We start from the raw sequence: 57,671 nt of genomic DNA on the forward strand, positions 1-57,671 counted from the left end.
GGTGGCACCGCTGCCCGTCGAGGGCGAGGCCTGGCCGCTGACAGTCGACCCGGCCACCGGCGTCAGCAGATTCGCGCTGCGCCCGGTCACCGGGATCGATCAGCATGCGCGGTCGCCCTGGTGGCTGCGTCGGCGCCTGATGCTGTCCGGGATCCGGCCCATCTCGCCAGCGGTGGATGTCACCAATTACGTGATGCTCGAACTCGGCCACCCCATGCACGCCCATGACCGGACCCGCATCCACGGCGGCTTCGCGGTGCGCTTCGCGCGGCCGGGCGAGACCGTCACCACCCTCGACGACATCGAACGCAAGCTGGATCCGGGCGACGTGCTGATCGTCGACGACGTCGCCACCGCCGCCATCGGTGGCGTGATGGGCGCGGGCAGCACCGAAATCAACGACGGCTCAACGGATGTGCTTCTCGAGGCCGCGATCTGGGATCCGGCCGCCGTCTCGCGGACCCAGCGTCGACTGCACCTGGTCAGCGAGGCCGGCCGGCGCTATGAGCGCGCGGTGGATCCGGCCATCTCGGTGGCCGCGCTGGACCGCTGCGCCACGCTGCTGGCCGAGATCGCCGGCGGCACCGTCGAACCCACGCTCACCGACTGGCGCGGTGATCCGCCCCGGCAGGACTGGTCCGGCGCTCCGGTGCGGATGCCCGTCGACCTGCCCGACCGGATCGCCGGCGTGCGCTACGACGACGGCGTCGTCGCGGCGCGGCTGACCCAGATCGGCGCTCGGGTCGCCGTCGATGAGACCGACCCCGCGGTGCTGGTGGTGACGCCGCCGAGCTGGCGTCCTGACCTGGTGCAACCGGCTGACCTCGTCGAGGAGGTGCTGCGCCTCGAGGGCCTCGACACCATCCCGGCGGTGCTGCCGGCGGCGCCGGCCGGACGTGGTTTGACCGCGACCCAGCAGCGCCACCGCGCCATCGGAAAGTCGTTGGCGCTGTCCGGGTTCGTCGAGATCCTGCCGACGCCGTTCCTGCCGGCCGGGGTCTTCGACACCTGGGGTCTGGCCGACGACGATCCGTGGCGGAACACGGCCACCGTGCTCAACCCGCTGGAGGCCGACCGCCCGCACCTGGCCACCACCTTGCTGCCGGGGCTGCTGGAGGCGTTGGGGCGCAATGTCGCCCGCGGCACCGCCGACGTCGCGTTGTTCGGGATCGCGCAGGTCGTCGAGCCCACCGAGCAGACCCGCGCCGTCGAGCTGATCCCCACCGACCGCCGCCCCACCGACGCCGAGATCGCGGCGCTGAACGCGTCGCTGCCGCATCAGCCCCAGCACGTCGGCGTGGTGCTGACCGGCCTGCGGGAACCGCGCGGCCCGTGGGGGCCGGGGCGGTCCGTCGAGGCCGCCGACGCGTTCGAGGCGGTCCGCATCGTGGCGCGGGCGTGCGCGGTCGAGGTGTCGCTGCGACCGGCCCAGCGGCTGCCGTGGCACCCGGGCCGGTGCGCCGAGGTGTTCGTGGGCGAGACCAGCGTGGGCTTCGCCGGACAACTGCACCCCGCGGTCGTCGAACGGGCCGGGTTGCCCAAGGGCACCTGCGCGGCCGAACTCGACCTCGAGGCGATCCCGATCACGGTGCCGCTGCCGGCGCCGCGGGTCTCCCCGTTCCCGGCCGTGTTCCAGGACGTCAGCCTGGTGGTCGACGACGACGTCCCCGCGCAGGCCGTCATCGACGCGGTCCGGGCGGGCGCGGGTGACCTGCTCGAGGCGGTCGAGTTGTTCGACGTCTACACCGGCCCGCAGATCGGGGCGGGCCGCAAGTCGCTGACGCTGGCGCTGCGATTCCGCGCCCCCGATCGGACGCTGACCGAGGACGAGGCCAGCGTCGGCCGCGAGGCCGCGGTCCGGCACGCGAACGCCGCCGTCGGGGCCACCGCGCGGACCTGATTTCGGCGCGGTTTCCCGCGGCCAGCGCCGGTTTCCGCGCCCAAATCGCTGCCGCGACGGAATTAGTTTGCATATGACTGCATAATCATGCAAAATCGGTGAATGGTTTCGGTGGCACTGGCAGGTGCAAGTGGATATGCGGGCGGCGAGATCCTGCGGCTGCTCCTCGGGCATCCGCGCTACGGCGACGGCCGACTCGAGATCGGCGCGCTGACCGCCGCCGGCAGTGCGGGCAGCGCCCTCGGTGAGCACCACCCGCACCTGTTGCCGCTGGCCGGTCGGGTGCTGGCGCCCACCGACATCGAGACCCTGCGCGGCCACGACGTGGTGTTCCTGGCGCTGCCGCACGGCCATTCCGCCGCGCTGGCCGAACAGTTGGGACCGGACACCCTGGTCATCGACTGCGGTGCGGACTTCCGGCTCACCGACGCGGACGTCTGGAAGCGCTTCTACGGCTCCGACCACGCCGGCAGCTGGCCCTACGGCATGCCGGAGTTGCCCGGTGCGCGCGAGGCGCTGCGCGATACCAAGCGGGTCGCGGTGCCGGGCTGCTATCCCACCGCGGCGCTGCTGGCGCTGCTGCCCGCCCTGGCCGCCGGCCTGGTGGAGCCCGCGATCAACGTCGTCGCGGTCAGCGGCACCTCGGGTGCGGGCCGCGCCGCCAAGGTCGACCTGCTGGGCTCGGAGGTCATCGGCTCGGCGCGGGCCTACAACATCGGCGGGCTGCACCGGCACACCCCGGAGATCGCGCAGGGCCTGCGCACGGTGACCGACAAGGAGGTCACGGTGTCGTTCACCCCGGTGCTGATCCCCACCTCGCGCGGCATCCTGGCCACCTGCACCGCTCGCACCGAGGCCTCGGTGTCGGAGCTGCGGACCGCCTACGAAAAGGCGTACGCCGAGGAGCCATTCGTGCATCTGCTGCCGGAGGGGCAGTTGCCCCGCACCGGCGCGGTGATCGGCAGCAACGCCGCCCAGATCGCGGTTGCGGTGGATGCGGACGCGTCGACGTTCGTCGCGGTGTGCGCCATCGACAACCTGGTGAAGGGGACCGGCGGGGCCGCGGTGCAGTCGATGAACCTGGCGCTGGGCTGGCCGGAGACCGAGGGGCTTTCGATCGTGGGAGTGGCGCCATGACCCCCCGGTTGCTCCGCACCCAGGGGGTGACCGCGCCGGCGGGCTTCCGGGCGGCCGGCATCGCCGCGGGCATCAAGGCCTCCGGAAACCTGGACTTGGCGTTGGTCTTCAACGAGGGTCCTGATCACGCCGCGGCGGGCGTCTTCACCAGAAATCAGGTCAAGGCGGCGCCGGTGCTATGGAGCCAGCAGGTGCTCGGCACGGGTCGGTTGCGCGCGGTGATCCTCAACTCCGGCGGGGCCAACGCCTGTACCGGCCCCGGGGGATTCCAGGACACCCACGCCACCGCCGAGGCCGTGGCCGCGGCGCTGTCGCAGTGGGGCACCGAGACCGGCGCGATCGAGGTGGCGGTCTGTTCCACCGGGTTGATCGGCGACCGGCTGCCGATGGACAAGCTCAGTGCCGGAGTGACCGAGATCGTGCACGAGATGGCCGGCGGGCTCTCCGGCGGCGAGGAGGCCGCCCGGGCCATCATGACCACCGACACCGTGCCCAAGCAGGTCGCGCTGCACCATCGGGACAACTGGACCGTCGGCGGGATGGCCAAGGGTGCGGGGATGATGGCGCCCTCGTTGGCGACCATGCTGGTGGTACTCACCACCGACGCGGTGGCCACTGCGGAGGCGCTCGAGGCCGCGCTGCGGTCGGCCGCCGCGTGCACCTTCGAACGGCTCGACATCGACGGCAGCAGTTCCACCAACGACACCGTGCTGCTGCTGGCCTCCGGCGCCAGCGAAATCGCGCCCAGCCAAGCCGAACTCGACCACGCGGTGCGTCAGGCGTGCGAGGATCTGTGTGCCCAGCTGCAGGCCGACGCCGAGGGCGTCACCAAACGGATCCAGATCATCGTGACGGGTGCGCTGACCGAGGACGACGCGCTCACCGCCGCTCGCATCGTGGCCCGCGACTCCCTGGTCAAGACCGCGCTGTTCGGCTCGGACCCGAATTGGGGCCGGGTGCTGGCGGCGGTCGGCATGGTGCCCTTCCCGCTGGAACCCGACCGGATTTCGGTGTCGTTCAACGGTTCCCCGGTGTGCGTCAACGGTGCGGGTGCGGTGGGCGCGCGCGAGGTGGACCTGTCCGGCCCCGACATCGAGGTCGTGGTGGACCTGGGTCTGGGTGCGGCCACGGCGTCGATCCGGACCACCGACCTGTCGCACGCCTACGTCGAAGAGAACTCGGCCTACAGCTCATGAGCGTCGCGACCAAAGCGCAGATCCTCGCCGAGGCGTTGCCGTGGCTGACTCAGTTGCACGGCAAGACGGTCGTGGTGAAGTACGGCGGCAACGCCATGACCGACGACGTGCTCAAGGCGGCGTTCGCCGCCGACATGGTGTTTCTGCGCAACTGCGGTATCAAGCCCGTCGTGGTGCACGGCGGCGGCCCGCAGATCAGTGCGATGCTCAAGAAGCTCGGCATTGCCGGTGATTTCAAGGGCGGCTTCCGGGTTACCACACCGGAGGTGCTCGACGTCGTGCGCATGGTGCTGTTCGGTCAGGTCGGCCGCGAACTGGTCAACCTGATCAATGCGCACGGTCCGTACGCGGTGGGCCTCACCGGCGAGGACGCCCGGCTGTTCACCGCGGTACGGCGCAGCGTCCTGGTCGAGGGGATCTCCACCGACATCGGCCTGGTGGGCGACATCGATGAGGTCAACACCGCCGCGGTGGTGGATCTGATTGCGGCCGGGCGCATCCCGGTGGTCTCGACCATTGCCCCCGACGCCGACGGCGTGGTGCACAACATCAACGCCGACACCGCGGCGGCCGCGCTGGCCGAGGCGCTCGGCGCCGAGAAGCTGTTGATGCTCACCGACATCGAGGGCCTCTACACCGACTGGCCCAACCGCGACTCGCTGGTCACCGAGATCGACACCGGCGCGCTGACCCAGCTGCTGCCCAGCCTGGAAGCCGGGATGGTGCCCAAGGTCGAGGCGTGCCTGCGGGCCGTGGCGGGCGGGGTGCCCAGCGCGCACGTCATCGACGGCCGGGTCGAGCACTGCGTCCTGGTCGAGTTGTTGACCGACGAGGGCGCCGGAACGAAAGTGGTGCCGGAAGCATGACGGGAACCGAAGAGCTGCAGCGGCGTTGGTCCGCGGTGATGATGGACAACTACGGCACCCCGCCGTTGGCGTTGGCCAGCGGGGCCGGCGCCGTCGTCACCGACCCGGACGGCAAGTCGTACCTGGACCTGCTCGGCGGCATCGCGGTCAACCTGCTCGGGCACCGTCATCCGGCGGTCATCGAGGCGGTCACCAGCCAGCTGAACACGCTGGGGCACACGTCGAATCTGTACGCGACCGAGCCGGGCATCGCGCTGGCCGAGGCGTTGGTCGATCACCTCGGCGGCGAACACCGCGCCCGGGTCTTCTTCTGCAATTCCGGCACCGAGGCCAACGAGGTCGCCTTCAAGATGACCCGGCTGACCGGCCGCACCAAACTCGTTGCCGCGCAAGGCGCCTTCCACGGCCGGACCATGGGTTCGCTGGCGCTCACCGGGCAGCCCACCAAGCAGGCGCCGTTCGCACCGCTGCCCGGTGACGTCACCCACGTCCCGTACGGCGATGTCGACGCGCTGGCCGCCGCCGTGGACGACGACACCGCCGCGGTCTTCCTGGAGCCGATCATGGGCGAGGGCGGAGTGGTGGTCCCACCGCCCGGTTACCTCACCGCGGCCCGCGACCTCACCGCCGAACACGGTGCGCTGCTGGCCCTCGACGAGGTGCAGACCGGACTCGGACGCACCGGTGCCTTCTTCGCCCACCAGCATGACGGCATCACCCCCGACATCGTCACGCTGGCCAAGGGCCTCGGCGGCGGGCTGCCGATCGGCGCGTGCATCGGCATCGGTGCCGCCGCGGACCTGATGACACCGGGTCTGCACGGCAGCACCTTCGGCGGCAACCCGGTGTGCACGGCGGCCGCACTGGCGGTGTTGCGCACGCTGCGTGCCGATGATCTGATCACCCGCGCCGAGGTACTGGGCAAGACCCTGAGCCACGGCATCGAGGAGATCGGCCATCCCCTGGTGAGTCATGTCCGGGGCCGTGGCCTGCTGCTCGGGGTGGTGTTGCACGAGGCCAAGGCCAAGGCGGTGGAGTCGGCGGCCCGCTCCGCCGGGTTCCTGGTCAACGCCGCCGCGGCCGACGTGGTGCGACTGGCCCCGCCGCTGATCGTCACCGAAGAGCAGCTGGGCGGCTTCCTGGAAGCGTTGCCGGGCGTGCTCGATACCGCACAGGAGACCTCATGACAGCACCAGCACGCAGCGGCATCCGCCACTTCCTGCGCGACGACGACCTGAACCCCGAGGAACAGGCCGAGGTATTGGCCCTGGCCGCCGAACTCAAGCGCAAGCCGCTGAGCCGGCGCCCGCTCGAGGGGCCGCGCGGCGTCGCGGTGATCTTCGAGAAGAACTCCACCCGGACCCGCTTCTCCTTCGAGATGGGCATCGCCCAGTTGGGCGGGCACGCCATCGTCGTCGACGGCCGCAGCACCCAGTTGGGCCGCGAGGAGACCCTGGAAGACACCGGGGCGGTGTTGTCGCGCTACGTCGATGTGATCGTGTGGCGCACCTTCGCCCAGGAGCGGCTCACCGCGATGGCGTCGGGTTCGAGCGTCCCGATCGTCAACGCGTTGTCCGACGAGTTGCATCCCTGTCAGGTCCTGGCCGATCTGCAGACCCTGGCCGAACGCAAGGGCGACCTGGCGGGGCTGCGGCTGACCTACCTCGGCGACGGCGCCAACAACATGGCGCACTCGCTGATGCTGGGCGGGGTGACCGCCGGCATCGATGTCACCGTCGCCTCGCCGGAGGGTTTCGCCCCGAACCCGGAGTTCGTCACCGCGGCGCAACGCCGGGGCGCCGAGACCGGCGCCACGGTGACGCTGACCACCGATGCCCGCGCCGGCGCCGATGGCGCCGACGTGCTGGTCACCGACACCTGGACCTCGATGGGACAGGAGAACGACGGACTCGACCGGGTGCGTCCGTTCCGGCCGTTCCAGCTCAACTCCGAGCTGCTGGCGTTGGCGGACTCCGAAGCCGTTGTGCTGCACTGCCTTCCCGCGCACCGCGGCCACGAGATCACCGACGAGGTCATCGACGGACCGCACAGTGCGGTCTGGGACGAGGCCGAGAACCGGCTACACGCGCAGAAGGCGTTGCTGGTCTGGTTGTTGGAGCGAAGCGGGATGACCCCCGCATGACCGACGTCGCCGGTAAGACCGCCCCGGGCATCGCCTCGACCCGGGCCGGCCGACAGGCCCGGATCGTGGCGCTGCTGTCGGTGCGGTCGGTGCACAGCCAGAGCGAACTGGCCGGCCTGTTGGCCGCCGAGGGCATCGAGGTCACCCAGGCGACCCTCTCGCGGGATCTGGAAGAACTCGGTGCGGTTAAACTTCGCGGCGCCGACGGCGGCGTCGGGGCCTACGTCATCCCGGAGGACGGCAGCCCGGTGCGCGGGGTCACCGGCGGCACCGAGCGGGTCACCCGCCTGCTCGGCGAGCTACTGGTGTCCACCGATGCCAGCGGGAACCTGGCGGTGCTGCGGACCCCGCCCGGTGCGGCGCACTACCTGGCCAGCGCCATCGACCGGGCCGCGTTGCCGCATGTGGTGGGCACCGTCGCCGGCGACGACACCGTGCTGGTCATCGCCCGCGAGCCGATGACCGGCGCGGAGCTTGCCGGCACATTCGAAGAAATGCAATAGAGAGCCAAGAGAAAACGATGATGAAGGAGAACGGTGATGTCTGAGCGCGTCATCCTGGCGTATTCCGGCGGTTTGGACACCTCCGTAGCGATCAGTTGGATTGGCAAGGAGACCGGCCGCGAGGTCGTGGCCGTGGCCATCGACCTCGGCCAGGGCGGTGAGGACATGGAGGTCGTGCGGCAGCGCGCGATCGACTGCGGCGCGGTCGAGGCCGTGGTGGTCGACGCGCGCGACGAGTTCGCCGAGCAGTACTGCCTGCCCACGATCCAGTCGAACGCGCTCTACATGGACCGCTATCCGCTGGTGTCGGCGATCAGCCGGCCGCTGATCGTCAAGCATCTGGTGGCGGCGGCCCGCGAGCACGGTGGCGGCATCGTCGCCCACGGCTGCACCGGCAAGGGCAACGATCAGGTGCGCTTCGAGGTCGGATTCGCCTCGCTGGCACCCGATCTGGAGGTGCTGGCCCCGGTCCGCGACTACGCCTGGACCCGCGAGAAGGCCATCGCGTTCGCCGAGGAGAACGCGATCCCGATCAACGTCAGCAAGCGCTCGCCGTTCTCGATCGACCAGAACGTGTGGGGCCGCGCGGTCGAGACCGGCTTCCTGGAGCACCTGTGGAACGCCCCGACCAAGGACGTCTACGAGTACACCGAGGACCCCACGCTCAACTGGAGCACCCCCGATGAGGTCATCGTGGGCTTCGAAAAGGGTGTCCCGGTCTCGATCGACGGGCGCGGCGTGTCGGTGCTGGAGGCCATCGAGGAGCTCAACCGGCGCGCCGGCGCCCAAGGCGTGGGTCGGCTCGACGTGGTCGAGGACCGCCTGGTCGGCATCAAGAGCCGCGAGATCTACGAGGCGCCCGGGGCCATGGTGCTGATCACCGCGCACACCGAACTCGAGCACGTCACGTTGGAGCGCGAGCTGGGCCGCTACAAGCGCGGCACCGACCGCAAGTGGAGCGAGCTGGTCTACGACGGCCTGTGGTTCTCGCCGCTCAAGCGGGCGTTGGAGACGTTCGTCGCGCACACCCAGGAGCACGTCACCGGTGAGATCCGGTTGGTGTTGCACGGCGGGCACATCGCGGTCAACGGTCGGCGCAGCAGCCAGTCGCTCTACGACTTCAACCTGGCCACCTATGACGAGGGCGACACCTTCGACCAGTCGTCGGCCAAGGGCTTCGTGCACGTGCACGGCCTGTCGTCGAAGATCTCGGCGCAGCGGGACCTCGGCCTGTCGTGAGCACCAACGAGGGTGCGCTGTGGGGCGGCCGGTTCGCCGACGGGCCCTCGGACGCGCTTGCCGCACTGAGCAAATCCACCCATTTCGACTGGGTGCTGGCGCCCTATGACATCACCGCCTCCAAGGCGCACGCCCGGGTGCTGTACGGCGCCGGCCTGCTGACCGAGCAGCAGCGCGACGGGTTGCTGGCCGGGCTGGACGCGCTGGGCTCCGACGTCGACGACGGCAGCTTCGGGCCCACCCCGGCCGACGAGGACGTCCACGGCGCCCTGGAACGGGGCCTGATCGAGCGGGTGGGGCCCGACCTGGGCGGTCGGCTGCGGGCGGGCCGGTCCCGAAACGACCAGGTGGCCACGCTGTTTCGGATGTGGCTGCGCGACGCGGTGCGCCGCGTCGCCGACGGGGCACTGCAGGTGGTGGCGGCGCTGGCCGACCAGGCCGCCGCGCACCCGAGCGCGGTGATGCCCGGCAAGACCCACCTGCAGTCGGCCCAACCGATCCTGCTCGCGCACCATCTGCTGGCCCACGCCCACCCGCTGCTGCGCGACGTCGACCGCATCGTCGACTTCGACCGGCGCACCGCGATCTCGCCGTACGGATCCGGCGCGCTGGCCGGCTCCTCGCTGGGCCTGGACCCCGACGCGATCGCCGCCGACCTCGGCTTCACCGCCGCGGCCGACAACTCGGTGGACGCCACCGCGGCCCGCGACTTCGCCGCCGAGGCCGCGTTCGTGTTCGCCCAGATCGGGGTGGACCTGTCCCGGCTGGCCGAAGACATCATCCTGTGGAGCTCAACGGAATTCGGTTACGTGCAACTGCACGACTCGTGGTCCACCGGCAGCTCGATCATGCCGCAGAAGAAGAATCCCGACATCGCGGAGTTGGCGCGCGGCAAGTCCGGTCGGCTGATCGGCAACCTGACCGGGCTGCTGGCGACCCTCAAGGCGCAGCCGCTGGCCTACAACCGGGATCTGCAGGAGGACAAGGAACCCGTCTTCGACTCGGTGACCCAGCTCGAGCTGCTGCTGCCGGCGATGGCGGGTCTGGTCGGCACCCTGCGCTTCGACGAGGAGCGGATGGCGCAGTTGGCGCCCGCCGGTTACACACTGGCCACCGATATCGCCGAATGGCTGGTCCGCCAAGGGATCCCGTTCCGAGTCGCGCATGAGGCCGCCGGCGCGGCGGTCCGCATCGCGGAGGGCCGCGGCGTGGGCCTCGACGAACTCACCGACGCGGAGTTCGCCTCGATCGATGCGGCCCTGACCCCCGAGGTCCGCGAGGTGTTGACCGTCGAGGGCTCGGTGAAATCGCGCAACGCCCGCGGCGGCACCGCTCCGAGCCAGGTGGCTCGCCAGCTCGAGGTCGTGCGGGACACGGCAACCCGATTGCGCGGCCGACTGTTCGGATAGTCACTACGCTGCAAGCATGGCTGAACGGCTCACGTTCATCTCGGCGGGCACCCGTTGCGTCGCCCAGCTGTATCGCGGCGCCGGGACGGGCGGCGCGTGCGTGGTGCTGTGTACCGGATTCGGCGGCACCCAGGACACGCCCGCACTGGTGGCCACGGCGCGGGATTTCGCCCGCGCCGGCTACCACGCGGTGACGTTCGACTACCGCAGCTTCGGGCTCAGCGACGGACAACCGCGCCAGGTGGTGAGCATCGCGGGACAGCTCGACGACATCGCCGCGGCTCTGGCCTGCGCCCGGGGCCTCGACGGCGTCGACCCGGAGCGGATCGTGCTGTGGGGCACCTCGCTGGGCGGCGGGCACGTCATCGCCGCGGCGTCGCGGGATCCCGGCGTTGCGGCCGTCATCGCTCAGATCCCGTTCAACGGATTTCCCCGCCGGGTCCAGGGGCGATCCCTCGGCGGCACCGTGCGCCTGCTTGCGGCGATGGTCGGCGATTGGCTGCGCGGCAAGCTGCGGCTGCCGCCGTGGTACCTGCCGGCCGTCGGCGGCCCGGGAGAATTCGCGGTGATGGCCAGCGCCGAGGCGCACCGCGTGATCGCCGGGATGGACAGCCCCACCTGGCGCAACGAGGTGGCCCCGCGGGCGCTGCTGGAGATGATGCGTTACCGGCCCGCGCAATTCGCCCCGCGGGTGGCGTGTCCGGTGCTGGTGTGCATCGGAGACCGCGACGCCGAGACCCCGCCGGAGTTGTCGGGCGCGCTGGCCGAGGCGGTGCCCCATGGCGAATTGAAGAGCTATCCGGTACCGCATTTCGAGTTCTACACCGACGCCATCCGCCCGCAGGTGGTAGCCGACCAGATCGCGTTCCTGCGCCGGGTCACGGCGGCCTGAGCTCAGTCGAGTTCCTCGGACAGCTCGAGCCAGCGCGCCTCCAGCTCACCGACCTCGGCCTCGAGCGCGCGCAGCTCATCGGTGAGCCGTGCCAGGCCGACGTGATCGGCCTGGTCGTGGTCGGCGAGTTGCTGGTGTTTGGCCGCGATCCGATCCGACAGCTTGGCCAGCGACCGGTCCAGCGCGGCGATCTCCTTCTCGACCGCACGCTGCTCGGCTCCGGAAAGCCCGGGCGCGGCAGGGGTTTTCGGGGGCTGCGACCCGGGGGCCGGCCGGTCGCGCTGCTGCTCGGCCAACCGCAGATACTCCTCGATGCCGCCGGGCAGGTGCCGCAGCCGGCCGTCCAGCACCGCGTACTGCTGATCGGTGACCCGCTCCAACAGATACCGGTCGTGGGAGACCACGATCAGGGTGCCGGGCCAGGAATCGAGCAGTTCCTCGGTGGCGGTGAGCATGTCGGTGTCGACGTCGTTGGTGGGCTCGTCCAGGATCAGCACGTTCGGCTCGGACAGCAGCGTGAGGATGAGCTGCAGCCGGCGGCGCTGTCCGCCGGACAGGTCGGACACCCGGGTCGAAAGCTGTTCGCGGGCAAAGCCCAACCGCTCCAGCAGCTGTGCCGGGGTCATCTCGCGCCCGTCGACGACGTACCCGGTCTTGAGCCGGCCGAGCACGTCGCGGACCAGGTCCTGTTCGATGTCGGCAAGGATTCCGGCCTGCTGATCGAGCTTGGCCAACCGGACCGTCTTACCGCGTTTGACCCGACCGGAGTCCGGTGCCACGGTGCCGGCGATCAAGCCGAGCAGCGTGGACTTGCCGGCGCCGTTGGCCCCCAAAATTCCGGTGCGCTCGCCGGGACCGATCCGCCACTCGATGTCCCGCAGCACCGGCCGGTCGTCGTAGGACACCGATACGTCCAGTAGGTCGATGACGTCCTTGCCCAGCCGCGCGGTGGCCAGCTTCGCCAACTCCAGCGGGTTGCGCAACGGCGGCACGTCGGCGATCAAGGCATTGGCCGCCTCGATGCGGAACTTGGGCTTCGAGGTCCGCGCCGGGGCCCCGCGGCGCAACCAGGCCAACTCCTTGCGCATCAGGTTCTGGCGCTTGGCCTCGGAGGAGGCGGCCATCCGGTCGCGCTCGACGCGCTGCAGCACGTAGGCGGCGTACCCGCCGTCGAACGGTTCGACGACCCCGTCGTGGACCTCCCAGGTGGAGGTCGCCACCTCGTCGAGGAACCAACGATCGTGGGTGACCAGCAGGAGTCCGCCGGTGTTGCGGGCCCACCGGTTCTTGAGGTGGGCGGCCAGCCAGGTGATGCCCTCGACGTCCAGATGGTTGGTGGGCTCATCGAGCGCGATCACGTCCCAGTCGCCGACCAGCAAGGCGGCCAACTGAACCCGGCGGCGCTGCCCGCCCGAGAGCGTGCCGACCCGGGCGGTCCAGCCGAGGTCGGAGACCAGGCCGCTGACCACGTCGCGGATCCGGGGGTCGCGGGCCCACTCGTGGTCGGCCTGCTCACCCACCAGGACGTGCCCGATGGTGTCGTCGTCGGCGAGCACGTCGGCCTGCGCCAGCGCCCCGACTCGTAGGCCGCTGCGGCGGGTGACGCGGCCCGCGTTCGGACGCACCGAGCCCGTCAGCATGCCCATCAGGCTGGATTTGCCGTCGCCGTTGCGTCCGACGATGCCGATGCGGTCACCGTCGTCGACACCGAGAGACACCGATTCGAAGACGACCTTGGTGGGGTACTGCAGGTGCAGTCCCTCCGCGCCGAGTAGGTGTGCCATTGCTGCCGACCCTATCGCCCGCGGCCGAGCGCGCTCGCCATCGAACGGTATTTCAGCCGTCAGCGGGCGTTAACCCGCAGTTCCGATCACACCTCTAGACATCTATACGGCAGTTGCACCGGACATCGGCGAACGAACGGATGAGGACATGAAGTCTGTACGCGGCAAGATCGTCAGCACGGTGGGAATGCTGACCGTGGCAGCAGTGGCCGCGGGCTGCAGTGGTGCGCCCGCCGACGACCAAGCTCAACCCGCCACCGTCCGGCTGGCGGTCACCGATCTGCAGGGGCTCGAGGAGTTGCAGCGCGAGTTCGGGGCGTTCAAGCAGGAATTCGAGGATCAGTCCGGGCTCGCGGTCGAGTTCTTCGCGGTCAACGACCGCACCGCCGCCGCCGCGGCGCTGGCCGCCGACCGGGTCGACGTGGTCTTCACCGGCCCCGCCGAGTACGTGGTGCTGCACGAGCGCACCGGCGCCGAACCGATCATCGCCATCCAACGCGACGGCTACCGGTCGTGCCTCTACACCACCAGCGACGGGCCCACCGAACTCGACCAGTTGCGCGGCACCAAGATCGCGATGTCCGACGTCGGCTCGACCAGCGGCCACCTCGGACCCTCGCAGATCCTCGTCGACGCCGGCCTGGACCCGATGACCGAGATGGAGGTCCTCACCGTCGGTGACGCCGTGCACCAGGCGCTCAAACGCGGCGATGTCGAGGCCGTCGGGATCGGCTGCCACGACTACGAGGAATTCATGGCCGAGGAGGACGACCCGTCGCAGTTCAGGCTGCTGGCCGAGGGGCCCGTGCTGCCGCCGGATCTGCTGATGGCGCGCCAGGGGGCCGACCCGGCCATGATCGAGACGGTCCGGAGCACCTTCGTCGACCACTTCGACACGCTGCTGCCGGCGATGTTGGAGGGCAAGGACAACGCGAAGTACGACAACGCCGAACTGGTGACCGTCACCGACGCCGACTATGACGTGGTCCGGTCGATGTACCGGGCGATCGGCGCCAACGACTTCTCCGACTTCGTGGGCAACTGAGATGGGTTCGGTTGCCGAAGTCGACGTCGCCGCCCCGGTCGCAGCGCTGCCGGCGCCGCCCGCCGTGGTCGAGGTCTCGGGCCTGCGAGTCGGGTACCGGCGCAACGCGAAGGTCACGCTGTCGGGGATCGACCTGACCGTGGCGGCGGGCGAGACGGTCGCGCTGATCGGCACCAATGGTGCGGGCAAGTCGACGCTGCTGCGTTGTCTGGTTCGGCTCATCGAACCGTCGGCGGGCACGATCCGACTCGGCGACGTCGACGTCACCGCGGCCACCCGGCCGGCGTTGCGGGCCGTGCGCCGCGAGGTCGGATTCGTGTTCCAGCGGTTCCACCTGGTATCGCGGCTGACGGCGTTCGACAACGTGGTGCACGGCGCGATGGGCCGCCGCGGAACGCGGTGCGCGTGGCCGACATTGGCGCCGGTCGAGGTGCGGGACGAGGCCATGCAGGCGCTGCAACGCGTCGGGCTCGACGAGTTCGCCGGGCGTCGCGTCGAATCCCTCTCCGGCGGCCAGCAGCAACGGGTGGCGATCGCCCGCATGCTCATGCAGCGACCCACCCTCATCCTGGCCGACGAGCCGGTGGCCAGCCTGGACCCGGCCTCGGCGGTGGTCGCGATGGACCTGCTGCGGTCCATCGCGGTGGAGAACGGCGTCACGGTGATCATGGCGATGCATCACGTCGACCTGGCCCTGCGCTACTCCGACCGGATCATCGGATTGCGCCACGGGACAATCGAACTGGATCGGCCCAGCCGGCTCTGCGATGCCGACCGACTCAATGGCGTCTACGCCACCGATGCGCGGTGAACCGCACGCTCCACCGCGAGGCGGCCACGGGCGCGCCGGCCCGGGTCCGTCGCCCGAGCCTGCTGAGCCTGGTGATCATCCTCGTCGCGGGCTGCGTGCTGATTCACGGCTGGACGCAGGGGGTGAAGCTGGACCCGGAGTCGCTGGGCACCGGCGCGTTGCGGCTGGGTGACTTCTTGGCCGACGCCGTCCCACCGGACGTGGACCGGCTGGGGCCCATCCTGAAAGCCCTGCTCGTCACCGTCGAGATGGCTTTGTTGGGAACCATTTTCGGGGTGCTTCTGAGCCTGCCGCTGGCCGGCTTGGCCGCGCGCAACATCTCGCCGCACTGGACGTGTTACACCGCCGCGCGGGCCTGGATCACCGTCTGCCGCAGCGTCCCGGACCTGGTGTGGGGGTTGATCTTCGTGGTCGCGGTCGGACTGGGACCGGAGGCCGGCGTGCTGGCCATCACGGTCGACGTGATGGGCTTCTGCGGCCGCTTCTTCGCCGAGAGCATCGAGGACCTGGACCCGGGCCGGCTGGAGGGACTGCGGGCGCTGGGGGCGTCCCGGATCGGGGTGCTGGCCGGCGGCGTGGTGCCGACCTGCCTGCCGTCGTTCGTGACGACGTCGATGTTCGCGCTGGAATCGTCGGCGCGCTCGTCGGTGGTGCTCGGACTGGTCGGGGCCGGCGGGATCGGCATCGAGTTGGCCACCTCGATGACACTGCTGCGCTACGACGAGGCACTCACCATCATTTTGTCCATCCTGATCGTTGTCGTTGTGTTCGAGCGGGTTTCATCCGCCATCCGGCGACGCGTCCTGGGCGAGTAGGGGGAGCGATGACCAATGCAGGAACAGTGATCAACCGGTTCGGGGACCGTCCCGTCTACCGGCAGCTCACCGAATTGATCGAGGCCCGGCTGGCGCAGCACGCGCAACCGGGGGACCGGCTGCCCAGCGAGGCCGATTTGTCCGCGGAGTTCGAGGTGAACCGGCTCACGGTGCGTCGGGCCCTGCACGAGTTGAACCGCCGCGGCGTCATCGACACCCGGCACGGCAAGGGTTCGTTCGTGGCGGCCCCGCTGCTGCGCTATGACGTCTCCGCCGGCCGCCACGCCAGCTTCACCCGGAACATGCGCGAGGCCGGTCTCGGGGTGCGCATCCGGCAACTGTCCCGCACCGTCGTCGCCGACCCCGAAGTGCAGGCCCAACTCCAGACCACCGAACCGGTGTTGGTGTGCCGCACCGTCCGAATCGTCGACGACCAGCCGTGGTCGCTGTCCGAAACCCGCATCGGCACCGGACGATTCCCCGGCCTGACCGAACTGTGGCAGGGCGAGACGTCGCTGTACGACTTCCTGCTCGAGGCGCACGGGGTGCGGATGCAGCGGTCGCAGCGCACTTTCGCCGCGGCGCTGGCCGAGCCCGAGGACGCCGAACGGCTTCTGATCCGGGTCGGCGACGCGATCCTGGAGATGCGCGGCGTCAACGTTGATCAGCACGGGGCGCCGGTGGCCGCCGTACACCATCGGTTTCGCGGCGACCGGGTCCAGTTCACGGTGGACCTGTGGTGACCGCCGAAGCCCGATTCGAGGCCCTGGCCGCCGCCGAGGCCGTCGCGCTCGAAACGCTTGCCGACGACATCCTGGCCGCTGCCGGGCGCATCGAGGTGATCTCCGGTCCCGAGTCGGTGAGCGCCCCGGTCCGGCTCCCGATCCCCGGAACAGAGGCCAGCACAGTGGTTCTGGGCCACGTCGGGTTGAGCCGATGCACCGTGGAGTTGGACGGTGTGCGCGGTGACGGGTACCGGCGCGGCTACGACCCGGTGGGCGCGATAGCCGCCGCGATCTGCGATGCCGCCGCCGAGCACGACGGCCCGCATCGCGAGCGGGTGCACCGGTTGTGCCATGACACGGGGGAGCGGGCCCGCACCGCGGCCACCGACGCCGCCCGTCGGGTGGCCCTGACCCGATTGGCCGAACCATGACCTGGGACCGCGTCCACGACGGCCGCACCGCATTCCTGGCCTGCATGCGGGCGCTGTGCGCACCCGGGGAGCCCATGCCCCTGCCCGCGCTCGCCGCGATGTCCGACGTCGATGAACTCAACGGCGCGGCGGCAGTGTTGTTGGCGCTGCTGGATCCTGGCCTGGTGTTGGGGGTGGCCGGCGGTCCGGCCGCGCAGCGCGTGGCCGCCCGCGTGGCCGCCGAGACCGGCGCCGAACTCGGTGCGATCGGCGTCGCCGACTGGGTGCTGGTGCACGGTCCCGCCGCCGACGCGATCGAACGGGCCCGCCGCGGTGACCGCAGCAACCCGGAGCGGGGCGCCACGGTCGTCATCGCGGCCACCGCGCCCCCGGTAGCGGTGCGTGTCAGCGGACCCGGAGTCGACGGCACCGCGACGGCGGCGGTCCCGCTGGAAGCGGCCGCCCTGCGTGCCTTCGGGACCGCGAATGCCGAATCACCCTGCGGCGTCGACCTTTTCCTGACCGCCGGTGAACAGCTGCTCGGCCTGCCGCGCAGCTTGTCGATGCAACGGGTGGTGCCCTGATGTATGCGAGCATGCAGGAGAACGACGCCCTTGAGGCCGCGCGCGCGTTGGTGGCGCAGCCCGGGCCGCTGGCGGGCGCACAGATCGACACCAGTGTGCTCGAGGAGCAACTGTGCGCCGAGGCGGGTCTGTGGGACACCGTGGCGGCGCGTCGCGCGCTGCACCAGTCCCAGGGTGATCTGGCCGCGGCGGTGTCGATGCTGCGGGTGTGGGCGGCCACCCAACCGCACGTCGCGCCCGCGCCGGTGGCCGCGGCCGATGTGGCCATCGAACGCCGGCTGTCCTCGGCGTACCCGCAGGTTCCGGGCGGCCAATGGCTCGGCGCGGCGCGCGATCTCAAGCCGCGGCAGCTGAGCTGGGGCGACGAGGCGGAACCGGACAGCCCACCGGCGCCCCCGAGCGCTCCCCACGGTGCCGGCGCGGCCCACGACGGCGAGGTCCCCACCCGGGCCACGACCTCGCGGGTCCGCGATCTGCTGGGGGGCGTCCGCATGGTCGCCGAGCGCGAGGACGGGGACGGCGCGGATCCGGCCACCTCGGTGCTGACCCCGCCGCTGTCTCGCGCCAGCCGCCTGTCGGTCCTGGCGCGCAGCGAGACCGGGGCCCTGGTCGCGCTGTCCGCGCTGATCCTCGGTCGCCGACAGGAAGCGATCCTGATGGAGCTTTCGGTGCAGACGGTCACGCTGCGAATCCCGCACCCGCGCAGCGCAATACCGTGCGCGGTCGCCGAGGTGCCGGTGACCGAAGCCGAGGTGGTGCTCGACGCCGACGTGGCCGGTGCCCCCGGCCTTGCCACCGGTTGGGGCGCGACGCTGGGCACCGTGGAGCGGCGCGCGCTCGCCTTGGCGTTGATCGACGCCGCGATGCGCGCCGACGGCGATCTCCAACAACCGTTGGTGCTCGACGAGCAGACCGTCATCGCCGCCGGCGATGGCGCCGCCACGACCGGGTTCGTCGAGCATCTGCGACTGCCGCACTACGCCAGCTTTGCCGCCTATCTCTCGGCGGTGTCAGGAGATCAACCATGACCCCCACCACGGTCGCCGCGCTCGCGGCGGCGCACGGCACCGCGGAGTCCTACGCCTATCTCGACGAGGACACCAAGCGCAACGTCCGACGCGCACTGCTGAAGGCGTTGGCGATCCCGGGGTGGCAGGTGCCGTTCGCGTCCCGGGAGATGCCCGTCGCCCGCGGCTGGGGCAGCGGCGGACTGCAGGTCACGCTGTCGGTGGTGGGCCCCGCCGACGTCGTCAAGGTCATCGACCAGGGCGACGACATGTCGGTCAACGCCGCCGGCATGCGCGCCCTGATCAGCCTGGCGGCGCACTGCGCGGCCACCACCGTGACCACCGAGGCCACCCTCATCCAGAGCCGGCACCGGATCCCGGAGGTGGACCTGCGTGCCGACCAACTCCTGGTGCTGCAGGTGCCGCATCCCGATCCACTGCACCGCGTCGTACCCGACGAGTCGGCCGCGCGGCAACGCCACGCCAGCGGTGACTACACGGCGGCCTGGCTGGACCTCTACGACGCCGAAGCGCGCCTGGGTGGGCCGCGCACCGGCGCCGACCATCCCGTCCTGGTTGCGGGCGAGCGGCTGATGAGTCCCAGCCCGATCCCGCGGTACGACGTGTTGCGGTTGGATCGCCGGCCGCATCCGATCCTGCTGGGCGCGGGCCGGCGGGCGCGACTGACGGCCCTGCCGCCGTTCACGTCCGTGCAACCGTTGGCCTTCGAGGATCGTCCGCTGCAGTCGGAGTACAGCGGTGCGGCGTGCATCCGGTGCGGCAGCACGCGGTCCTACCGGGTGTCGCAGGATTCCGGGGCCGACTGGATGTGTACCGACGCCGACGCCTGCCGGCTGCGCGCAGAGAAGGGAACGCCGTGACGTCCGAGGCCACCATGACGGGTCCCGCTGTGCGGGTGGGTCCGCCGGCTCCCGTGCTGTCGGTGCGGGGGATCTCGCATCGGTTCGGCCCCACGTGTGCCGACTGCTTTGTCCGCACCGGGGAGGAGGCCGGCACCAACCGGTGCGACCGGTGCGGTTCCGTCGTCGCACTGCACGATGTTTCGTTCGATGTCGGGCCCAACGAGGTGCTGGGGATCGTCGGCGAGTCGGGATCGGGAAAGACGACGCTGCTGCGCAGCCTGTACCTGGACCTGAGGCCGGACGAGGGTGTCGTGCTGTGCGGCAGCGCACCGATGCGGCGGTCGGCGGTGGTGATGGTGCACCAGAATGCGCTGGCGGCCGGGCTGTACCCGCGGCTGGCCGCGGAATCCAATGTCGCCCAACGGTTGTTGTCGGCCGGCCAGCGACACTTCGGCCGATTGCAATCCACCTCCGCCGCGATGCTCGCCGAACTCGGCCTGGGCCGTGAGCGCCACGGCGATGCGCTGATGACGTTCTCGGGCGGTATGCAGCAGCGGGTGCAGTTGGCGCGGGCGCTGGTCGATCCGCCGTTGATCCTGTTGTTGGACGAGCCGACGACGGGGCTGGATCCTTCGATCCAGGCGGGGCTGCTCGATGCCGTGCAACAGGTGGCCGACACGCTGGGGTCGGCCACCGTCGTGGTCTCCCACGACCTGGCCGCGGTGCGGATACTGGCCTCGCGCATCGTGGTGCTGCACCACGGTCGCGTCGTCGAACACGGTGTGGCCGAACAAGTTCTGCATGACCCCCAACACCCCTACACACGCCTGCTGGTGTCCTCGAGGTTGACCTGATGCGAACTTCTGGATCCGCGGTGCTGACCGCGACCGCCGCTGCGAAACGGTTCGACGACGCGCCGTGGGGGCCGTTGGCCGCGGTCGACCTGACCGCGCGCGCCGGGTGCGTGTCCCTGGTGCAGGGCCCGGCCGGATCCGGCCGGACGAGCCTGGTTCGGTGCCTGACCGGCGGCTACCGGCTGAGCGCGGGCGATGTCACGGTGCGGGTGCCGGGCGCGGCGGCGGTGAGTCTCGCCGTCGCCGACCCGCGGTCGGTGGCCTGGTTGCGCACCCACCACATCGCGTGCTTCGACGGTGAACTCGTCGCCGCACCCACGCTGCCGACCGCGGTGGCCATCGCCCGGATCGCACGGCAGCCCCGCGCGGCCGCGGTGGCCGCGCTGAGCCGGCTGGGCGCCGCGCGGTTGGCGGCGGTGTCCGTCGGCGGATTGCGGGCACCGCAACGCCGCACGGCCGCGCTCGTCGCCGCGTTGCTGGCCGATCGTGACGTCGTCGTACTCGACGACCCCGAGGCGTCGGCACCCGTCGAGCCGCTGTCCGCGTGGCTGCAGGAGGCGGCCGACGGCGGGGCCGCGGTGGTGGTCACCGCCGGCACCGAAAGCGCATTACGCCCGATCGCAGCCGCGGTGGGCCAACTGGAGGAGGGACGCATCGCATGGGTGTGACAGTGCTGGACGGATTGACGGTGGTGCCCGGCGGTGGACGGCCGGTGATCCCCGACGCGACGGTCACCCTCGACGAGGTCGGTCGGGTGCTGGAGATCGCCGCGAACTCGGCGCCCACCCGCGCGGTGCTGCTACCCGCGGCGGTCGACCTGCACCTGGACAATCTGGTGCAGCGCCGCCAGCCGCGGGCCACCGTGACGCTGGATCACGAGGCGGTGCTGCCGGTGCTGGACGCCGAGTGCGCCGCCGCCGGGATCGCGACGGTGTGCATTGCCGTGCGCTGTGAACATTCGCCGCGCAAGGGCATCGAGATCACCGACGCCCCGCGACTCGCCGCGGCAATCGAGCGATTGGGTCCGGAACTCGCGTGCGACTGGCGGGTGCACGCTCGGGTCGAACTGACCGACGAGCGCAGCGTCGAAACTCTCGCGGCCGTGCTCGCGGCGACGTCGCGGGTCGCGCTGATCTCGGTGATCGAAACCTCCGCGGAGCGCAGCCGATTCGGTTCCCTCGAAGCGACCCGGGCGTTCTATGCCGAGGACTGGGGGATCAGCGAGGCCGAGGTCGAGGCGATGTTCACGGTTGACCCCGCGCGGCTGGCCGGCGTCGGCGCGCGCCGGGCCGAGGTCGCGGCGCTGGCGCGGGCCCACGGCATCGTGCTCGCCAGCCACGACGACAGGACCCCCGAGCACGTGCAGGAGGCCTTCGATCACGGGGCCCGGGTCGCGGAGTTCCCGCTGACGATGGACGCCGCCCGGCACGCCCGGCGGTTGGGGATGCACGTGGTGCTCGGTGCCCCGAATGCGGTCCGGGGGCGGTCCACCTCCACCGGCAACGTGCTGGCGTCGGAGGCCGCCGAGGCCGGGTGCTGCGACGTGCTGTGTTCGGACTACCTGCCCTCGGCCCTGCAGGCGGCGCCGTACGCGCTGGTGCGCGACACCTCGCTGAGCCTGTCGGCGGCCGTCGACCTGATCTCGACCAACCCGGCGGCGGTACTGGGGTTGCCGGATCCGTCGATTGCGGTGGGCAAGCCGTTGACGGGGTCGTTGCGGCGGATCCAGGCCGGCCCGAACGGCGACCCGACGGCGGCCGTGCAGGTCGGCATGGCGCTCTGGCGGGACGGCCAATTGGTGTTCGGCCGGGTCTCCGAGGCGTTTCGGCTCAGCACCACCACCGTCTGAAGCGCGGCTGCGGAGTACCGGACAATCCCGCCGACCGGATCGACCCGTGTGCCAGAATGTGCAGGCTGTCGGGGCAATCGGCACGTTGGGCAGGGGAGCGGCGCGTGGATCTGAGGCTAACGGCGGTCACCAGGCCGGTCGAACGGCTGTTGGCGACCGCGCAGAACGGCTTGGAGGTGCTGCGACTCGGTGGCCTCGAGACCGGCACCGTGCCGTCGCCCTATCAGATTGTCGAGAGCGTGCCGATGTACAAGCTGCGGCGGTATTTTCCGCCCGACAGCCGAAGCACGGCGCCCACCGGGGAACCGGTGCTGATGGTGCACCCGATGATGATGTCGGCGAACATGTGGGACGTCACCCGCGAGGACGGGGCGGTGGGGATCCTGCACCACGCTGGGCTGGACCCGTGGGTCATCGACTTCGGCGAGCCCGACAAGGTCGAAGGCGGGATGCGGCGCACGCTGGCCGACCATCTGGTGGCGCTGAACGACGCCATCGACACCGTGAAGAAGACCACCGGCCGCGACGTCCACGTCGCCGGCTACTCCCAGGGCGGGATGTTCTGCTATCAGACGGTGGCCTACCGGCGCTCGAAGGACGTTGCCAGCATCATCGCGTTCGGTTCGCCGGTGGACACCCTGGCGGCGCTGCCGATGGGCATCCCGCCCAATCTGGGTGTGGTGGCCGCGGATTTCATGGCCGACCACGTGTTCAACCGGCTCGACATCCAGGGCTGGATGGCGCGCACGGGGTTCCAGATGATGGATCCGCTCAAGACCGCCAAGGCCCGGCTGGACTTTCTGCGTCAACTCCACGACCGCCAGGCGCTGTTGCCGCGCGAACAGCAGCGCCGGTTCCTCGATTCCGAGGGCTGGATCGCGTGGTCCGGGCCGGCGATCTCCGAGCTGCTCAAGCAGTTCATTGCGCACAACCGGATGATGACCGGCGGCTTCGCGATCAACGGTCAGTTGGTGACGTTGACCGATATCACCTGTCCGGTACTGGCGTTCGTGGGCGAGGTGGACGACATCGGGCAGCCCGCGTCGGTGCGTGGCATTCGGCGGGCCGCGCCGAGCGCCGATGTCTACGAAACGATGATCCGCACCGGGCATTTCGGTCTGGTGGTCGGCTCGAAGGCCTCCGAGATCACCTGGCCCACCGTCGCGGACTGGGTGCTGTGGCTGGCCGGACAGGGCCCGCGCCCGACGAGCATCGAGCCCATGCAGGATCAGCCCGAGGAGCCCGGCGAAAGTGGGGTGCCGTTGGCCTCCCGCGTGGTGCACGGGGTGGGCGGCGCCTCCGAGGTGGCGTTGACGCTGGCCCGCGGCGCGGCGGACGCGGTCGGTGCCGCCGGCAAGTCGATCCGCACGCTGGCCGTGGAGACCGCGCGCACGCTGCCGCGGTTGGCGCGCCTCGGACAGATCAACGACCACACCCGGATCTCGTTGGGCCGCATCATCTCTGAACAGGCCCGTGGCGCGCCCAACGGCGAGTTCCTGCTGTTCGACGGGCGGGTGCACACCTATGAGGCGGTCGACCGTCGGATCAACAATGTGGTGCGCGGCCTGATCGACGTCGGTATCCGGCAGGGCGATCACGTCGGCGTGCTGATGGAGACCCGGCCGAGCGCCCTGGTGGCGATCGCGGCGCTGTCGCGGCTCGGGGCCGTGGCGGTGCTGATGCCGCCCGACGGCGACCTGGCCGAAGCGGCCCGGCTCGGCGGGGTCTCCGAAATCCTGACCGACCCCTCCAATCTCGATGCGGCCGGGCAGTTGTCGCTGCAGACGCTGGTACTCGGCGGCGGCGAGTCCCGCCGGCTGCACCTGCCCGACGGCACCGATGTCGTGGACATGGAGCAGATCAACCCCGATGTCGTCGAGTTGCCCGGCTGGTACCGACCCAACCCCGGGCTGGCCCGCGATCGCGCCTTCGTCGCGTTCAACACCGTCGGCGGCCAACTCGTGGCCAAGGAGATCACCAACTTCCGGTGGGCGCTGTCGGCCTTCGGTACCGCATCCACCGCCGCCATCGGGCGCAGCGACACCGTGTATTGCCTGACGCCGCTGCATCATCAGTCCGGACTGCTGGTGGCCCTCGGCGGTGCCGTGGTCGGCGGTGCCCGGATCGCGCTGTCGCGCGGACTGCGCCCGGACACCTTCGTCCAGGAGGTCCGTCAGTACGGCGTCACCGTGGTGTCCTACACGTGGGCGATGCTGTCCGACGTCATCGATGACCCGCGCTTTGCGCTGCATGGCAACCACCCGGTGCGGGTCTTCATCGGGTCCGGCATGCCCACCGGGCTGTGGCAGCGGGTCTGCGAGGCGTTCGCCCCCGCCAACGTCGTGGAGTTCTACGCGACGACCGACGGTCAGGCGGTGTTGGCCAACGTCTCCGGCGCCAAGGTGGGCAGCAAGGGGCGTCCGCTGCCCGGCGGCGGCCAGATCGAACTGGGGGCCTACAGCGCCGAAGAGGACCTGATCCTCGAGGACGAGCGCGGCTTCGTGCAGGTCGCCGGTCCCGACCAGGTGGGTGTCCTGCTGGCCCGGCCACGGGGCCCGGTGGACCCGACCGCCTCGGTCAAGCGCGGCGTTTTCGCTCCCGCGGACACCTGGGTGTCCACCGAGGCGTTGTTCCGCCGCGACGAGGACGGGGACTTCTGGCTGGTCGGAACCCGCAGCAGCGTGATGCACACCGCGCGCGGTGTCGTGTTCGGCGAGCCGGTCACCGACGCCGTCAGCATGATCGGCGCGGTCGACTTGGCGGTCACCTATGGGGTGACCGTCGGGGACCACGATGTGGCGATCACCGCGCTGACGCTGCGGCCGGGAGCGGCGGTGACGGCGGCCGATCTCACCGAGGCGTTGGCGGAGCTGCCGGTGGGCCTGGCGCCGGACATCATTCACGTCGTCGGCGACCTGCCGCTGTCGGCCACCTACCGGCCGATTGTCGACGACCTGCGCGCGGCCGGCATCCCGAAGGCCGGTCGGCAGGCGTGGTGCCTGGACCCGCAGACCGGCGGGTTCAAACGACTGACCGCGGCGATGCGCACCCAACTCGTCGGACCGCAGTAACAACGACATGCCGGTGGACGACAGCGCTGTTAGGCTCCCGGTGACACTCGTTCGGAGGAATCGCATGACTGGAAACAAGACCTCCCGGTACCGTCGCGCGGCGGTCATCGGGGTGACCAGCGTGGGGTTGGCCCTCGGTTCGTTGGGGATCGGCACCGCGACCGCCGGCGCCGACGTTCTCGACGAGCTGGCCCAGCAGTACTCCACGGGCTCCGGTGCGGGTCTGGTCGCGAACTTGTTGCGGGCCTCGCTGGAGTTGCGCGCCCAGGGCTACAACCCGAAGCCGGGCGACCTCGCGGCGATCCAGGCCGCGATGGACCGCGGTCCCAATCAGGGTCCGCTGGTCGAGGCGTTGAACGGCGCGCTGGCCAACCAACGCAAGGCGTTGAGTCACGCGACTCCGAAGAAGGGCCAGTCGCCAATCGTGGTGGGGATCGTCCCGAACGACAACTGGGCGAACCCCAACCCGATGGACCGCAGCGGCGGCAACAGCGGCAACCCCGTCTTCGAGATGCCCGGTCGGTAACCGCGTCAGTGACCGTCGACGAGAAACTGCTGCAGATCCTGGTGTGCCCGGTCGATCGCGGCCCGCTGCTGCACGTGGGGAACGAGCTGTACAACCCGCGGTTGCGCCGCGCCTACCGGATCGATGAGGGCATCCCGGTGTTGTTGGCCGATGAATCCCGCGAGGTCGATGACGCGGAGCACGCTCGTCTGACGGAGCAGCCGCCGCAGTAGTTTGTCCCTATATGAGCGTCGACGTGCTGATCACCGATCCGCAGACCGCGGCGCGCCGCCTGCTCGGCGCGACCCTGTACGGGCGTGATGCGGCGGCATTGATTGTCGAGGTCGAGGCGTACGGCGGGGTTCCCGACGGTCCGTGGCCGGATCCGGCGGCGCATTCCTTTCGCGGCCCCAACGCCCGCAATCAGGTGATGTTCGGTCCGGCCGGACGGCTCTACACCTACCGCAGTCACGGCATTCACGTGTGCGCGAACATCGTGTGCGGGCCGCCCGACACCGCTGCCGCGGTGCTGGTGCGGGCGGGTGTGGTCGTCAGCGGACGGGAGGTCGCGCGCCGACGGCGCGGCGGCGTCGCCGACCGCGCGCTGGGCCGCGGCCCGGGCAACCTGTGCTCGGCGCTGGGAATCCAGCTGTCCGACAACGGCAGCGACGTCTTCGACCCGACCAGTCCGGTGCGACTGGAGCTGGCCGCCGAGCGGCCGGCGGTCAGCGGACCGCGGGTGGGAGTCAGCAAGGCCGCCGACCGTGCCTGGCGGTTCTGGCTTGCCGAGTACCCGGAGGTTTCGGCGTATCGGCGCAGCCCGCGGGCTCCGGTCACCGGCCTCGGCGACTGAGTGCGCGGCCGGTGCGGGAAGATCGACGGATGGCCACGATTCTCGACGAGCTGGACTGGCGCGGACTGATCGCGCAGTCGACCGACCGCGACGCCCTGGGACAACAACTGGCGGGGGGCCCGGTAACGGTCTATTCGGGTTTCGACCCGACCGGGCCGAGCCTGCACGCCGGGCATCTGGTGCCGCTGCTCACGCTGCGCCGATTCCAACAGGCCGGACACCGGCCGATCGTGCTGGCCGGCGGCGCCACCGGGATGATCGGCGATCCCCGAGAGGCCGGCGAGCGCACCCTCAACGACGCCGACACGGTGGCCGACTGGGCGGAGCGCATTCGCGGCCAACTCGAGCGGTTCGTGGAGTTCGACGACACCGCCACCGGTGCCGTCGTGGAGAACAACCTGTCCTGGACGGCCGAACTGTCGGCCATCGAATTCCTGCGCGACCTGGGCAAGCACTTCTCGGTGAACGTGATGCTGGACCGCGACACGGTGCGCCGCCGACTCGACGGCGAGGGCATCTCCTACACCGAGTTCAGCTACATGCTGCTGCAGGCCAACGACTACGTGGAGTTGCATCGACGCTATGACTGCGCCCTCCAGGTCGGCGGATCCGACCAGTGGGGCAACATCATCGCCGGCGTGCGATTGGTCCGCCAGAAGCTGGGTGCGACGGTGCACGCGTTGACGACGCCGCTGGTCACCGACTCCGAGGGCAAGAAGTTCGGCAAGTCGACCGGCGGCGGGAACCTGTGGCTGGACCCGGACATGACCAGCCCGTACGCGTGGTACCAGTACTTCGTCAACACCGCCGACGCCGATGTGCTCGCCTATCTGCGGTGGTTCACCTTCCTGACCGCCGAGGAGATCGACGACCTCGAACAAGCCACCACGGAGCGGGCCCATGAGCGCGCCGCGCAGCGCCGGCTGGCCCAGGAGTTGACCACGCTGGTGCACGGTGCGGCCGCGACGGCCTCGGTGGAGCTGGCCAGTCAGGCACTGTTCGGCAGGGGAGAGCTGTCCGATCTCGACGAGCCGACGCTGGCCGCGGCACTGACCGAGGCCGGCAATAACCAAGTGGCCCAGCTCACTCCGGACGGCCCGGATGGGATAGCCGACCTTTTGGTCGCGACGGGATTGTCGGCGAGCAAGGGTGCGGCCCGGCGCACGATCGCCGAGGGCGGGGTGTCGGTGAACAACATTCGGGTCACATCCGACGAATGGGTGCCCCAGAGCTCGGACTTTCTGTTCGGTCGTTGGCTCGTGCTGCGGCGCGGCAAGCGCAATGTGGCCGGCGTGCAGAAGGTCGCCGGTTGATCTTGAAGGTCCCAAAACCACCTTCTATCAGGCGATTTGACTCTCTGTTTCCAAACCCGTAACTTATCTCTCGTCGCCGCGACACGGCCCAGCCGGAGAGCGCGACGGCTTCCCGGGAATTATCTTGGTGAACAAGATGTTCCTACTAGTCCGCACAAGAATCACGCGGCCACTTTGGCCGCGGGCTTTCGGCGCGGCCTTCGGGTAGCGAATAGCAGTCTGTTGTTTGAGAACTCAATAGTGTGTTTGGTGGTTTTTGTTTGTTGTTGTTTTTTGCCACATTCTGGGGCTTCCCGTGTTTTGGGGTGTGGTGTTTTTGATGCCAGTTTTTGGTGTCTTTTTGTTAGGTCAGATTTTTCTGATTCGAATTCTGCCTGGCCCTGTGGGGTTGGGGGTTTTTGTTTGGAGAGTTTGATTCTGGCTCAGGACGAACGCTGGCGGCGTGCTTAACACATGCAAGTCGAACGGAAAGGCCCTTCGGGGTACTCGAGTGGCGAACGGGTGAGTAACACGTGGGTGATCTGCCCTGCACTTTGGGATAAGCCTGGGAAACTGGGTCTAATACCGAATACACCTCATTGGTCGCATGGCCTGGTGGGGGAAAGCTTTTGCGGTGTGGGATGGGCCCGCGGCCTATCAGCTTGTTGGTGGGGTGATGGCCTACCAAGGCGACGACGGGTAGCCGGCCTGAGAGGGTGACCGGCCACACTGGGACTGAGATACGGCCCAGACTCCTACGGGAGGCAGCAGTGGGGAATATTGCACAATGGGCGCAAGCCTGATGCAGCGACGCCGCGTGGGGGATGACGGCCTTCGGGTTGTAAACCTCTTTCAGCATCGACGAAGCGCAAGTGACGGTAGATGCAGAAGAAGCACCGGCCAACTACGTGCCAGCAGCCGCGGTAATACGTAGGGTGCGAGCGTTGTCCGGAATTACTGGGCGTAAAGAGCTCGTAGGTGGTTTGTCGCGTTGTCCGTGAAAACTCACAGCTCAACTGTGGGCGTGCGGGCGATACGGGCAGACTAGAGTACTGCAGGGGAGACTGGAATTCCTGGTGTAGCGGTGGAATGCGCAGATATCAGGAGGAACACCGGTGGCGAAGGCGGGTCTCTGGGCAGTAACTGACGCTGAGGAGCGAAAGCGTGGGGAGCGAACAGGATTAGATACCCTGGTAGTCCACGCCGTAAACGGTGGGTACTAGGTGTGGGTTTCCTTCCTTGGGATCCGTGCCGTAGCTAACGCATTAAGTACCCCGCCTGGGGAGTACGGCCGCAAGGCTAAAACTCAAAGAAATTGACGGGGGCCCGCACAAGCGGCGGAGCATGTGGATTAATTCGATGCAACGCGAAGAACCTTACCTGGGTTTGACATGCACAGGACGCCGGCAGAGATGTCGGTTCCCTTGTGGCCTGTGTGCAGGTGGTGCATGGCTGTCGTCAGCTCGTGTCGTGAGATGTTGGGTTAAGTCCCGCAACGAGCGCAACCCTTGTCTCATGTTGCCAGCACGTTATGGTGGGGACTCGTGAGAGACTGCCGGGGTCAACTCGGAGGAAGGTGGGGATGACGTCAAGTCATCATGCCCCTTATGTCCAGGGCTTCACACATGCTACAATGGCCGGTACAAAGGGCTGCGATGCCGTGAGGTGGAGCGAATCCTTTCAAAGCCGGTCTCAGTTCGGATCGGGGTCTGCAACTCGACCCCGTGAAGTCGGAGTCGCTAGTAATCGCAGATCAGCAACGCTGCGGTGAATACGTTCCCGGGCCTTGTACACACCGCCCGTCACGTCATGAAAGTCGGTAACACCCGAAGCCAGTGGCCTAACCCCTTGTGGGAGGGAGCTGTCGAAGGTGGGATCGGCGATTGGGACGAAGTCGTAACAAGGTAGCCGTACCGGAAGGTGCGGCTGGATCACCTCCTTTCTAAGGAGCACCACGAGATCTGAGCCCGCCCACATCGTGTGGGGGTTCGGTGTTTCAGACGATTCGTTGGATGGCCTTCTGCCTGTAGTGGGTGGGGGTCTGGTGCACGACAAGCAAATGTTCTGCGAACGGGAGCATCCCTTTGGGGTGGGTTCGTGGTCTGCCAAACACACTGTTGGGTCCTGAGGCAACAGGCCCGTTTTTCTCTGGCCCCTGTGTGGGGTGGGAGGGTTTGGTGTCGCTCCATCTTGGTGGTGGGGTGTGGTGTTTGATTTGTGGATAGTGGTTGCGAGCATCAGAGCGCATAGTTTCCGGTTGCGGGCCTTTCGGGGTGTGTGGCTGGGGGGTGTGGGTTCTGTTGTGGTGTAATTTCAAATTTATTCTTTGGTTTTTGTGTTTGTAAGTGTTTAAGGGCGCATGGTGGATGCCTTGGCACTGGGAGCCGATGAAGGACGTAGGAGGCTGCGATAAGCCTCGGGGAGCTGCCAACCGAGCGTGGATCCGAGGATGTCCGAATGGGGAAACCCGGCACGAGTGATGTCGTGTCACCCGTCACTGAATACATAGGTGGCGGGGGGGAACGCGGGGAAGTGAAACATCTCAGTACCCGCAGGAAGAGAAAACAAAAGTGATTCCGTGAGTAGTGGCGAGCGAAAGCGGAGGATGGCTAAACCGCGTGCATGTGATACCCGGCGGGGGTTGTGTGTGCGGTGTTGTGGGGCGTTTCTTCTCTCATCCGCCGATGAGGGCAGGAGTCAGAAATTGTTGTGTTAGTCGAAGTGGTCTGGGATGGCCTGCCGTAGAGGGTGAGAGTCCTGTAGGCGAAAACATGACAACTCCTGTGGAATGTTCCCCGAGTAGCAGCGGGCCCGTGAAATCTGCTGTGAATCTGCCGGGACCACCCGGTAAGCCTGAATACTTCCCAGTGACCGATAGCGGATTAGTACCGTGAGGGAATGGTGAAAAGTACCCCGGGAGGGGAGTGAAAGAGTACCTGAAACCGTGCGCTTACAATCCGTCAGAGCCCTCGACTTTGTTGTGGGGTGATGGCGTGCCTTTTGAAGAATGAGCCTGCGAGTCAGGGACATGTCGCGAGGTTAACCCGTGTGGGGTAGCCGAAGCGAAAGCGAGTCTGAATAGGGCGTATCCCCGTCAGGGGTGTAGTGGCGTGTTCTGGACCCGAAGCGGAGTGATCTACCCATGGCCAGGTTGAAGCAGCAGTAAGATGTTGTGGAGGACCGAACCCACTTAGGTTGAAGACTGAGGGGATGAGTTGTGGGTAGGGGTGAAAGGCCAATCAAACTCCGTGATAGCTGGTTCTCCCCGAAATGCATTTAGGTGCAGCGTTGCGTGTTTCACACCGGAGGTAGAGCTACTGGATGGCCGATGGGCCCTACTAGGTTACTGACGTCAGCCAAACTCCGAATGCCGGTGTGGTGAAAGCGTGGCAGTGAGACGGCGGGGGATAAGCTCCGTGCGTCGAGAGGGAAACAGCCCAGATCGCCGGCTAAGGCCCCTAAGCGTGTGCTAAGTGGAAAAGGATGTGCAGTCGCGAAGACAACCAGGAGGTTGGCTTAGAAGCAGCCACCCTTGAAAGAGTGCGTAATAGCTCACTGGTCAAGTGATTGTGCGCCGATAATGTAGCGGGGCTCAAGCACACCGCCGAAGCCGCGGCAACAAACTTTGTTTGTTGGGTAGGGGAGCGTCCTGCATCCAGTGAAGCAGCCGGGTGACCGAGTTGTGGAGGGTGCGGGAGTGAGAATGCAGGCATGAGTAGCGATAAGGCAAGTGAGAACCTTGCCCGCCGAAAGACCAAGGGTTCCTGGGGCAGGCCAGTCCGCCCAGGGTGAGTCGGGACCTAAGGCGAGGCCGACAGGCGTAGTCGATGGACAACGGGTTGATATTCCCGTACCCGTGTATGAGCGTCCCTGATGAATCAGCGGTACTAACCGCCCAAAACTGTGGTCACCGATCCCTTCGGGGTGAGGGTCCATGGGGCTGCGCGGGACCTTCGTTGGTAGTAGTCAAGCGATGGGGTGACGCAGGAAGGTAGCCGTACCAGTCAGTGGTAATACTGGGGCAAACCTGTAGGGAGAAACCTAGGCAAATCCGGGTTTCGTTAATCCTGAGAGGTGATGCATAGCCGATTGAGGCGAATTCGGTGATCCTATGCTGTCGAGAAAAGCCTCTAGCGAGTCCGTACACGGCCCGTACCCCAAACCAACACAGGTGGTCAGGTAGAGAATACTAAGGCGTACGAGTGAACTATGGTTAAGGAACTCGGCAAAATACCCCCGTAACTTCGGGAGAAGGGGGACCTCCTACTGTCAAGGCTCTTGCGGCCGGCAGCGGTGGGGGGTGGCACAAACCAGTGAGAAGCGACTGTTTACTAAAAACACAGGTCCGTGCGAAGTCGCAAGACGATGTATACGGACTGACGCCTGCCCGGTGCTGGAAGGTTAAGAGGACCTGTTAACCCTTCGGGGTGAAGCGGAGAATTTAAGCCCCAGTAAACGGCGGTGGTAACTATAACCATCCTAAGGTAGCGAAATTCCTTGTCGGGTAAGTTCCGACCTGCACGAATGGCGTAACGACTTCTCAACTGTCTCAACCATAGACTCGGCGAAATTGCACTACGAGTAAAGATGCTCGTTACGCGCGGCAGGACGAAAAGACCCCGGGACCTTCACTACAACTTGGTATTGATGTTCGATTCGGTTTGTGTAGGATAGGTGGGAGACTGTGAAGCAGTAACGCCAGTTATTGTGGAGTCGTTGTTGAAATACCACTCTGGTCGTATTGAACCTCTAACTTCGAACCGTATATCCGGTTCAGGGACAGTGCCTGGTGGGTAGTTTAACTGGGGCGGTTGCCTCCTAAAATGTAACGGAGGCGCCCAAAGGTTCCCTCAACCTGGATGGCAATCAGGTGTTGAGTGCAAGTGCACAAGGGAGCTTGACTGTGAGACATACATGTCGAGCAGGGACGAAAGTCGGGACTAGTGATCCGGCACCCCCGAGTGGAAGGGGTGTCGCTCAACGGATAAAAGGTACCCCGGGGATAACAGGCTGATCTTCCCCAAGAGTCCATATCGACGGGATGGTTTGGCACCTCGATGTCGGCTCGTCGCATCCTGGGGCTGGAGCAGGTCCCAAGGGTTGGGCTGTTCGCCCATTAAAGCGGCACGCGAGCTGGGTTTAGAACGTCGTGAGACAGTTCGGTCTCTATCCGCCGCGCGCGTCAGAAACTTGAGGAAAACTGTCCCTAGTACGAGAGGACCGGGACGGACGAACCTCTGGTACACCAGTTGTCCCACCAGGGGCACCGCTGGATAGCCACGTTCGGACAGGATAACCGCTGAAAGCATCTAAGCGGGAAACCCCTTCCAAGACCAGGTTTCTCACCCACTAGGTGGGATAAGGCCCCCCGCAGACCACGGGATTGATAGACCAGACCTACAAGCGCAGCAATGCGTGCAGGGAACTGGCACTAACCGGCCGAAAACTTACCAACAACCAACCCCACTATTGTGTGGAACGTTGAAAACCACAGGGTAAGCACCACAACGCGTCTCGCAACCACACTCCACAAATACACAAACATGCACACCCCACCACCAAAAACACCTTTCTTGGTGAACACGGTGCCCCCACCCAGGGACCCCGCCCCCCACCTACGGGGGCGACCCCCACCCGGGCCGGCACCACACAAGAAAATAAAGTTACGGCGGCCATAGCGACAGGGAAACGCCCGGACCCATCCCGAACCCGGAAGCTAAGCCTGTCAGCGCCGATGATACTACCCAACCCGGGTGGAAAAGTAGGACACCGCCGAACACACACATAGAAACACCCCCCACCACAAATGGGGGGTGCTTCTATTTGTATAGAACAATGGTCATTCGCCATTGTTGGAGCAGGGATTATCGGGCCAAGAACTCATTGTCGATGATCGCATTCGGCCCGCTTTCCTGCCGCCCGCCCAGACATTTCCGGAATGAACTCCCGGGTTGTTGCGGAATGGCTCCCGCGACCGCGTATTGAGCGCAACCACGACTCCGCGGTCGCCCTGGTGGAAATGGCACAACGGACCGGCGCCGGGCATGCGAGGCCGCTGCAGCAAGGCCCGTATCCTGGGTCGATACATAGCGAAAGGTTTTCCAGTGGTCGAGAATCGGCACGGCGACGAACAACGCCCCGCTCGTGGCACCCAGGGCGGCGCCGCGCGTGGCGGACAACGTCGCGGGCAGCGCCCGAATGTCCCGGGCCGCTCGGGACCCGACCGGGCCCGTCGGGCGCAACCCCAGACAGGTGCCGGCGGCCGACCGGACCGCGGCGGGGACCGAACACCCGGTCCGGCGATCCCGGCCGATGTCGACGCCAAACAGCTGGCGCCCGACGTGCGGCGGGAACTGACCACGCTGGATCGCACCACGGCCGATACGATCGCCCGCCATCTGGTCGCGGCCGGCAACCTGATCGACGAGGACCCCGAAGCCGCGCTAGCGCATGCGCAGGCGGCGCGGACGCGCTCGGGGCGGATCGCCGCGATTCGCGAAGCCGTCGGGATCGCGGCCTATCGGTGCGGCGACTGGGCTCAGGCGCTGGCCGAGCTCCGGGCCGCCCGCCGGATGGGCAGCAAGTCGATGCTGCTGCCGCTGATCGCCGATTGCGAACGGGGAGTGGGCCGGCCGGAGCGTGCGCTCGAGCTCGCCCGCGGCCCGGAGGCGGCCGCGCTGGTCGGTGACGACGCCGACGAGATGCGCATCGTGACCGCCGGCGCCCGCGCCGATCTCGGCCAACTGGAGCAGGCTTTGGCCGTGCTGGCATCGCCGGCCCCGGACCCCTCCCGAACCGGCCAGACCCCGGCGCGGCTGTTCTACGCCTACGCCGAGGCGCTGCTGGCGCTCGGCCGCACCGATGAGGCGCTGCAGTGGTTCCTGCATTCCGGCCGCGCCGACATCGACGGCGTCACCGACGCCGAAGAGCGGGTCAGCGAGCTGGCCTGAGATGAGTACGCTGGCACAACTTCACGACTGTCTGCTGCTCGACCTCGACGGCACAGTGTTCCGGGGGCACGCTCCCACCGACGGGGCCGTCGAAGCGCTGGCCGCTGTCACCGCACGCCAGTTGTTCGTGACCAACAACGCCTCGCGCAGCGCCGAGGATGTCGCGGCGCACCTGCGTGAGCTGGGCTTCGCGGCGGTCGGCGCCGACGTGGTGACCAGCGCGCAGAGCGCCGCGGGTCTGCTCGCCGAAAAGCTCCCCGGCGGAGCGCACGTGCTGGTGGTCGGCACCGAGGCGTTGGCCGACGAGGTCAGCGCCGTGGGCCTGGTTCCGGTGCGGATGTTCGCCGACGACCCGGTTGCCGTGGTGCAGGGACACTCGGTGGACACCGGTTGGGCGCAGTTGGCCGAGGCGGCCCTGGCCGTCCGGGCCGGCGCACTGTGGGTCGCCGCCAACGTGGACAAGACGTTGCCGTCGGAGCGCGGCCTGCTGCCGGGCAACGGTTCCATGGTGGCAGCGCTGCAAACCGCGACCGACGCCGTTCCGCTGGTGGCCGGCAAGCCCGCCCCCACGCTGATGACGGATGCGTTGTCGCGCGGGCGTTTTCACGCCCCGTTGGTGGTCGGGGACAGGTTGGACACCGACATCGCCGGCGCGAACGCCGCCAGCCTGCCCAGCCTGATGGTGCTCACCGGGGTCAGCACGGCGCGCGAGGCGGTGCACGCGGTGCCCGAGCAGCGACCGACCCACATCGCGGCCACCCTCACCGGTTTGCATGCCGAGGCAGAGCGGTTGGCGGTGGCGGCGCAACCGGGCTGGCGGGTCACCCACGACGGCCCGGTCGTGCGGGTCGAGGCGCTGGGGCCCGACGTCGACGGTGACGGGCTGGCCGTGGTCCGGGCGACCGCGCATGCGATCTGGGCGAGCGGCCTCGAGCAGGTCACCATCGAGGCGGCGGACGACATCGCCGAGGCGGCACTGCGGCGCTGGTCCCTCTTGGACTCGGCGATCGACTAGCGTGGGGGCCGCAATGGCTACCGACCCGAACCAGATCCGCGCGCAAATCGACGAACTGCTCGCGACGCTGCCCCCGACCGATCTGCACGGTGGGGAGGGCCTTGATCAGCACGGCGCCGAGCTGGACATCGACCAGATCGCGCTTCGCCTCGAAGAGGCCCACGACGTGCTGGTCCGGGCGCTGGAGTCGGTGGAGAAAGGCTGAGCGCACGGTGGCGCGGCGTATGCGAGTGGACGCTGAGCTGGTCCGGCGGGGACTGGCGCGGTCTCGGCAACAAGCCGCGGAGCTGATCGACGCCGGGCGGGTCAGCATCGACGGCATGCCCGCCTCCAAACCCGCCACCGCGGTCTCGGCCGACGCCGCGCTCAAGGTCGCCGACGACGGCGAACGGTCCTGGGTGTCGCGCGGGGCGCACAAGCTGATCGGCGCGCTCGACGCGTTCGGAATCGATGTCGCGGGCCGGCGGTGCCTGGACGCCGGGGCGTCCACCGGCGGTTTCACCGAGGTGCTGCTGGACCGCGGCGCCCGCGAAGTGGTGGCCGTCGACGTCGGCTACGGGCAGCTGGCGTGGTCGCTGCGCTCGGATGAACGGGTCGTCGTCGTGGAGCGCACCAACGTGCGGGAGTTGACCGCCGAGGCCATCGGCGGCGAGGTGGGACTCGTCGTGGCGGATCTGTCCTTCATCTCGTTGTCCACGGTGTTACCCGCACTGGCCGCGTGCGCGTCTCAGGACGCCGATATCGTTCCTATGGTGAAGCCACAGTTCGAGGTCGGAAAGGGCCAGGTCGGTGCGGGTGGGGTGGTTCAGGATCCCGCGCTGCGCACCGCCGCGGTGCTGTCGGTCGCGCGGCGGGCCGCCGACTTGAACTGGTACACCATGGCGGCGACGGCCAGTCCACTTCCGGGCCCGTCCGGCAACGTGGAGTACTTCCTGTGGCTGACGTCCGACCGCGAGCACGCGCTGCACGATCAGCAGCTGGAAGCCGCCATCGCGCGGTCGGTCGACGAAGGGCCGCAATGACCTCCGCACGTACCGTCCTGCTCGTCGTGCACACCGGCCGCGAGCGTGCCACCGAGGTCGCCCGGCACGTCGAAAAGGTGCTGGGCGACAACGATATCGCGCTGCGGGTGCTCTCGGCCGAGGCCGTCGACCGCGGCACCCTGCGGTTGTCGCCCGAGGATGTCCGGCGACTCGGAGTGGAGATCGACGTCGTCGACGCCGACGAGGACGCCGCCCAAGGCTGCGAGCTGGTGATGGTCCTCGGCGGCGACGGCACGTTTCTGCGCGCGGCCGAACTGGCCCGCGGCGCCGACATCCCGGTGCTGGGGGTCAACCTCGGCCGGATCGGCTTCCTGGCCGAGGCCGAGGCCGACGCCATCGATTCGGTGCTCGAACACGTCATCACCCGCGGCTACCGGGTCGAGACCCGGATGACGCTGGATCTGGCGGTGACCGTCGGCGGGGAGGTGATCCACCGCGGTTGGGCGTTGAACGAGGCGAGCCTGGAAAAGGGGCCGCGGCTCGGCGTGCTCGGCGCCGTCGTCGAGGTCGACGGACGGCCGGTGTCCTCGTTCGGCTGCGACGGTGTGCTGGTCTCGACCCCCACCGGTTCCACCGCCTACGCGTTCTCGGCGGGCGGACCGGTGCTGTGGCCGGACCTGGAGGCAATCCTGGTGGTGCCAAGCAACGCGCACGCGCTGTTCGCGCGTCCCATGGTGACGAGTCCGGACGCGCGGATCGCCGTCGAGATCGAGCGCGACGGACACGACGCCCTGGTGTTCTGCGACGGTCGGCGCGAGATGCCGCTGCCGGCCGGCGGACGGCTCGAGGTGACTCGGTCGAACACCCCGATCAAATGGATCCGGCTCGACAGCGCCCCGTTCACCGATCGGCTGGTGCGCAAGTTCCGGTTGCCGGTCACCGGCTGGCGCGGGAAGTAGCGCGTGCTCTCGGAAATCAGGATCGAGTCGCTGGGCGCCATCAAGGCCGCCGACGCGGAGTTCGACCGCGGCCTGACGGTGCTCACCGGTGAGACCGGCACCGGCAAGACCATGGTGGTGACCGGTTTGCATCTGCTCGGCGGAGCGCGCGCCGACGCCAACCGGGTGCGTTCCGGCGCGACGCGCGCGGTGGTCGAGGGGCGGTTCAGCACCGCCGACCTCGGCGACGGTTTGACCGCGCAGGTCGAGGAGATCCTCGATGCCTCCGGTGCCGACCGCGACGAGGACGGCAGCGTCATCGCACTGCGCTCGGTCAGCCGCGACGGACCGTCGCGCGCCTACCTCGGCGGGCGCAGCGTGCCGGCGAAATCGTTGAGTACCTTCACCACCCAGCTGCTGACCCTGCACGGGCAGAACGACCAGCTCCGGCTGATGCGCACCGACGAACAGCGCGGCGCTCTCGACCGATTCGCCGACGTCGCCGGACCGCTGCGGCGCTACCGCGCGCTGCGCACCGAATGGCTGCAGGCCCGCCGCGATCTGACCGAACGCACCGACAGCGCCCGCGAGTTGGCCCAGGAGGCCGACCGGCTGAGCTTCGCGTTGGAGGAGATCGACAGCATCGATCCCAGCCCGGGCGAGGACGTCGCACTGGTCGCGGACATCAAGCGGCTGTCCGAACTCGACGCCTTGCGGGAGGCCGCGATCACCGCGCGGCTGGCGCTGGCCGGCGGCGACGAGGCCGACGGCGCCGAGCAGGCGGCCTCGGCGGCGCACCTGGTGGCCGCGGCCAAGGCCGCGCTGGAAAGCACCGACGACGCGGCGCTGCAGGGGCTGGGCCACCAGCTGACCGACGCCCTGACCGTCGTCGAGGACGTCGCCCGCGAGGTCGGCGGGTATCTGGGTGAGCTGCCCAGCGATGCGAGCACGTTGGAGACCAAACTGGCGCGCCAGGGCGAGCTGCGGACGTTGACCCGCAAGTACGCCCCCGACGTGGACGGGGTGCTGGCCTGGGCCGCGCAGGCCCGGGAGCGGCTGGCCCAGCTCGACGTCTCCGAGGAGGCGCTGGCTGGTTTGCAGCAGCGGGTGGACGAGGCGGCGGGCCGGCTGGCCGAGGTGGCCGCCGAGTTGACCCGCGTCCGCACCAAGGCCGCCAAGCGGTTGGCCAAGGCCGTCACCGCCGAATTGGCGGGTTTGGCCATGGCCCAAGCCGAATTCACCATCGACGTGACCCCGATGCCCGCCGCGGCAGATGATTCGGCGCCGCTGCGGCTCAGCTCGGGGCAGACCGTGCACGCCGGGTCCGCCGGGATCGACGCGGTGGAGTTCGGCTTCACCGCCCACCGCGGCAGCACCGTGCTGCCGCTGACCAAGAGCGCCTCCGGCGGCGAACTCTCCCGCGTCATGCTGGCCCTGGAAGTGGTGCTGGCCGCCTCGGTCGAGGGCACGACGATGGTGTTCGACGAGGTCGACGCCGGGGTCGGCGGCCGGGCCGCGGTGCAGATCGGGCGCCGGCTGGCGCGGCTGGCCCGCACCCATCAGGTCATCGTGGTCACCCATCTGCCGCAGGTCGCGGCCTACGCCGACACCCACCTGGTGGTCGATGCGCTGGCGCGCGACGGGTCCAGCCGGGTGCGTCGCCTCGACGACGACGAGCGGGTGGCCGAGTTGGCGCGGATGCTGGCCGGGCTGGGGGAGTCCGACACCGGCCGGGCGCATGCGCGTGAACTCCTCGACGCCGCGCAGCAGGAACGCGTGTCGGCCTCGTAAGGACGCCAAGGTCCCAAGGGACCGCCGAGAGACATAGCACCCGCAGCTCTCGTTTCTGTTGCAGATGTGACGCAATGTGACTTCTGAGGCAGAAGTTACGGCGCGCCTCCCCGGCCCGGCCGGGGTTCAGCGACAGAATCGGCTCCCATGAGGATGGCAGCGCTTCTCTCTCGTAACGGCAGTTCTCGACCCGGTGTGATGGGTACGGCGCGGGTGGACCGTGACATCGACCGCCTCCTGCGCCGGGTGGAGCCTGGGGACATTGTGGTGCTCGACGTGTTGGACCTGGACCGGGTCACCGCCGACGCACTGGTGGACGCCAACATCGCCGGTGTGGTCAACGCCTCGCCGTCGATCTCCGGCCGCTACCCCAACCTCGGACCCGAGGTGCTGGTGACCAACGGCATCGCACTCATCGACGAGACCGGGCCCGACGTCTTCAAGAAGGTCAAGGACGGCGCCCGGGTTCGGTTGCACAACGGCGGCGTGTACTCCGGCGACCGGCGCCTGATCCTGGGTGTCGAACGCACCGACGAAGAGATCGTCGACAAGATGCACGAGGCCAAGAGCGGGCTGGTCAGTCACCTGGAGGCGTTCGCGGGCAACACCATCGAATTCATCCGCAGCGAGAGCCCACTGCTGATCGACGGCATCGGCATCCCGGACATCGAAGTCGACCTGCGCCGGCGCCACGTCGTGGTGGTGGCCGAGGAACCCAATGCCGCCGAGGACCTCAAGGGCCTCAAACCGTTCATCAAGGAGTATCAGCCGGTCCTGATCGGCGTCGGCAGCGGAGCCGATCTGCTCCGCAAAGCCGGGTATCGACCGCAACTGATCGTCGGTGACCCCGAGCAGATGAGTGCCGATGTCCTCAAATCCGGTGCGCAGGTGGTACTTCCGGCCGATGCGGACGGCCATGCACCCGGCCTGGAGCGCATTCAGGACCTGGGCGTCGGCGCGATGACGTTCCCGGCGGCCGGATCGGCGGCGGACCTGGCGCTGCTGCTGGCCGACCATCACGGGGCCGCGCTGATTGTCACCGTCGGCCACACCGCCAGCATCGAGGAGTTCTTCGACCGCAACCGTCAGCAGAGCAACCCGTCGACCTTCCTGACCCGGCTCAAGGTGGGGGAGAAGTTGGTGGATGCCAAGGCCGTCGCCACGCTCTACCGCAGCCGAATCTCGGGCGGGTCGGTGGCCATGCTGGTGCTGGCCATGCTCATCGCGGTGATCGTCGCGCTGTGGGTCTCGCGCACGGACACGATTGTCTTGGAGTGGATCGCGCAGTACTGGAATCGATTCACCGTGTTGGTGCAGAGCTGGGTGACCTAGGGTGATATCCCTTCGCTCACATGCCATTTCGCTAGCGGCAGTGTTTCTGGCGCTCGCGGTCGGGGTGGTGTTGGGCTCGGGTCTGCTCTCCGACACCTTGTTGTCGGGATTGCGTGACGAAAAGCGCGATCTCCAGAGTCAGATCAACGCCTTGACCGACGACAAGAATGGGCTCAACGAACGCCTCGGCGCGGCCAACGACTTCGACACCCAGGTGGCGCCCCGGATCGTCCGCGACGCGTTGACCGGCAAGTCGGTCGTGGTGTTCCGCACCCCCGACGCCAACGAACACGACCTCGATGCGCTGCACCGTGTGGTCGAGCAGGCCGGCGCGACGGTGAGCGGGACGATCGGGCTCACCCAGGAGTTCGTCGACGCGCACTCCGCCGAGAAGCTCAAGACGGTGGTGAACTCCTCGATCCTGCCCGCGGGTACGCAGTTGAGCACCAAGCTGATCGACCAGGGCTCCCAGGCCGGTGACCTGCTGGGCATCACGATGCTGATCAACCGGGACCCCAACGTCCCCAAGGTGGACGATCTGCAGCGTCAGACGGTGCTCACGGCGCTGCGCGACACCGGGTTCCTCGACTACTCGGGCGACAACGTCGGCGTGGCCGACACGGCGGTCATCCTCACCGGCGGACCACTCGGCGACGACGCCGGCAATCAGGGCGCCACGGTCGCCCGGTTCGCCGCCGCCCTGGCCCCGCACGGGTCGGGCACGGTCCTCGCCGGCCGGCACGGGTCGGCAACCGGCACCGCCGCGGTAGCGGTGCTGCGGTCCGACAATGGCCTGATGGGGTCGGTGAGTTCGGTCGACGACATCGACGCCGAATCGGGTCGCATCACGACGGTGTTGAGCCTGCAGGACCTGGTCAACGGCGGCAAGCCGGGTCAGTACGGGGTCGGCCAGGGCGCTACCGCGCTCACCGTCGCCCAGTAGTACCCCGCCCAACGGTGATGGGCCACAAAGTTCGAGTGACTTCCGGCCAAGCGTCAATCTCGGCGCTTCGGGGGCGCACGCACGGCGCGTCAGCAACGACTTGTCGCCGTCGGTGTTAAGGTGGACTTCCGTGGGTCGCAGGCCCAGATTGACCTGCTCTAACACCACGGAGGTTGCACTTGCCATCGCTACGCAGGCATCCACTGACCGAGACCAAGCACCTCTTCGTCACCGGTGGTGTGGCGTCGTCGCTGGGTAAAGGTCTGACCGCCAGCAGCCTCGGTCAGCTGCTGACCGCCCGCGGGCTGCAGGTCACGATGCAGAAACTCGACCCGTATCTCAACGTCGATCCGGGCACCATGAACCCGTTCCAGCACGGTGAGGTGTTCGTCACCGAGGACGGCGCCGAAACCGACCTCGACGTCGGGCACTACGAGCGCTTCCTGGACCGCAATCTGTCGGGATCGGCGAACGTCACCACGGGGCAGGTGTATTCGACGGTGATCGCCAAGGAACGTCGCGGCGAGTACCTCGGGGACACCGTGCAGGTGATTCCGCACATCACCGACGAGATCAAGAACCGGATCCTGGAAATGGCCGACCCGGACAGCGAGGGTAACCGGCCCAACATCGTGATCACCGAAATCGGCGGCACGGTAGGCGATATCGAATCGCTGCCCTTCCTGGAGGCCGCCCGGCAGGTCCGCCACGAGGTGGGTCGGGAGAACTGCTTCTTCCTGCACGTCTCGCTGGTGCCGTTCCTCAAGCCCTCCGGGGAACTGAAGACCAAGCCCACCCAGCACTCGGTGGCGGCGTTGCGCAGCATCGGTATCACCCCCGACGCGCTGATCCTGCGCTGCGACCGCGAGGTCCCCGAACCGCTGAAGAACAAGATCGCGCTGATGTGCGACGTGGACATCGACGGGGTGATCTCCACGCCCGACGCACCCTCGATCTACGACATCCCGAAGGTGCTGCACCGCGAGGAACTCGACGCCTACGTGGTGCGTCGCCTGAACATGCCGTTCCGCGATGTGGACTGGACGCAGTGGAACGACCTGCTCGAGCGCGTGCACGAGCCCCACGAGACAGTGCGAATTGCCTTGGTGGGCAAGTACATCGACCTTTCTGATGCCTACCTGTCGGTCGCGGAGGCGTTGCGTGCCGGTGGTTTCAAGCACCGCACCCGGGTGGAGATGCGCTGGGTGGCCTCCGACGACTGCGACACCGACGCGGGGGCCGCGGCCGCCCTCGGTGACGTCGACGGGGTGCTGATCCCCGGCGGATTCGGGATCCGGGGCATCGAGGGCAAGATCGGCGCCATCCGCTACGCCCGCAACCGGGGCCTCCCGCTGTTCGGCCTGTGCCTGGGCCTGCAGTGCATCGTGATCGAGGCGGCCCGCTCGGTCGGTCTGGACGAGGCCAGTTCGGCCGAGTTCGAACCCGACACCCCGCACCCGGTGATCGCGACCATGGCCGGCCAGGAAGAGATCGTGGCCGGCGAGGCGGACCTCGGCGGCACCATGCGCCTGGGCGCCTATCCCGCGGTGCTGCAAGAGGATTCGATTGTGGCCGAGGCGTATGGCAGCCGGGAGGTTTCCGAACGGCACCGGCACCGCTACGAGGTCAACAACTCCTACCGGGACAAGATCGCCGAGAGCGGTCTGCAGTTCTCCGGGACCTCGCCGGACGGCAAGCTGGTGGAGTTCGTGGAGTATCCCCGCGACGTCCACCCGTTCCTGGTCGGCACCCAGGCCCATCCCGAGCTCAAGAGCCGGCCGACGCGTCCGCACCCGTTGTTCGCGGCGTTCATCGGGGCCGCGATGGAGTACAAGGCCGCCGAGCGCCTGCCCGTGGAACTGCCCGAGCACCGCTCCAACGGCGCCGAGCACGACGGCGCCGACCCGTTGGTCCAAGAGCCCGCATCCCGTGGGTGATCACGGCTTCGACACGGTCTCCAGCGAAACCCTGTTCACTGGAAAGATCTTCGCGCTGCGCGCCGACGACGTCCGGATGCCCGGCGGCGCGCTGGCCCGGCGCGAAGTCGTGGAGCATTACGGCGCGGTGGCCGTCGTAGCGCTCGACGATGACGACAACGTCGTGCTGGTGTACCAGTACCGGCACGCGTTGGGCCGACGACTGTGGGAGCTGCCGGCCGGCCTCCTCGACGTCTACGGTGAGCCGCCGCAGTCCACCGCCGCGCGCGAACTCGTGGAGGAGGCGGGCCTGACCGCGCGGGACTGGTCCGTGCTGGCCGACGTCGACTCGGCGCCGGGATTCAGCGACGAGAGCGTGCGGATCTTCCTGGCGACCGGCCTGACCGAGGTCGGTCGGCCCGAGGCCGCCGACGAGGAGGCCGACATGACGGTGACTCGGATGCCGCTGACCGAGGCGGTGGCGGCGGTGTTCGCCGGGGAGATCGTCAACTCGTTGGCCGCCGCCGGAATCTTGGCCGCCCACGCGGTCCGCACCGGCCACGCCGAGCCCCGCCCGGTCACGGCGGAGTGGCGGGACCGACCCTGGCGGTTTGCGCAGCGAAAGCAATCGGCGGCCGGGCAGTGACGACGTTTCGCCCCGCACTCGAAGATCAGCTCCAGGGTTACCTGGACCACCTGACGATCGAACGGGGCGTGGCCGCCAACACCCTGAGCTCCTACCGGCGCGACCTGCGGCGCTATCAGCAGCACCTGGCGGCCCGCGGCATCGAGGACTTGGCCGGTGTCACCGAAACCGACGTCAGCGATTTCCTGATCGCGCTGCGGCGCGGCGATCCCGAGCGCGACGTGACCGCGTTGTCGGCGGTGTCGGCGGCGCGCACCCTGATTGCGGTGCGCGGATTGCACCGGTTCGCCACGGCCGAGGGCATGACCGACGTCGACGTGGCCCGCGCCGTCAAGCCGCCGACGCCGACCCGGCGGCTGCCCAAGGCGCTGACCCTCGACGAGGTGCTGGCCCTGCTGGATGCCGCCGGCGGGGCGAGCCCGTCGGACGGCCCGCTGACCCTGCGCAACCGCGCGCTGCTCGAACTGCTGTATTCGACCGGCGCGCGGATCTCCGAGGCCGTGGGCCTGGACCTCGACGACGTCGACACGCAAGCGCGCTCGGTGCTGCTGCGGGGCAAGGGCGGCAAGCAGCGGCTGGTGCCGGTCGGCCGGCCCGCCATCGCAGCGCTGGACGCCTACCTGGTGCGCGGCCGCCCCGAGTTGGCGGGCCGCGGCCGGGGCACGCCGGCGATCTTTCTGAACGTGCGCGGCGGTCGGCTGTCCCGGCAGAGCGCGTGGCAGGTGCTGCAGGACACCGCCGAGCGGGCCGGCATCAGTTCCGCGGTCTCGCCGCACACGCTGCGGCATTCGTTCGCCACCCACCTGCTCGACGGCGGCGCCGACGTGCGCGTGGTGCAGGAGCTGCTCGGGCACGCGTCGGTCACCACCACGCAGATCTACACCATGGTCACGGTGCACGCACTGCGTGAGGTGTGGGCCGGTGCGCACCCCCGCGCGCGTTAGGGCCCCGCACCGAGAAACTCGGACTCCAGCACGCGATCGCGCAGCAGACTCTGGTATTCGGCGTGCGTCGAATGCTCCACGGTGTCCCACCGCACGCCCTGCTGCTCGCGCATGTAGGCCCGGTAGTCGGGTGCGCCGGGGAGCTTGACGTTGTCGGCGACGACGATCGATCCCGGATGCAGCCAGCGGCGCTCCAGGATGGCGTGCAGGTCGCTCAGGTACGCGGCCTTGTCGTGGTCGATGAACATGAAATCGAGTGCGCCGGCCTCGAAGCCGTGGGTGGTTGCCAGGGTGTCGAGCGTGGTTCCGCCATCGCCGACGGTACCCACGACGCAGGTGACGCGGTCGGCGACGCCGGCGTGCTCCCAGATCCGGCGGGCGAGTGCGGCGTTGTCGGCCGACAGCTCCACCGAAAACACCCGGGCCCGCGGCGCCGCGCAGGCGATCCGCAGCGCCCCGTACCCGCAGTAGGTGCCCAACTCCAGGGCCAGTGTCGGGTCCGCGCGGCGCACCGCGGCGTCGAGCAGTGCGCCCTTCTCCTCGCCGACATTGATCAGGAAGGCCCGGGTATAGGCGAAATGGTCGATGGTGGCCAGCACATCGGCTGGGTCGCCGCGCCGCGCATGGGCCACCACGTACTCGGCGGCGGCCGCCTCGCGACCGTCACCGATCTGACCGGTCTTGGAGATGTTGCGCGAGCCGACCGCCAGGCGCAGGAAGGACGGCCGCAGGAAGGGCATTCGGCGTTGCCAGTTCATCGTTGCCGACGATAGCCGCCGGTCGCTGCGCTGGGAAGATCCCGTATACCAGCAAACATTGTCAGTGCCCGAAACACCTTTGCCGGCGGCGCCGAAGGTTGTAGTCTTTGACAGGCAAGGGGGGCCACGCGGCCGGGGGGCCGTTGGGGATCGTGGTTGTTGGCCGCCCTGTAGGGGGCGGTTCATCATGTCAGCAAGCATCCGCGTTGCGGACCACATCTTTGCTCACCTGGCCGGCGGCGGGGTGAGCCATGTCTTCGGCGTCGACGGCGCCGACATCGAGGATCTGTTCGATGCCGCACACTTCTGTACTGAGGTCACCGCGGTGCCGGCCCAACACGAGTTCTCCGCGGCCGCAATGGCAGCCGGGTACAGCCGCAGCGGCGCCGGACTCGGGGTGGTGATGACGAGTTCCGGTGGGGCCGCGCTGAACGTCGTTCCGGGCTTGGCGGAGGCGCTGTCCAGCGGCGTGCCGGTGCTCGCCCTGATCGGTCAGCCGTCGGCCACCTCCGGGCCCCACGGCACCGCCGACCCGTTGCGGGCGGAAACCGTGTTCAGCGCCGTGTCGGTGTTCTGTGAACGGGTCGGTGAACCGGCCGACATCCTCACCGCGCTGCCCCGCGCGATCATCGCCGCATGCGCGGGAGGGCCAGCAGTGTTGTTGTTGCCCAAGGATATTCAACAATCAATGCTCGATCCGGCCGGTCTGCGTCGCCACCGCGACAACGGCCACGCGCCGCGACCCCGGATCGGGGATCCGCACCCGCTGACCCGCGCCCTGCGCCACGCGCGCGGACCGGTGACGATCATCGCCGGGGGACAGGTGGCCCGCGACGATGCCCGGGCGGAGCTGGAAGGACTGCGCGCAGTCTTGCGAGCGGGAGTGGCCTGCGTGCCCGACGCCAAGGACGTCGCCGGCTGCGGCTCGCCGTCGGACCTGGGTGTCACCGGGGTGGTGGGGCATCCGAGCGTCGCCGAGGCGGTCGCGGACAGCGCGCTGTGCCTGTTGGTGGGCACCCGGCTGCCGCCGATGGCCCGCGCCGGGCTGGACGCGGCGCTGCGATCCACCCGGATCGTGTCGCTCGGATCGGCGCCGCCACATTGGCCGTGCACCCACGTGCACACCGACGACCTGCAGATATCGCTGGCGCAGGTGCGCCGGGCCCTGGCCGGCCGCCGCGTGGGTGCCGCCGATCCGATGCCGCACACCGAGTTGACGCCGCCGCCCTACGACGGGGCCGGGGTGCGGTATCGCCCGGCGATGCAGGTGCTCGACCGGGTGCTGCCCGACGACGTCAACGTCGTGGTCGATACCGGCAACGCCGGTGCGGCCGCATTGCACTACCTGCCCGCCCGGCGCGGCGGTCGCTTCCTGGTGGCGTTGGGCATGGCCGGAATGGGCTACAGCTTCGGCGCCGCGATCGGCATGGCCATCGGGCGTCGGCGGCGGACCGTCGTCATCGCCGGCGACGGTGCGTTCTACCGGCACGGGATGGAGGTGCACACGGCGATCGAGCACCGACTGCCCGTGACCTTCGTGTTGTTCAACAACAACGCGCACGCGATGTGCGCCACCCGCGAACGGCTGCACTTCGGAGATCAACACAGCTACAACAGATTCCGGCCCAGTCGGCTCGGCGCCGGGCTGTCCTCGATGTTCCCCGAACTGAGCGCGGTGGACGTGTCGGAGCTCGATGCGTTGGCACCGGCGCTGACCGCAGCGCTGGCCGCCGACGGCCCGTCGGTGGTCAGCGTCGAATGTTCGGCGGACGAAATTCCGCCGTTCGCACCGTTTCTCGCCGCCGTCGAGCAGCCCCCGATCGGCGCCCGCGCGGTCCCGGGCGGACACGAGTTGGTTGCGGTCCGCGCCAGTGCCTGACGGGCCGCCGTGAGATCTGGTGGTCGCGTTGCCCGCGGGTCGCCCTTCGCAGGCAGCTCAGCACGTTAGACTTCCCTGCAATGTCCGCCACACGACCGAACGACCGGGGTGAGGACGCGTGACCGACGACGCAGCTCGCGCCGGCGAAATCGGTCTCACGGGCCGACCTCCTCGACCGATTCCCACGCCGCAGCCGTTGGCCTCGCACGGCCCGGCCACGGTCATTGCGATGTGCAACCAGAAGGGCGGCGTCGGCAAGACCACGTCGACGATCAACCTGGGCGCCGCCCTCGCCGAATGCGGCCGTCGGGTGCTGCTGGTCGACCTCGATCCACAGGGCGCGTTGTCGGCGGGCCTGGGCGTGCCGCACTACGAGCTCGACCACACCGTGCACAACCTGCTCATCGAACCCCGGGTGTCGATCGATCAGGTGCTGATCAAGACCCGGGTCAGCGGCATGGACCTGGTGCCGAGCAACATCGACCTGTCCGCGGCCGAAATCCAGTTGGTCAACGAGGTGGGCCGCGAGCAGTCGCTGGCCCGCGCCCTGCATCCGGTGCTGGACCGCTACGACTACGTGCTGATCGACTGCCAGCCGTCGCTGGGTCTGCTGACGGTCAACGGCCTGGCCTGCGCCGACGGGGTGATCATCCCCACCGAATGCGAGTATTTCTCGCTGCGTGGACTGGCGCTGCTGACCGACACCGTCGACAAGGTGCGCGACCGGCTGAACCCGCGGCTGTCGATCAGCGGCATCCTGATCACCCGGTACGACAACCGCACCGTCAACGCCCGGGAAGTCATGGCCCGCGTCGTCGAACGGTTCGGGGACCTGGTGTTCGACACCGTGATCGCGCGTACCGTCCGGTTCCCGGAGACCAGCGTGGCCGGGGAGCCGATCACCACCTGGGCACCGAAGTCCTCGGGCGCCGAAGCCTACCGAGCGTTGGCCGCCGAGGTCATCCACCGGTTCGGCACGTGACGAGCGCGCCGACGCCGCACGGAACCGAACAGTCAGAGCAGCCCACCACCGGATTCCAGGTACGGCTGAGCAATTTCGAGGGTCCGTTCGACCTGCTGCTGCAGTTGATCTTCGCGCACCGCCTCGACGTCACCGAAGTGGCACTGCACCAGGTGACCGACGACTTCATCGGCTACACCAAGGCGATCGGCGCCCAGCTGGGACTCGAGGAGACCACGACCTTCCTGGTGGTGGCGGCGACCCTGCTGGACCTCAAGGCGGCGCGGTTGCTGCCGGCCGGTCAGGTCGACGACGAGGAGGACCTGGCCCTGCTGGAGGTGCGCGACCTGCTGTTTGCCCGGCTGCTGCAGTACCGCGCGTTCAAGCATGTCGCCCAGATGTTCGCCGAACTCGAGGCCGCGGCGCTGCGCAGCTACCCCCGGGCGGTCTCGCTCGAGGATCAGTTCGCCGATCTGCTGCCCGAGGTGATGCTCGGGGTGGACGCGCAGGCCTTCGCCGAGATCGCCGCGAGCGCGTTCACGCCGCGACCGGTCCCCACGGTGGGGACCGACCATCTGCACACCGCGAAGGTGTCCGTGCCCGAACAGGCCGAGCAACTGCTGCAGATGTTGGAGAGCCGCGGCGCGGGCCAGTGGGCGTCGTTCACCGAACTGGTCGCCGATTGCGAGACGTCGATCCAAATCGTCGGCCGCTTCCTGGCACTGCTCGAGCTGTATCGAACCCGGGCGGTAGCATTTGAGCAGTTAGAACCGCTTGGTGTGCTCCAGGTTGCGTGGACCGGAGACCGTCCCTCGGACCAACAACTGCGCGATGAGCTGGTGGAAGATCAACAATGACTGAACCGGATGCCCTGGCCCCAGAGGTGTCTGCCGAACCGGGTGACGACCCGGGCGTCGAGGTCGGCGCCGAAACCGAGCTCGACGACGCCGAACTCACCCGGGTGCTCGAGGCTTTGCTGCTGGTGGTCGACACCCCGATCAGCGTCGAGGCGCTGAGCGCGGCGACCGGACAATCGGAGGACGCCATCGCGGCCCTGTTGCCGCGGATGGCCGATGAGCTCGCCGCCCGAGACAGCGGCATGGACCTGCGCGAGGCCGCCGGCGGCTGGCGGCTGTACACCCGGTCGAGGTTCGCGCCCTATGTCGAGCGGCTGCTGCTCGACGGCAGCCGGACCAAGCTGACCCGCGCGGCCCTGGAAACCCTGGCCGTGGTGGCCTACCGCCAACCGGTGACCCGCGCCCGGGTCAGCGCGGTGCGCGGGGTCAACGTCGATGCGGTGATCCGCACGCTGTTGGCGCGCGGCCTGATCACCGAGGCGGGCACCGATGCCGACAGCGGTGCGGCGCGCTTCGCGACCACCGAGCTGTTCCTGGAACGCCTCGGCCTGACCTCGCTGGCGGATCTGCCCGATATCGCGCCGCTGTTGCCGGATGTCGACGTGATCGATGACCTGTCGGAGTCGCTGGACAGCGAACCCCGATTCATGAAACTCAATGCCGGCGGGCCGTCAGAGGCGCAGCCCGCCCTCGATATGAATGAGGACTGACATGGCCGAAGCGTCTGCTGAGGGCGTGCGGCTGCAGAAAGTGCTGTCGCAAGCTGGAGTGGCGTCACGACGGGTGGCCGAACGGATGATCCGGGACGGCCGGGTCGAGGTCGACGGGCGCATCGTCACCGAACAGGGCACCCGGGTGGACCCGGATGCCTCGGTGATCCGCGTCGACGGCGCGCGGGTCGTGGTCGACGACGAACTGGTGTACCTGGCGCTCAACAAGCCCGTCGGGATGCACTCGACGATGTCCGACGATCAGGGCCGGCCCTGCGTCGGTGATCTGGTGGAGCACCGGGTGCGCGGCAACAAGAAGCTGTTCCATGTCGGGCGCCTGGACGCCGATACCGAAGGCCTGATCCTGCTGACCAACGACGGCGAGTTGGCGCACCGGTTGATGCACCCGTCCTTCGAGGTGCCCAAGACCTATCTGGCGACCGTGACCGGCTTGGTGCCCAAGGGGTTGGGCAAGAAGATGCGCGCCGGAATCGAGCTCGACGACGGTCCGGTCCGGGTGGACGATTTCGCGATGGTCGATACCATCCCGGGCCGCTCCCTGGTCAAGGTCACCCTGCACGAGGGGCGCAAGCACATCGTGCGGCGGTTGATGGATGCCGTCGGCTACCCGGTGGAAGCGTTGGTGCGCACCGATATCGGGACCGTGTCGCTGGGGGAGCAGCGGCCCGGCAGCCTTCGTGCGTTGACCCGCAAGGAAATCGGGGAGCTGTACAAGGCGGTGGGGTTGTGAGCGACGGTGTGGTGATCGCCATCGACGGCCCCGCTGGGACCGGAAAGTCCACGGTGGCACGAGGTTTGGCGAATGCACTGGGTGCGCGCTACCTCGATACCGGGGCAATGTACCGACTTGTGACGCTGGCCGTGCTGCGCGCCGGTGCTGACCTGAACGACCCGGCCGCAGTTGCCGCCGTCGAGACACCGATTGCCGTCGGGGATGACCCCGACGAGCCGCGCGCCTACCTGGCCGACGAGGACGTCTCGGCGGAGATCCGCGGGGATGCGGTGACCCGCGCGGTGTCGGCGGTGTCGGCCGTTCCGGCGGTCCGGGAGCGGTTGGTCGCGTTGCAGCGCGCGCTCGCCGGTGGGCCGGGCAGCGTGGTGGTGGAAGGTCGCGATATCGGCACCGTGGTGTTGCCGCAGGCGGATCTGAAGATCTTTTTGACGGCCTCGCCCGAGATCCGGGCCCGCCGCCGCAACGATCAGAACATCGGCGCCGGACTCGGTGACGACTACGACGGCGTGCTGGCCGACGTCATCCGCCGCGACCATCTGGACTCCAGCCGGGCGATGTCGCCCTTGCGTGCCGCCGACGATGCCAGGGTGGTCGATACCGGCGACCTGACCGCGGACCAAGTGATCGCACATCTGCGCGAACTCGTCCAAGACCACAGTGGGGCGGTTCGATGAGCACCGAAGACGGCACCTGGACCGATGAAAGCGATTGGGAGGCCGGCGAATCCGAGTACGCCGCCGACCTCGAGGAGTTCAGCGCCCCGCCGCCGGTCATTGCGGTAGTGGGCCGTCCGAACGTCGGCAAGTCGACGCTGGTGAACCGCATCCTGGGACGTCGGGAAGCCGTCGTGCAGGACGTGCCGGGGGTGACTCGCGACCGGGTGTCCTACGACGCGCTGTGGTCCGGGCGCCGGCTCGTCGTGCAGGACACCGGCGGCTGGGAGCCCGACGCGAAGGGGCTGCAGCAACTGGTCGCCGAGCAGGCCACCGTCGCGATGCAGACCGCCGACGCGATCATCATGGTGGTCGACTCCGTCGTCGGCGCCACCTCCGGCGACGAGGCCGCCGCCCGCAAGCTGCGGCGCTCGGGCAAGCCGGTGTTCCTGGCCGCCAACAAGGTCGACGGCGAGAAGCAGGAACCCGACGCCGCGGCGCTGTGGTCGCTGGGACTCGGTGAGCCCTACCCGATCAGCGCCATGCACGGCCGCGGTGTCGCCGACCTGCTCGATGCCGTCGTCGAGAAGTTGCCGGCGGTCTCCGAGGTGGGCCCCCGCACGGGTGGGCCTCGCCGGGTGGCGCTGGTGGGTAAGCCGAACGTCGGCAAGAGTTCGCTGCTGAACCGGCTGGCGGGGGATCACCGCTCGGTGGTGCACGACGTCGCGGGAACCACCGTGGACCCGGTGGACTCGCTGATCGAATTGGACGGCAAGACATGGCGTTTCGTCGACACCGCCGGATTGCGCCGTAAGGTCGGGCAGGCCAGTGGGCACGAGTTCTACGCCTCGGTGCGCACCCACGGCGCCATCGACGCCGCCGAGGTGGTGATCGTGCTGGTCGACGCGTCGGTGCCGTTCACCGAGCAGGACCAGCGGGTGCTGTCGATGGTGATCGAGGCCGGCCGCGCGCTGGTGCTGGCGTTCAACAAGTGGGATCTGGTCGACGAGGACCGGCGCTATCTGCTGGAGAAGGAAATCGACCGCGAACTGGTCCAGGTGCAGTGGGCGCCGCGGGTCAACATCTCGGCGATGACCGGTCGCGCCGTGCAGAAGCTGGTGCCCGCGCTGGAGAAGTCGCTGGCGTCCTGGGACTCCCGCATTCCGACCGGGCGGCTCAACACCTTCTTGAAGGAGATCGTCGCCGCTCACCCGCCGCCGGTCCGCGGCGGCAAGCAGCCCAAGATCCTGTTCGCGACCCAGGCCACCGCCCGCCCGCCGACCTTCGTGTTGTTCGCCTCGGGCTTCCTGGAGGCGGGCTATCGCCGGTTCCTGGAGCGCCGCCTGCGCGAGGAGTTCGGCTTCGAGGGCAGCCCGATCCGGATCAACGTCCGGGTGCGGGAGAAACGCGGCCGGACCTAGCGATTTCGGTGCGTTGGGAGGCGCTCAGCGCCTCTGAGCGCACCCGATTCCGCCGATGTAGGGTCTGCGGGTGTCGGTGACCCACATGATCCTGATTGCGCTGGCCGGTGTCGGGGCCGGCGCCATCAATTCGCTCGTGGGTTCGGGCACGCTCATCACCTTCCCGACGCTGGTGACGCTGGGCTTTCCGCCGGTGACCGCGACGATGTCGAACGCCGTCGGCCTGGTGGCCGGTGGCATTTCCGGCACCTGGGCCTACCGACGCGAGTTGCGCGGGCAGCGACGCTGGCTGAGGTGGCAGATCCCGGCATCGTTGATCGGGGCCGGGCTGGGCGCGTTCCTGCTGCTGCACCTGCCGGAGTCGGTGTTCACCCAGGTGGTTCCGGTGCTGCTGGTGTTCGCGCTGTGCCTGGTGTTGGTGGGTCCGCGCATCCAGGGCTGGGCCCGGGCCCGCGCGGCCGCGCTCGGCCGCGACGTCTCGCTGATCTCGTCGGCACGGATGGCCATGCTGGTGGCCGGGACCTTCGCCGTCGGCGTCTACGGCGGCTACTTCACCGCGGCGCAGGGCATCCTGCTGATCGCGGTCATGGGCGCCCTGCTGCCCGAGGACATCCAACGGATGAACGCGGCCAAGAATCTGCTGGCGTTGCTGGTCAATATCGTCGCCGCGGTGGCCTACACCGTGGTGGCGTTCGACCGGATCAGCTGGGCCGCGGCCGGCCTGATTGCGCTGGGCTCGCTGGTGGGCGGCTACCTAGGCGGGCACTACGGCCGCCGCCTGTCCCCGACCGCGCTGCGCGCGGTGATCGTCGTAGTGGGCCTCATCGGCCTCTATCGGTTGGTGACCCTGTAGGGTGTCCTGCGGGTTTGTGTTTACTCGAGGAGGACCGATGGTTGATCGTGTGCTGGATGCACCGGCGCCGTCTGACGTCTCGGCCCTCGAGCCCTTCTGGCCGTCCCGTCGGTTGATGGCCTTCGACGAGTGGTGTTGTCCGCGTTACTGACGCGCAGCCCCTCGTCCATGCGGTCATCTCGGTGACCCTTTCAGTTGAAGGCAACCGAACCCTATGCGTTCGCTCATACTTTTTGCCCTGGTAGGCGTTGGAGCCCAGTTGGTCGACGGCGCCCTCGGGATGGCCTTCGGGGTCACGGCCTCGACGCTGTTGGTGCTGAGCGGGGTCGCCGCGGCCCAGGCCAGTGCCGCGGTGCACCTGGCCGAGGTCGGCACGACCTTCGCCTCGGGGCTGTCGCACTGGAAGTTCAAGAACATCGACTGGGCGATTGTCGCCAAGCTCGGGGTGCCCGGCGCGATCGGTGCGTTCCTCGGCGCCACGGTGCTCTCGTCGCTGTCCACCGAGAATGCGGCACCGCTGATGGCCGGCATCCTGCTCTGCATCGGCGCCTACGTGTTGGTGCGGTTCTCGCTGGGCCGGCCGCCCGGGCTGCGCAATACCCACACCCCGCACACCGCGAAATTCCTTGCCCCGCTGGGCCTTTTCGGGGGGTTCATCGACGCCTCCGGTGGCGGCGGCTGGGGACCGGTCACCACGAGCACGCTGCTGTCGCAGGGCAAGACCGCGCCGCGGACCGTGATCGGATCGGTGAGCGCCTCGGAGTTCCTGGTGGCGGTGTCGGCGTCGGTGGGTTTCGTGGTCGGGTTGCGCGAGGAGTTCCTGAACAACCTGCCGATCGTGGCCGGGCTGGCGATCGGCGGCATGATCGCGGCGCCGTTCGCGGCCTGGCTGGTGACCAAGGTGAGCCCGGCCCTACTGGGGACCGCCGTCGGCGGCGTCATCGTGCTCAGCAACAGCCAGAAGCTGCTGAAGTACTTCGAGATCACCGGCGGTGGGGCGGTGGCGGTCTACGCCACGATCATCGTGGTGTGGCTGGGGCTGCTCGCCTACGCCATGCGCACCGCGCGGGCCCCGCAGTACGTGCCCGAGGAACTCGAGGCCGGTGCCGAGCTTTCGACCGATCTCGAGGCCGAAATTGCGGAGTCCGCTGCGGACACCACGCCGGCGGTTGTAACCCAGACCGGGCACTGAGCGTCGAAGATCCAGGTGCTGATGAACTACCTCACTGATGCACTGGACGAACTCATCACACTGAGTGTTTGGCAACGGGCTTCCCGAGGCAGTCGATAGTCCAGATAGGCGGGCAACTGAATCGCCGTCAAGCCTCCCACCGCCGCGACAGGAATCCATCAATCACGAAGAAGTGATCGATGTCCTGGAGGGGCGGATGCAATCGCTTCGGTCGGGTGAGGTGAGCCGTGTCGAGGCCAAGCCGTACTGCGTGGCCCCGTATCGTTGCCGTACTCGAACCGCCGGCCAGCCCGAGCTTCTCGGCAACCTGAGTCCAACTGGTGGAGGACGCGATCGCGGCTACGAGCTGATGATCCGTCCAGCGTCGCTGGCCCGTGGCTGTAGTCAAGCCCTAGTCGGTCGGCATGCCCGCGGACCGAGCGCATGGCAGCTGAGGACGCGGCAGAAAGCCCGAGTGCCCGCAGGACACCCCGCCAGGAACGCGATGCTTGGACAGCCTCGACCAGGTGCGGATCCGAATAGCGGCGCACGACACGGTATTACCGTGTCGTGCCCCGTGATGCGCCAATTCATTCGGTCGGGCTGACAGGATTTGAACCTGCGACCCCTACACCCCCAGTGTAGTGCGCTACCAAGCTGCGCCACAGCCCGCCGGTCCGCCGGAGCACCGACGAACAGGAGAGACCATACCGTAACGGCGGCCCCGACTGCGAAACGGTCCCCGTTGAACGAACGCCGCCTAGCAACTGCGCCGTGGGATTCCCGAAGCGGTGGGTGCTCCGTGGGCCTGGCGGAAGATGTGATGCGCGATCCGGTCGACGTGCGACACGTTTCCAGCGGGCACGGTGGTGTCATCAACACCGAGGATGAGAAGCGGCGCGAGAGAGGTCAGGCGGTGGGGTTGTTCCGCTACCACTTGATCTGTCCTGACCCAGAGTCAGTGGAAGGGGAGTTGTTCAACCAAGGACGCGCTCGCGACTGACGGGTCGTCATTGCAACCGTTATCGAGCCGGTGTGGGCACGGTTCTTCGATTTTGGCGCCGGTCGGCTGCCGGCCTTCCTCACCGATCTTGTCAACGGCACCGAATAGCGCTACGGCAGCGGCCATTTCGACGTGAACGTGCGCGGCGTCCAGGTCGGCCAGTCCGGTGATACCGTCTCGAACCCGGCGTCCAGTCGGGCCACGATCCGGGGCCCACGCCGGGTGCTGTTGTCGTAGAAGGTGGTGATGTCGGCGCGGGCAGCCGCTGCGGCCACCAGGTCCCAAAGCCGTTGGTAGCGCTGCCGGATTTTGTCCTCGGGCACCTGATGGCCACCGGCCAGCACGCGGTGGCGCACTCGCTCCACGGCGAGTTCCTCGGGGACCAGGACCACATGCAACACCACCGTGTAGCCAGCCGCCTGCGCGGCGTCGAGCAGATCGAGTTTGGACGGGTGTGAGAACACCGTCTCGGCGATGAACGACTCGCCCAGTTCGATGAGCTTGGCCCGGGTGTCGGCGGCGATGCGGGCAGCTTCGTAGGCGTGCTCAAGGGCGGCGCCGGGCCAGCGATGTTTGGCGATCTCGTCGGCGTTGACCACCGGGCTGCCGGGAAGCAATGCTGCCAACGTCAATTCGATGAAGGTGGACTTGCCCGCGCCGTTGCATCCGACGACCAGATCGAGGCGCTTCACCCTTCGGTGTTGCGGTGCAGCACCGAGGAACTGCCGTCGGGACGGTGTGCGACGATCTGCCCGGACTCATCGAGTGCCACGGTTGTGATACCCCGTGCCGTCAGCAGCGCGCCGTAATCGGTGTCGGCCAGGCTCTCCTCGATGGCCGCTGTGATCTCGGCGTTGAACACGGCCCCTTCCTCGGGACTCAACTCGCTGAGTTCCAGCCCGCCGGCCAGCGCCGCCTCGACCTTGCGGCGCGCCGCGCTGTGCTGGCCGGCGACCGCCCGCCCGATTCGGGCCCAATGATCGAGCTGCTGTTTGGCCGAACGACTCTGCCGGGCGCCCTCGGCTGCGGCGCTGTCCATCAGGTCGGCGGCGACCCGGGTCACCCGATCGGCGGCATTGGTCATGACAACCTCCTGTAACAGTCTGCTACCGAGTGTAGCAATCTGCTACGGAGCTACTGGCCGTACTGCCAGGTCCGATCTTCCAGCTGATCGGCCGGGATGGAACGCTCCAGCATGCCGTAGGTCGTCTCGCCGTCCCACGTATAGCGGACGCCGGCTTGCTGCAGCGCCGGGAAGGTCCAGTTCGCCAGCTTGGCCAACTGCTCGGCCGGGACGGTCGCGGGGTCGGTGATGTCGTGGGTGGACAGCACCGTCTGCCCGTCGATGTGGATCTGCCCATCCGCGATCTCCAGGACCACCGACACGTCCTCGCTCAGGGGTTGTAGGCGGCGCAGCCAGGGCGCGTCGACCACGCGCGC

At 68.5% G+C, this 57,671-nt stretch carries 52 protein-coding genes, 1 tRNA gene and 3 rRNA genes (2 of these 56 cut by a window edge); 50 read left to right on the forward strand and 6 right to left on the reverse strand.

The features are described from left to right. The 10 genes from pheT to RCP80_RS11080 all read left to right on the forward strand — a co-directional run. Positions 1-1,900 carry the 3' portion of a phenylalanine--tRNA ligase subunit beta gene (gene pheT, locus RCP80_RS11035; RefSeq protein WP_308482353.1) on the forward strand. The gene continues 596 nt to the left of window position 1, outside the view, so only the last 1,900 of its 2,496 coding nucleotides appear in the window; the start codon falls outside the window, past its left edge; the stop codon is at positions 1,898-1,900. Between the two features lie 102 nt (positions 1,901-2,002). Then, positions 2,003-3,037, forward strand: coding sequence for an N-acetyl-gamma-glutamyl-phosphate reductase (argC, locus tag RCP80_RS11040; protein WP_308482354.1), 1,035 nt, complete (start codon positions 2,003-2,005; stop codon positions 3,035-3,037). Next, a complete protein-coding gene (gene argJ / locus RCP80_RS11045) occupies positions 3,034-4,233 on the forward strand; it encodes a bifunctional glutamate N-acetyltransferase/amino-acid acetyltransferase ArgJ (RefSeq protein ID WP_308482355.1) in 1,200 nt (399 codons plus the stop codon). The genes argC and argJ overlap by 4 nt, the downstream gene beginning before the upstream one ends. Continuing rightward, positions 4,230-5,099 carry an acetylglutamate kinase gene (gene argB, locus RCP80_RS11050; RefSeq protein WP_308482356.1) on the forward strand — a complete coding sequence of 290 codons (870 nt, stop codon included), beginning with the start codon at positions 4,230-4,232 and terminating at the stop codon, positions 5,097-5,099. The genes argJ and argB overlap by 4 nt, the downstream gene beginning before the upstream one ends. Beyond that, a complete protein-coding gene (locus RCP80_RS11055; protein ID WP_308482357.1) occupies positions 5,096-6,286 on the forward strand; it encodes an acetylornithine transaminase in 1,191 nt (396 codons plus the stop codon). Before argB ends, RCP80_RS11055 begins: the two co-directional genes overlap by 4 nt. Further along, complete coding sequence (argF, locus tag RCP80_RS11060) at positions 6,283-7,242, forward strand: ornithine carbamoyltransferase (RefSeq protein ID WP_308482358.1); 960 nt, start codon at positions 6,283-6,285, stop codon at positions 7,240-7,242. The genes RCP80_RS11055 and argF overlap by 4 nt, the downstream gene beginning before the upstream one ends. Beyond that, positions 7,239-7,745, forward strand: a complete 507-nt coding sequence (locus RCP80_RS11065) for an arginine repressor (RefSeq protein ID WP_308482359.1) — start codon at positions 7,239-7,241, stop codon at positions 7,743-7,745. The genes argF and RCP80_RS11065 overlap by 4 nt, the downstream gene beginning before the upstream one ends. Positions 7,746-7,781: 36 nt before the next feature. Then, positions 7,782-8,984, forward strand: coding sequence for an argininosuccinate synthase (locus tag RCP80_RS11070; protein WP_308482360.1), 1,203 nt, complete (start codon positions 7,782-7,784; stop codon positions 8,982-8,984). Continuing rightward, positions 8,981-10,393 (forward strand): argininosuccinate lyase, encoded by a 1,413-nt coding sequence (gene argH, locus RCP80_RS11075; protein ID WP_308482361.1) that lies wholly within the window; start codon positions 8,981-8,983, stop codon positions 10,391-10,393. Before RCP80_RS11070 ends, argH begins: the two co-directional genes overlap by 4 nt. 16 nt (positions 10,394-10,409) lie before the next feature. Continuing rightward, positions 10,410-11,285, forward strand: coding sequence for an alpha/beta hydrolase (locus RCP80_RS11080; RefSeq protein WP_308482362.1), 876 nt, complete (start codon positions 10,410-10,412; stop codon positions 11,283-11,285). A gap of 2 nt (positions 11,286-11,287) precedes the next feature. Here RCP80_RS11080 and RCP80_RS11085 read toward each other — a convergent pair whose 3' ends face one another. Then, entirely contained in the window at positions 11,288-13,069 is a 1,782-nt protein-coding gene (locus RCP80_RS11085; RefSeq protein WP_308482363.1) for an ABC-F family ATP-binding cassette domain-containing protein, read from the reverse strand. A gap of 148 nt (positions 13,070-13,217) precedes the next feature. Here RCP80_RS11085 and RCP80_RS11090 point away from each other — a divergent pair, with 148 nt between their 5' ends. The 30 genes from RCP80_RS11090 (at position 13,218) to xerD (ending at position 45,211) form a co-directional block, all read left to right on the forward strand. Beyond that, on the forward strand, positions 13,218-14,114 hold the full coding sequence (locus RCP80_RS11090; RefSeq protein WP_308482364.1) for a PhnD/SsuA/transferrin family substrate-binding protein: 897 nt from the start codon (positions 13,218-13,220) through the stop codon (positions 14,112-14,114). A 1-nt stretch (position 14,115) separates the two neighbouring features. Then, a complete protein-coding gene (locus RCP80_RS11095) occupies positions 14,116-14,925 on the forward strand; it encodes a phosphonate ABC transporter ATP-binding protein (RefSeq protein ID WP_308482365.1) in 810 nt (269 codons plus the stop codon). Beyond that, complete coding sequence (gene phnE / locus RCP80_RS11100; protein WP_308482366.1) at positions 14,922-15,740, forward strand: phosphonate ABC transporter, permease protein PhnE; 819 nt, start codon at positions 14,922-14,924, stop codon at positions 15,738-15,740. The genes RCP80_RS11095 and phnE overlap by 4 nt, the downstream gene beginning before the upstream one ends. 8 nt (positions 15,741-15,748) lie before the next feature. Next, positions 15,749-16,483, forward strand: a complete 735-nt coding sequence (locus RCP80_RS11105; protein ID WP_308482367.1) for a GntR family transcriptional regulator — start codon at positions 15,749-15,751, stop codon at positions 16,481-16,483. Next, a complete protein-coding gene (locus RCP80_RS11110) occupies positions 16,480-16,896 on the forward strand; it encodes a phosphonate C-P lyase system protein PhnG (protein WP_308482368.1) in 417 nt (138 codons plus the stop codon). The genes RCP80_RS11105 and RCP80_RS11110 overlap by 4 nt, the downstream gene beginning before the upstream one ends. After that, a complete protein-coding gene (locus RCP80_RS11115; RefSeq protein ID WP_308482369.1) occupies positions 16,893-17,459 on the forward strand; it encodes a phosphonate C-P lyase system protein PhnH in 567 nt (188 codons plus the stop codon). The genes RCP80_RS11110 and RCP80_RS11115 overlap by 4 nt, the downstream gene beginning before the upstream one ends. Beyond that, entirely contained in the window at positions 17,459-18,487 is a 1,029-nt protein-coding gene (locus tag RCP80_RS11120; RefSeq protein WP_308482370.1) for a carbon-phosphorus lyase complex subunit PhnI, read from the forward strand. The genes RCP80_RS11115 and RCP80_RS11120 overlap by 1 nt, the downstream gene beginning before the upstream one ends. Next, positions 18,484-19,347: an alpha-D-ribose 1-methylphosphonate 5-phosphate C-P-lyase PhnJ gene (locus tag RCP80_RS11125; protein ID WP_308482371.1), complete on the forward strand. Its 864-nt coding sequence runs from the start codon at positions 18,484-18,486 to the stop codon at positions 19,345-19,347. Before RCP80_RS11120 ends, RCP80_RS11125 begins: the two co-directional genes overlap by 4 nt. Beyond that, positions 19,344-20,183 carry an ATP-binding cassette domain-containing protein gene (locus RCP80_RS11130; protein ID WP_308482372.1) on the forward strand — a complete coding sequence of 280 codons (840 nt, stop codon included), beginning with the start codon at positions 19,344-19,346 and terminating at the stop codon, positions 20,181-20,183. Before RCP80_RS11125 ends, RCP80_RS11130 begins: the two co-directional genes overlap by 4 nt. Next, the gene (locus RCP80_RS11135) at positions 20,183-20,851 is read left to right on the forward strand and encodes an ATP-binding cassette domain-containing protein (protein ID WP_308482373.1); all 669 of its coding nucleotides are present in this window, start codon (positions 20,183-20,185) and stop codon (positions 20,849-20,851) included. The genes RCP80_RS11130 and RCP80_RS11135 overlap by 1 nt, the downstream gene beginning before the upstream one ends. Then, the gene (locus tag RCP80_RS11140) at positions 20,842-22,032 is read left to right on the forward strand and encodes an alpha-D-ribose 1-methylphosphonate 5-triphosphate diphosphatase (protein ID WP_308482374.1); all 1,191 of its coding nucleotides are present in this window, start codon (positions 20,842-20,844) and stop codon (positions 22,030-22,032) included. Before RCP80_RS11135 ends, RCP80_RS11140 begins: the two co-directional genes overlap by 10 nt. A 56-nt stretch (positions 22,033-22,088) precedes the next feature. Beyond that, positions 22,089-25,103 carry an acyl-CoA synthetase gene (locus RCP80_RS11145; protein WP_373693489.1) on the forward strand — a complete coding sequence of 1,005 codons (3,015 nt, stop codon included), beginning with the start codon at positions 22,089-22,091 and terminating at the stop codon, positions 25,101-25,103. A gap of 64 nt (positions 25,104-25,167) precedes the next feature. After that, positions 25,168-25,629 carry a hypothetical protein gene (locus tag RCP80_RS11150; protein WP_308482376.1) on the forward strand — a complete coding sequence of 154 codons (462 nt, stop codon included), beginning with the start codon at positions 25,168-25,170 and terminating at the stop codon, positions 25,627-25,629. Between the two features lie 8 nt (positions 25,630-25,637). Beyond that, entirely contained in the window at positions 25,638-25,841 is a 204-nt protein-coding gene (locus tag RCP80_RS11155; protein WP_308482377.1) for a Trm112 family protein, read from the forward strand. 11 nt (positions 25,842-25,852) lie between these two features. Further along, the gene (locus RCP80_RS11160; RefSeq protein WP_308482378.1) at positions 25,853-26,461 is read left to right on the forward strand and encodes a DNA-3-methyladenine glycosylase; all 609 of its coding nucleotides are present in this window, start codon (positions 25,853-25,855) and stop codon (positions 26,459-26,461) included. 29 nt (positions 26,462-26,490) lie between these two features. Next, the gene (tyrS, locus tag RCP80_RS11165) at positions 26,491-27,774 is read left to right on the forward strand and encodes a tyrosine--tRNA ligase (RefSeq protein ID WP_308482379.1); all 1,284 of its coding nucleotides are present in this window, start codon (positions 26,491-26,493) and stop codon (positions 27,772-27,774) included. Positions 27,775-28,173: 399 nt separating this feature from the next. Beyond that, a 16S ribosomal RNA gene (locus RCP80_RS11170) occupies positions 28,174-29,695 on the forward strand. A 397-nt stretch (positions 29,696-30,092) separates the two neighbouring features. After that, positions 30,093-33,208 (forward strand): 23S ribosomal RNA (locus RCP80_RS11175). A 209-nt stretch (positions 33,209-33,417) separates the two neighbouring features. Next, positions 33,418-33,531: ribosomal RNA gene (rrf, locus tag RCP80_RS11180) — 5S ribosomal RNA — on the forward strand. Together the 16S, 23S and 5S rRNA genes form the textbook arrangement of a ribosomal RNA operon. A 326-nt stretch (positions 33,532-33,857) precedes the next feature. Next, positions 33,858-34,703, forward strand: a complete 846-nt coding sequence (locus tag RCP80_RS11185; RefSeq protein ID WP_308482380.1) for a tetratricopeptide repeat protein — start codon at positions 33,858-33,860, stop codon at positions 34,701-34,703. A gap of 1 nt (position 34,704) precedes the next feature. Further along, positions 34,705-35,718, forward strand: coding sequence for an HAD-IIA family hydrolase (locus RCP80_RS11190; RefSeq protein ID WP_308482381.1), 1,014 nt, complete (start codon positions 34,705-34,707; stop codon positions 35,716-35,718). 13 nt (positions 35,719-35,731) lie between these two features. Next, entirely contained in the window at positions 35,732-35,923 is a 192-nt protein-coding gene (locus tag RCP80_RS11195; protein ID WP_308482382.1) for a hypothetical protein, read from the forward strand. Positions 35,924-35,930: 7 nt separating this feature from the next. Continuing rightward, complete coding sequence (locus RCP80_RS11200) at positions 35,931-36,740, forward strand: TlyA family RNA methyltransferase (RefSeq protein ID WP_308482383.1); 810 nt, start codon at positions 35,931-35,933, stop codon at positions 36,738-36,740. After that, the gene (locus tag RCP80_RS11205; RefSeq protein ID WP_308482384.1) at positions 36,737-37,660 is read left to right on the forward strand and encodes an NAD kinase; all 924 of its coding nucleotides are present in this window, start codon (positions 36,737-36,739) and stop codon (positions 37,658-37,660) included. Before RCP80_RS11200 ends, RCP80_RS11205 begins: the two co-directional genes overlap by 4 nt. A 3-nt stretch (positions 37,661-37,663) precedes the next feature. Next, the gene (recN, locus tag RCP80_RS11210; protein WP_308482385.1) at positions 37,664-39,430 is read left to right on the forward strand and encodes a DNA repair protein RecN; all 1,767 of its coding nucleotides are present in this window, start codon (positions 37,664-37,666) and stop codon (positions 39,428-39,430) included. A gap of 147 nt (positions 39,431-39,577) precedes the next feature. Continuing rightward, positions 39,578-40,762 (forward strand): putative cytokinetic ring protein SteA, encoded by a 1,185-nt coding sequence (gene steA, locus RCP80_RS11215; protein WP_308482386.1) that lies wholly within the window; start codon positions 39,578-39,580, stop codon positions 40,760-40,762. 1 nt (position 40,763) lies between these two features. After that, complete coding sequence (locus RCP80_RS11220; protein WP_308482387.1) at positions 40,764-41,705, forward strand: copper transporter; 942 nt, start codon at positions 40,764-40,766, stop codon at positions 41,703-41,705. A gap of 179 nt (positions 41,706-41,884) precedes the next feature. Beyond that, the gene (locus RCP80_RS11225) at positions 41,885-43,642 is read left to right on the forward strand and encodes a CTP synthase (protein ID WP_308482388.1); all 1,758 of its coding nucleotides are present in this window, start codon (positions 41,885-41,887) and stop codon (positions 43,640-43,642) included. Then, positions 43,635-44,267: an NUDIX domain-containing protein gene (locus tag RCP80_RS11230; RefSeq protein WP_308482389.1), complete on the forward strand. Its 633-nt coding sequence runs from the start codon at positions 43,635-43,637 to the stop codon at positions 44,265-44,267. Before RCP80_RS11225 ends, RCP80_RS11230 begins: the two co-directional genes overlap by 8 nt. Then, positions 44,264-45,211 carry a site-specific tyrosine recombinase XerD gene (xerD, locus tag RCP80_RS11235; RefSeq protein ID WP_308482390.1) on the forward strand — a complete coding sequence of 316 codons (948 nt, stop codon included), beginning with the start codon at positions 44,264-44,266 and terminating at the stop codon, positions 45,209-45,211. Before RCP80_RS11230 ends, xerD begins: the two co-directional genes overlap by 4 nt. On the opposite strand, the gene RCP80_RS11240 is transcribed toward xerD, so the two are convergent. Then, positions 45,208-45,969, reverse strand: a complete 762-nt coding sequence (locus RCP80_RS11240; protein ID WP_308482391.1) for an O-methyltransferase — start codon at positions 45,967-45,969, stop codon at positions 45,208-45,210. The two genes, xerD and RCP80_RS11240, sit on opposite strands and share 4 nt — an antisense overlap. A gap of 187 nt (positions 45,970-46,156) precedes the next feature. On the opposite strand from RCP80_RS11240, the gene RCP80_RS11245 reads away from it, so the two are divergent. The 9 genes from RCP80_RS11245 to RCP80_RS11285 all read left to right on the forward strand — a co-directional run bounded on the left by RCP80_RS11245 (position 46,157) and on the right by RCP80_RS11285 (position 55,249). Then, entirely contained in the window at positions 46,157-47,848 is a 1,692-nt protein-coding gene (locus RCP80_RS11245) for a thiamine pyrophosphate-binding protein (RefSeq protein ID WP_308482392.1), read from the forward strand. Positions 47,849-47,966: 118 nt separating this feature from the next. Continuing rightward, positions 47,967-48,830: a ParA family protein gene (locus RCP80_RS11250; protein WP_308482393.1), complete on the forward strand. Its 864-nt coding sequence runs from the start codon at positions 47,967-47,969 to the stop codon at positions 48,828-48,830. Beyond that, a complete protein-coding gene (locus RCP80_RS11255; RefSeq protein ID WP_308482394.1) occupies positions 48,827-49,666 on the forward strand; it encodes a segregation/condensation protein A in 840 nt (279 codons plus the stop codon). Before RCP80_RS11250 ends, RCP80_RS11255 begins: the two co-directional genes overlap by 4 nt. Then, the gene (gene scpB / locus RCP80_RS11260; RefSeq protein WP_308482395.1) at positions 49,663-50,376 is read left to right on the forward strand and encodes an SMC-Scp complex subunit ScpB; all 714 of its coding nucleotides are present in this window, start codon (positions 49,663-49,665) and stop codon (positions 50,374-50,376) included. Before RCP80_RS11255 ends, scpB begins: the two co-directional genes overlap by 4 nt. A gap of 1 nt (position 50,377) precedes the next feature. Further along, on the forward strand, positions 50,378-51,127 hold the full coding sequence (locus tag RCP80_RS11265) for a pseudouridine synthase (protein ID WP_308482396.1): 750 nt from the start codon (positions 50,378-50,380) through the stop codon (positions 51,125-51,127). After that, on the forward strand, positions 51,124-51,804 hold the full coding sequence (gene cmk, locus RCP80_RS11270; RefSeq protein WP_308482397.1) for a (d)CMP kinase: 681 nt from the start codon (positions 51,124-51,126) through the stop codon (positions 51,802-51,804). Before RCP80_RS11265 ends, cmk begins: the two co-directional genes overlap by 4 nt. Beyond that, the gene (der, locus tag RCP80_RS11275) at positions 51,801-53,204 is read left to right on the forward strand and encodes a ribosome biogenesis GTPase Der (protein WP_308482398.1); all 1,404 of its coding nucleotides are present in this window, start codon (positions 51,801-51,803) and stop codon (positions 53,202-53,204) included. The genes cmk and der overlap by 4 nt, the downstream gene beginning before the upstream one ends. Positions 53,205-53,274: 70 nt before the next feature. Next, entirely contained in the window at positions 53,275-54,057 is a 783-nt protein-coding gene (locus tag RCP80_RS11280) for a sulfite exporter TauE/SafE family protein (RefSeq protein ID WP_308482399.1), read from the forward strand. Between the two features lie 214 nt (positions 54,058-54,271). Continuing rightward, complete coding sequence (locus RCP80_RS11285) at positions 54,272-55,249, forward strand: sulfite exporter TauE/SafE family protein (RefSeq protein ID WP_308482400.1); 978 nt, start codon at positions 54,272-54,274, stop codon at positions 55,247-55,249. 577 nt (positions 55,250-55,826) lie between these two features. Here the strand turns inward: RCP80_RS11285 and RCP80_RS11290 are convergent. Then, positions 55,827-55,900: transfer RNA gene (locus tag RCP80_RS11290), tRNA-Pro, on the reverse strand. A gap of 130 nt (positions 55,901-56,030) precedes the next feature. Here RCP80_RS11290 and RCP80_RS11295 point away from each other — a divergent pair. Then, on the forward strand, positions 56,031-56,231 hold the full coding sequence (locus tag RCP80_RS11295) for a hypothetical protein (RefSeq protein WP_308482401.1): 201 nt from the start codon (positions 56,031-56,033) through the stop codon (positions 56,229-56,231). Between the two features lie 110 nt (positions 56,232-56,341). Here RCP80_RS11295 and RCP80_RS11300 read toward each other — a convergent pair whose 3' ends face one another. The 3 genes in view from RCP80_RS11300 to RCP80_RS11310 are tightly spaced (at most 50 nt apart) and all read right to left on the reverse strand, a layout consistent with a single transcriptional unit that may run on beyond the window. After that, positions 56,342-56,923 carry an ATPase gene (locus RCP80_RS11300; protein ID WP_308482402.1) on the reverse strand — a complete coding sequence of 194 codons (582 nt, stop codon included), beginning with the start codon at positions 56,921-56,923 and terminating at the stop codon, positions 56,342-56,344. Then, positions 56,920-57,315: a TA system antitoxin ParD family protein gene (locus RCP80_RS11305; protein WP_308482403.1), complete on the reverse strand. Its 396-nt coding sequence runs from the start codon at positions 57,313-57,315 to the stop codon at positions 56,920-56,922. The genes RCP80_RS11300 and RCP80_RS11305 overlap by 4 nt, the downstream gene beginning before the upstream one ends. 50 nt (positions 57,316-57,365) lie before the next feature. Continuing rightward, positions 57,366-57,671, reverse strand: the end of a protein-coding gene (locus RCP80_RS11310; protein WP_308482404.1) for a DUF7064 domain-containing protein. It continues 777 nt past the right edge of the window; the window shows 306 of its 1,083 coding nt (coding positions 778-1,083); its start codon lies off the right edge, out of view — the gene reads right to left on this strand; it ends in the stop codon at positions 57,366-57,368.

It is taken from the genome of Mycolicibacterium sp. MU0053, assembly GCF_963378095.1.
Taxonomy (GTDB): Bacteria; Actinomycetota; Actinomycetes; order Mycobacteriales; family Mycobacteriaceae; genus Mycobacterium; species Mycobacterium burgundiense.

Coding starts and splice junctions, on each gene's coding strand:
- RCP80_RS11240 (WP_308482391.1), bottom strand. CDS start 45,969: ATGAACTGGCAACGCCGAATGCCCTTCCTGCGGCCGTCCTTCCTGCGC.
- RCP80_RS11205 (WP_308482384.1), top strand. CDS start 36,737: ATGACCTCCGCACGTACCGTCCTGCTCGTCGTGCACACCGGCCGCGAG.
- RCP80_RS11190 (WP_308482381.1), top strand. CDS start 34,705: ATGAGTACGCTGGCACAACTTCACGACTGTCTGCTGCTCGACCTCGAC.
- steA (WP_308482386.1), top strand. CDS start 39,578: ATGAGGATGGCAGCGCTTCTCTCTCGTAACGGCAGTTCTCGACCCGGT.
- RCP80_RS11160 (WP_308482378.1), top strand. CDS start 25,853: ATGAGCGTCGACGTGCTGATCACCGATCCGCAGACCGCGGCGCGCCGC.
- RCP80_RS11305 (WP_308482403.1), bottom strand. CDS start 57,315: ATGACCAATGCCGCCGATCGGGTGACCCGGGTCGCCGCCGACCTGATG.
- RCP80_RS11145 (WP_373693489.1), top strand. CDS start 22,089: ATGTGCAGGCTGTCGGGGCAATCGGCACGTTGGGCAGGGGAGCGGCGC.
- RCP80_RS11140 (WP_308482374.1), top strand. CDS start 20,842: ATGGGTGTGACAGTGCTGGACGGATTGACGGTGGTGCCCGGCGGTGGA.
- argC (WP_308482354.1), top strand. CDS start 2,003: ATGGTTTCGGTGGCACTGGCAGGTGCAAGTGGATATGCGGGCGGCGAG.
- RCP80_RS11085 (WP_308482363.1), bottom strand. CDS start 13,069: ATGGCACACCTACTCGGCGCGGAGGGACTGCACCTGCAGTACCCCACC.
- der (WP_308482398.1), top strand. CDS start 51,801: ATGAGCACCGAAGACGGCACCTGGACCGATGAAAGCGATTGGGAGGCC.
- argB (WP_308482356.1), top strand. CDS start 4,230: ATGAGCGTCGCGACCAAAGCGCAGATCCTCGCCGAGGCGTTGCCGTGG.
- RCP80_RS11265 (WP_308482396.1), top strand. CDS start 50,378: ATGGCCGAAGCGTCTGCTGAGGGCGTGCGGCTGCAGAAAGTGCTGTCG.
- RCP80_RS11080 (WP_308482362.1), top strand. CDS start 10,410: ATGGCTGAACGGCTCACGTTCATCTCGGCGGGCACCCGTTGCGTCGCC.
- tyrS (WP_308482379.1), top strand. CDS start 26,491: ATGGCCACGATTCTCGACGAGCTGGACTGGCGCGGACTGATCGCGCAG.
- scpB (WP_308482395.1), top strand. CDS start 49,663: ATGACTGAACCGGATGCCCTGGCCCCAGAGGTGTCTGCCGAACCGGGT.
- RCP80_RS11135 (WP_308482373.1), top strand. CDS start 20,183: ATGCGAACTTCTGGATCCGCGGTGCTGACCGCGACCGCCGCTGCGAAA.
- RCP80_RS11090 (WP_308482364.1), top strand. CDS start 13,218: ATGAAGTCTGTACGCGGCAAGATCGTCAGCACGGTGGGAATGCTGACC.
- RCP80_RS11125 (WP_308482371.1), top strand. CDS start 18,484: ATGACCCCCACCACGGTCGCCGCGCTCGCGGCGGCGCACGGCACCGCG.
- RCP80_RS11285 (WP_308482400.1), top strand. CDS start 54,272: ATGCGTTCGCTCATACTTTTTGCCCTGGTAGGCGTTGGAGCCCAGTTG.
- RCP80_RS11245 (WP_308482392.1), top strand. CDS start 46,157: ATGTCAGCAAGCATCCGCGTTGCGGACCACATCTTTGCTCACCTGGCC.
- RCP80_RS11120 (WP_308482370.1), top strand. CDS start 17,459: ATGTATGCGAGCATGCAGGAGAACGACGCCCTTGAGGCCGCGCGCGCG.
- argJ (WP_308482355.1), top strand. CDS start 3,034: ATGACCCCCCGGTTGCTCCGCACCCAGGGGGTGACCGCGCCGGCGGGC.
- argF (WP_308482358.1), top strand. CDS start 6,283: ATGACAGCACCAGCACGCAGCGGCATCCGCCACTTCCTGCGCGACGAC.
- RCP80_RS11095 (WP_308482365.1), top strand. CDS start 14,116: ATGGGTTCGGTTGCCGAAGTCGACGTCGCCGCCCCGGTCGCAGCGCTG.
- RCP80_RS11115 (WP_308482369.1), top strand. CDS start 16,893: ATGACCTGGGACCGCGTCCACGACGGCCGCACCGCATTCCTGGCCTGC.
- RCP80_RS11105 (WP_308482367.1), top strand. CDS start 15,749: ATGACCAATGCAGGAACAGTGATCAACCGGTTCGGGGACCGTCCCGTC.
- RCP80_RS11055 (WP_308482357.1), top strand. CDS start 5,096: ATGACGGGAACCGAAGAGCTGCAGCGGCGTTGGTCCGCGGTGATGATG.
- RCP80_RS11070 (WP_308482360.1), top strand. CDS start 7,782: ATGTCTGAGCGCGTCATCCTGGCGTATTCCGGCGGTTTGGACACCTCC.
- RCP80_RS11195 (WP_308482382.1), top strand. CDS start 35,732: ATGGCTACCGACCCGAACCAGATCCGCGCGCAAATCGACGAACTGCTC.
- RCP80_RS11150 (WP_308482376.1), top strand. CDS start 25,168: ATGACTGGAAACAAGACCTCCCGGTACCGTCGCGCGGCGGTCATCGGG.
- RCP80_RS11065 (WP_308482359.1), top strand. CDS start 7,239: ATGACCGACGTCGCCGGTAAGACCGCCCCGGGCATCGCCTCGACCCGG.